The following is a 55506-nucleotide window of genomic DNA, read 5'->3' on the forward strand; positions in this document are numbered from 1 at the left end:
CTCCCAGCTCGCGCGGATCGCCTCGAACGGATTGTAGATCGCCCGATCGGCGATCGCCGGCGCGACGAGCGCGAGGCGGCCGACGAGATAGAGGCCCGGAAGGATCAGCAGGATGACGCCAATGCCGATCGCGATGCCGGTCAGAATCTGCACCGCCAGCATTGTCGGGAAAAGCATGAGGCCAAAGGTGAGCGCCTCGCCGACGCTGATCCCCGTGCGCGCCAGCCACAGCCGCAGAATCGCCGCCGTGCCGACCATCGTGCAGAGCGCGACGACGATCTGGCCGGGGATCATCTGGCGGAAGCTTTCCCGAAAAGCCGTCATCAGCTGGTCGAAATCGGCGCCCGCGGGCGGCTCGACGGGCACGGGTCCGAACCAGGCAAAAGCGAGCGCGGGCAGGAAGAAAAAGACGCCCGCGATCGCGACGATCAGCGCCGTATGCGATTTGAGCAACAGCAAGGTGTCGTCCCACGCCGCGCCCATGTCGAATTTTGTCATTGATACCCCGTGATTTTTCGATTTCCCCGTTGCGGGGAAGGTGACGATGTTCGCCGCATCTGTCCAGCCCTGTCGCACTTTGTTCCGCCGGGCCTTGCGCGGCGGGCCGCGACGCGCCAGATAGCCCGCGCCATGCCGTCGCTTTCCCAGCCCCAATGGACCGTCAGCCCCGGCCTCACCGACTATGCCGTGGCGCTCGCCGACATGGACGCGCGCGCCGCCGCGATCCATGCGGGCGAAAGCGGCGAACGCATCTGGCTGATCGAGCATCCGCCGCTTTATACTGCGGGGACGAGCGCCGATCCCGCCGAACTGCTCGATCCACGCTTTCCCGTCTATGACGCGGGACGCGGCGGACGTTACACCTATCACGGCCCCGGCCAGCGCGTCGGCTATGTCCAGCTCGACCTGACGCGCCGTGGCCGCGATGTGCGCGCTTATGTCCATGCGCTCGAAGGCTGGGTGATCGATGCGCTCGCGCTGCTCGGCGTCGCGGCGCGGCGGGCCGAAGGACGCATCGGCATCTGGACCGACGACGCACGGGGGCGCGAGGCCAAGATCGGCGCGATTGGCGTGCGCGTCAAACGCTGGGTGACGATGCACGGCTTTTCGCTGAACGTTGCGCCCGACCTGGCCCATTTCACCGGCATCGTGCCGTGCGGCATCGCCGAATATCCCGTGACCAGTCTCGCCGCGCTGGGCAAGGCGGCCGATTTTGCCGAGGTCGATGCCGCGCTGGCTGCGACGCTTCCCGCCTTTCTCGACAAGCTGCGGCCGAGCGATTAGGACCGGCGCATGACCCGCATTCTGCTTCCCTCGCTCCTTCTCCTCGGCCTTGCCGCTTGCGGCGGCAGCGACACCGGCGGCACGTCGACGACGAAGCTCGACGCGGTCGAAGTCCAGCCCGGATCGGTCAGCGATTCGATGATCATCCTCGACGATGCGGTCGGCGACGGCACCGCCGTCGACAACAGCGTCCCCGACGATGGAACGGCGAAGAAGGCCGCCGAGTCCGACGAAAGCGAGGACGAGGCCGCGCCGCCCGCCGAGGCCGACGAGAACCCCGATGCGGTCGACATGCCCGCCGCCAAAAAGGCTGTCACCCCTGACGTTCCCGCGAAAAAGGGCGAGTAGGCGCTATCGCAGCCCCAGGCTCTTGTGCGTCTGGAGCGACAGGCGCCAGCGCGGATCGGCCATCACCAGGTCGATGCACGCCTGCACATTGGCGGCCGCGTTCGGATCGTCAAGCGGTTGCACGAGCCGATGCTTGAAATCGAGGGCGGCGAGCTTCGCGACGTCGCTGCCAGGCTGCGGCCAGACGAGTTTGAGTTCGTCGCCGCTCGATTGCACCAGTTCGCTTCCCGCTTTCGGGCTGACGCAGATCCAGTCGATGCTGCGCGGAATCGGCAATGTGCCGTTGCTTTCGATCGCGATCGCAAAGCCGCGCGCATGGAGCGCGTCGATCAGCGCCTCGTCGACCTGCAACATCGGCTCGCCGCCGGTGAGCACGACATAACGGTCTTCGCGGCCCTCGCCCCAGCTTTCGGCGATGATATCGGCGAGCGCCGCCGCGCTCCTGTATTTGCCGCCCAGCGTCCCGTCGGTGCCGACGAAATCAGTGTCGCAGAAACGGCAGATGGCTTGCGCGCGATCCTGTTCGCGCCCGGTCCACAAATTGCATCCGGCAAAGCGGCAGAATACCGCGCGGCGGCCCGCCTGCGCCCCCTCCCCTTGCAGGGTCAGGAAAATCTCTTTGACCGAATAGACCATGGGTTCAGGCGTAGCACGTCGGATCGGCGAGTCCGGCGTCGGCAAAACCCTTGCGGCGCAGGCGGCAGCTGTCGCACGACCCGCAGTGCAGACCCTCGGGCGTCGGGTCGTAACAGGACCAGCTCATCGCCGCATCCATGCCGAGCCGCGCCGCTTCGGCGGCGATGTCGGCCTTGGTCATATGCTGAAGCGGGGCGTGAATCCGAAAAGATACTCCCCGATCGCCGTCGCGCGTCGCGAGCGCGGCAAGCTTCTCGAACCCCTGAATGAATGCGGGGCGGCAGTCGGGATAACCCGAATAGTCGAGCGCGTTGACCCCGATCACGATGTCAGCGGCCTGCCGCGCCTCGGCCAGCCCCAGCGTCAGCGACAGGAAAATCAGGTTGCGCGCGGGGACATAGGTTACGGGAATGTCGGTCCCGACCCCCTCCTTCGGCACATCGATGTCATCGGTCAGCGCCGACCCGCCGAACCGGCGAAGGTCGAGCGGCAGGACGATGTGCTCGGCGGCGCCGACATGATCGGCAATGCGCGCCGCCGATTCCAGCTCGACCCGGTGCCGCTGGTTATAGTCGATCGTCAGCGCGACGATCCGCGCCCCCGCCTCGCGCGCGAGGCCGGCACAGACCATCGAGTCGAGCCCGCCCGACAGGAGGACGATCGCCGATTTTCCGGACATATTCTGCATCGGCGCCAGATAGGCGCCGCCCGCGAGGCGCGCAAGGGCCGCCGCGCACCAAAGAAACGGGCCGCGAAGCGATCGCCGCACGGCCCAGGTCGGCGCAAACGCCGTTAGGGAGAAGGGCACACATCGGTATGCCGTGCGTCCCCTTTAACCCCTGATGGTTAACATCTGATTAGGGCCGATCGACATTCAGAAGTCGGCGAGTCGAAAATGGTGGTGTTCCGTGATCCGGAGCGCAGCGTGCTTCTTGCACGGGAGCAGCGGAAGCGCACAAGGCCGCCATTTGCAGACCTACAGAGCTGAATGGCGATTGGTCCCAGGTCAGCAGCCGCCGGTGCGGCGCGCCTCGATCGCCTGCGAAAAGGGCTTGCCTTCGGCAATCCCCTGCGTGTCGATCTGGACGAGCCGGTTGGTTTCGCTGCGGATCGTCGTGCGGCCGTGGCCCGCGCCGGGACAGGTATAATGAACCGTCACCGCGTCGGGCGTGTCCTCGATGACATAGCGCGAGCAGGTGCCGCGCGGATGGTAGATCTGGATCATCCGGCGCGCATCGCCGAGGCACATCGTCTGCACCACGCCGTTCGAGCCGCGCTCGCGCAGCTGCCAGCTCCCTTTTTCGAGGCGGTCGAGCATCGCCAGCGACGGCGCCTGCGCCGGAACGGCGCCCGCGCCCGCAAGACCGAGCGCCATCAACGCGATTCGTGCCAGGGGAGAGAAGATCGCCATTCGTTGGTCCATGGGCTGCGTGAGCGACGGATTGCGACCCTGCTCGATCCCAAGCTAGCAACGCGCTCGCGCCATTTCAACCGCTTGCCGCCGAAACACCCCCGTTCACCGCGCGGCGTGGCGTCGGTTATCCTCAATCGGCGCGATCGTGCCCGGCGATCTCGGCGAGCGGAATGGGAAAGAAGCGCGAACAAAAGGCGCAATCGACGACGATCTCGCCCTTGTCGTCGGCCATCTCCGCGCGCTCGGCCAGCGGGAATTGCGCCAGCACGCCCGCGAAATAATCGGTGCTGCACCGACAGCCGCGCGCCACCGCAGCGCCGGGTTCGACGCGCACCTCATCCTCGTGAAACAGCCGCCATGCCAGCGTTTCGAGCGAGGTTGCGGGATCGGTGAGTTCCTCGGCATTGAGCGTCGCGGCGATCGTCCTGGCGTGGTCCCATTCGGGATGGTCGTGCCGGACGTGCAGCCGGTCGCGCCCCACCTCGCCTTCGGGCAGATGCTGGAGCAGCAGCCCGCCCGCGACGCAGCCGGCCTCGGCATCGTGGCGCGCGGCAAGGCTGATCAGGCTGGGGATCTGTTCGGATTGCTCGAAATAATGTTCGGCGGCATCGCCAATCGACGATCCTTCGAGCGGAACGATGCCCTGATAGCGCTCGCCCGTCGCCGCCTGGTCAAAAGTGATGGCAAGGAAGCCTTCGCCGAACAGCGCGAACAGCGTGGGGTCGGACCCGATTTCGGCCAGCCGGTCGGCATCGAACTTCAGATAGCCGCGCAGCTCGCCCGCCTTGTAATCGCACACGAGCAGCTCGACGGGCCCGCCGCCGGTCTGCGCCTGCAAGGTCAGCTGGCTCCCCTCGGTCTTGAGCGTCGAGCCGAGCAGCACGGTCAGCACCAGCGCCTCGGCGAGCAGCTTTTCGGCGACCGGCGGATAGCTGTGCGCCGACATGATGGTGTTCAGCACCGGCCCCAGCCGCACGAGGCGTCCGCGCACATGACGCGCCGCGATGGTGAAGAGCAGCGGCTGGTCGAACCAGGTTTCGATCGTTTCACTCACGCTTTTCGCCTTACAGCTTTCCCAGCGCCCACAGCAGGATCGACTTTTGCGCGTGGACGCGGTTTTCGGCTTCGTCCCACACGCGCGACTGCGCGCCGTCGATCACCGCATCGACCACCTCTTCGCCCCGATGCGCGGGCAGGCAGTGGAGAAAGACCGCATCATCCTTCGCCCCCGCCATCAGCCGCTCGTCGACCTGAAAAGGGGCCATCGCCGCGACCTTGTTGTGCGCATGGTCCTGCCCCATCGAAACCCAGGTATCGGTGACGACCAGATCGGCGCCCGCGACGGCCTCGCGCGCATCGCGGACGATGTCGATGCGAACGCCCTTCGCGCGCGCCGCCTCGACGAAGCCTGCGTCGGGTTCATAGCCCTGCGGCACGCCCGCGCGCACGTTGAAGGCGAACAATCCCGCCGCCTCGATCAGCGAGGCGAGGACATTATTGCCGTCGCCGAGCCACGCAAGCTCCAGCCCCGGCAGCGCCTTGCCGCTCTCGACGATCGTCAGCAAGTCGGCGACGATCTGGCACGGGTGCGACAGATCGGTCAGGCCGTTGATGACGGGGACGCTCGCATATTCGGCCAGTTCCTCGGCCTTGGCGTGATCGTCGGTGCGGATCATGATTGCATCGGCATAGCGCGACAGCACGCGCGCCGTGTCGGCAATCGTCTCGCCGCGGCCGAGCTGCGTCGTGCCCGCGTCGAGGATCATCGGCACGCCGCCCAACTGGCGGATCGCGATGTCGAACGAGGCGCGCGTGCGCGTCGAGTTCTTCTCGAACACCATTGCCAGCACATGATCGGCCAGCGGCCTGTCGGCGTCGGGCCGCGCCTTGGGCCAGCCCGCGCGCGCCGCCTTGCGGTCGATCGCGTCGGCGATCATCGCGGCGACGGCATCGCCGCCGGCGTCGGCGAGATTCAGGAAATGCCGCATGTTACCTCCCCGTTCGCATCGAGCGAAGTCGAGATGCCGTGAGTTCGCGCGCTGCCGTTGGGTGTCTCGACTTCGGCCATTGGGCCGAAGTTCATCCTGAGCGCCTGCAAGGCAGTCGAAGGGCTCGACACGAACGGAGCAATGACAATCATGCTTCGGGCGGCGTGTAGCTCGCCGCGCCCGCCGACAGTTTCTCGACAAACTCGTCGATGTGCGACTGTTCGATGTTGAGCGGCGGCAGCACGCGCACGACATTGTCGCCCGCCGCAACGGTGAGCAGCCCGTGATTGTCGCGCAGATGCGCAACGAAAGCGCGGCTGTCCGAGCGCATCTTGACGCCGAGCATCAGCCCCATGCCGCGCACGCTTTCAAACAGCTGGTCGTGGTTCGGGATCAGCTGTTCGAGCGCGCCGCGCAGCCGCTCGCCGGTTGCCTTGACCGACTCGAGAAAGCCGTCCTCCAGAATCACGTCGAACACCGCCTGCCCCGCCGCCATCGCCAGCGGATTGCCGCCATAGGTCGATCCGTGGGTGCCGATCACCATCCCCCGCGCCGCCTTTTCGGTCGCAAGGCACGCGCCCAGCGGGAAGCCGCCGCCGATGCCCTTGGCGGTCGCCATGATGTCGGGCGCGATCCCGTACTGCTCATAGGCGTAAAGCGTGCCGGTGCGCGCGACGCCGCACTGAACTTCGTCGAAGATCAGCATCAGGTCGCGTTCGTTGCAGATGTCGCGCAGCCCCTGGAGGAAGGGTTGCGACGCCGGGCGGATACCGCCCTCGCCCTGCACCGGCTCGATCAGGAAACCCGCCGTATGGTCATCGACCAGGTCGAGCGCGGCGTTGAGGTCGTCGAACGGCGCGTAAGCGAAACCGGGCAGCAGCGGGTCGAACCCCTTGCGCAGCTTTTCCTGATTGGTCGCCGAAATCGTGCCGAGCGTGCGGCCGTGGAAGGCGTTGTTGAAGGTGATGAGATTATGCTTTTCGGCGTTGCCCGCGCTCGAATGATAAGCGCGCGCGGTCTTGATCGCGCATTCGACCGCTTCGGCGCCCGAGTTGGTGAAAAAGACGGTGTCGGCGAAGGTGTTGTCGACAAGGCGCTGGGCAAAGGCTTCGCCCTGCGGGCTGCCATAGAGGTTCGACACGTGCATCAGCGTCGCCGCCTGCTCCTGAATCGCCCTGGTCAGATGCGGATGGCCGTGGCCGAGCAGATTGACCGCGATGCCGCTCGCGAAATCCAGATAACGCTCGCCGCGCTCGCCGATCAGATAGGCGCCTTCGCCGCGCACCGGACGCACAGCGCACCGGGGATAAACGGGCATCAGCGGCGTGATCGACATGGCAGGCACCTTTCCGTCAAAAGTAAAAAGGCGACCCCGTTCGGGCCGCCCTTGGTCGGACCGCCCCTATACTGCCGGTGCCGGAGGCGCGTCAACACGGGGGGCGTTCTCGCTCCTCCCTGTCACGCAGCGATGGGGAGGTGGCAGCGCGAAGCGCTGACGGAGGGGCTTTGGCGCTACCGTCGCGGCCCCTCCACCACCGCCTGCGGCGGCGGTCCCTCTCCCCATGGCTTCGCCACAGGGAGGATTTATTGCAGCGCTTTCAAGGCTTCCATCGTCAGTGCGAGCGAATGTTTGCGCGCCGCATGGTCGTAGATCGACGACGCGATAATCACCTCATCGACGCCGGTGCGCGCGACGAAGCCCTTAAGGCCCGCCGCGATGTCGTCGACCGTCCCGATCGCCGAGCATTGCAGCACATGATCGAGGATCGCGCGTGCGTTCGGCGGCAGGCCGTCCTTGTAACCCGCAAGCGGCGGCCGCATCCGGCCGGGATTGCCGGTGCGCAGCGCGACGAAGGCCTGTTGCTGCGAACTGGCCAGCAATTCGGCCTCCTCGCGGGTATCGGCCGCGAAAGCGTTGAACGCCGCCGCGGCATAGGGCTCGGCAAGCTGCGCCGACGGCTTGAACTGGCGGCGATAAATGTCGAGCGCCTCATCGAGCGCATCGGGCGCGAAATGGCTGGCGAAGGCATAGGGCAGGCCAAGCATCGCCGCGAGCTGCGCGCCGAACGTGCTCGACCCCAATATCCACAGCGGGACATGCGTGCCCGCCCCCGGCACCGCGGTGATGCCGAGCTGTTCGTCGCCGGCCAGAAACGCCTGAAGCTCCAGCACATCCTGCGGAAACTGCCGCTCGTCGCCGGCAAGAGTGCGGCGCAGCGCGCGCGCGACGCGCTGGTCCGACCCCGGCGCGCGCCCCAGGCCCAGGTCGATGCGGCCCGGAAACAGCGCCTCGAGCGTGCCGAACTGCTCGGCGATCACCATCGGCGCATGGTTGGGCAGCATGATGCCGCCCGCGCCGATGCGAATTTTCGACGTCGCCTGCCCGATATGCGCGAGCACCACTGCGGTCGCGGCGCTCGCAATCCCCGTCATGCCGTGATGCTCGGCGACCCAATAGCGGTGATAGCCGAGCGTCTCGGCATGGCGGGCGAGCTCGGCGGCGTTGGCGAGCGACCGGGCGATCGTGCCGGTATCGGTCACAGGCACGAGGTCGAGAAAAGAGAGTTTCGGCATGAAACCGATATGCGGCTGGCAGTCTCCGCATTCAAGCCACCCCGACCCGATGGATCGTCATTGCGAGCGGAGCGAAGCAATCTCCAGCGATCGGCCCGGCGCAAGGCCGATCGCTGGAGATTGCCGCGTCGCTTCCCTCCTCGCAATGACAGTCAGGCTCGTTCGTCCTTCGGCGAGTCCATCAGCACATAGGTGGTGATCGAATGCACCTGCGGCAGCACGCCCAGCACCTCGGTATGGAAATGCTTGTAGCTTGCGAGATCCGCGGTCTCGACGCGCAGCAGATACTCGATCGTGCCCGTGACATTGTGGCATTCGCGCACTTCGGGCGCCTCGGCCATCGCCGCCTCGAAATCGGCCTGCGATTTCTTGGTGTGCGACGACAGGCCCACGGTGACATAGGCGAGGAAGGTCAGGCCGAGCTTGGCCGGGTCGATCACCGCGCGATAGCCCTTGATCACCCCGCTGCGTTCGAGTTCCTGCACCCGGCGCAGGCAGGCCGAGGGGGAAAGGCCGACACGATCGGCAAGCTCGAGGTTCGAGATTCGCCCGTTGCGCGAGAGTTCGTGCAATATCTTGCGGCCAATGGCGTCCGTTCTGGTCATGGATTGCACAATCTAACCGAATGCGCCCCATCTTTGCAATCCGTCGCTTATCGAAACCCATTATATTGCGTCCATGAACCAGACCACCCTCGCCGCACTCTCCGCCTTCGCGCTCGTTTCGTCGATCACGCCGGGGCCGAACAACATGATGCTGATGGCGTCCGGCGCCAATTTCGGGCTGCGCCGCACCGTGCCGCATGCGCTCGGCGTGGGGATTGGGTTCACGGTGATGATCGTGCTGGTCGGCGTCGGGCTGATGGGGCTGTTCGACCTGTTCCCGGTGCTGAACCTCGTGCTCAAGGTGGTGAGCGTCGCCTATCTGCTCTGGCTCGCGTGGAAGATCGCCCATGCCGCCGCCCCCGCCGCCGACGGAGGCATGCGCGGCAAACCGATGAGCTTTTTCCAGGCGGTGCTGTTCCAGTGGGTGAATCCGAAAGCCTGGTCGATGGCGCTGACCGCGATCGCACTCTACGCCCCCGACCGCAATCTGGGCGCGGTGCTGCTCGTCGCGGCGATCTTCGGGATCATCAACCTTCCCTCGACCAGCCTGTGGGCGGTGATGGGCGTGTCGCTGCGCGGCTGGTTGTCGAGCCCGGCGCGCCTCAGGGCCTTCAACTGGACGATGGCGGCGCTGCTCGTGGGGTCGCTCGCGCTGCTCATCTGATTGCAAGGTTGCTGCTTGCAACCTAAAGACGGCGCTCCCCCTTCCTGACCGGAGAAGAGAGCCATGCAAAGCCGCCGCCTTGGCAAGAGCGCCATCCATGTATCCGACATCTGCATGGGGACGATGACCTTCGGCAGTCAGACCGACGAGGCTGAAGCGCATCGCATCCTCGACCGCTGCTTCGACGAGGGAATCAATTTCTATGACACCGCCGAGGGTTATCCGGTTCCGCCCGATGTCCAATGGGTCGGCCGCACCGAGGAGATCGTCGGGCGCTGGCTGAAGACCAAGGCGCGCGACGCGATCATCCTTGCGACCAAGGTGTCGGGACCGAGCCATGTCTGGTTCAGGTCTCCGTGCCGCGGCGGGATGACCGCGCTCGACCGCAGGAACATCTTTCAGGCGATCGACGACAGCCTGACGCGGCTCCAGACCGACTATGTCGATCTCTACCAGACGCACTGGCCCGACCATGATGCGCCCTATGACGAGATGATGGACGCGCTCGACGACCTCGTCCAAATGGGCAAGGTGCGCATCCTCGGCTGCTCGAACGAGACGAGCTGGGGGCTGATGAAATCGCTCGCGGCGTCGGAGCGGCTGGGCGTCGCGCGCTACCACACGATCCAGAATAATTTCAGCCTCAACAACCGCCGCTTCGAGGATGAGCTGGCGCAGGTGTGCCGACAGGAAGGCGTCAGCCTGATCCCCTATTCGCCGCTGGCGGGCGGCGTACTGTCGGGCAAATATCAGGGCGGCGCGACCCCGGAAGGCGCGCGCTTTTCGCGCTATCTTCAGATGGAAGGGCGGCAGGCGGCGATGGGTCGCCGCTTCGTCAACGAAAAGACGCTCGCCGCGACCGAACGCTATCTGGCGATCGCGGCGGACGCCGGGCTGCATCCGGTGACGATGGCGACCGCCTGGTCGAAACAGCATGACTTTGTCGCATCGACGATCGTTGGTGTAAGCGCCTATGACCAGCTCCAGCCGATCCTCGATGCAAAGGAGCTGGTGCTGGAGGGCGACGTGATGAAGGCGCTGCACAAGGTCAGCAAGGACATCCTCTATCCGATGGGGTAAGCGCCTTGCACCGCGGCGCGGCGGCGTTATCCTGCCGCAACTGAATCCAAGGAGAAACCCCAATGGCCCCCGTCCGCCGCATCCTCTTCACCCTCGCCGCATCCGCTGCGATCATCGGCACCGCGCACGCCGCGAACCCGGTGATGTTCCGCGACGCGGGTTGCGGCTGCTGCCTCAAATGGCTGGAGCAGGTGAAGGCGTCGTTCGGGCGCAAGGTCACCGTCGTCAACTCGGCCGACATGGCGGCAGTCAAGGACAAGCAGGGCGTGCCGCAGGCGCTGCGCAGCTGCCACACCGTGCTCGTCGGCGGCTATGTGATCGAGGGGCATGTGCCTGCGAAAGACATCGCCCGCCTGCTCCGCGAAAAGCCGAAAGGCGTAAAGGGCCTCGCGGTCGGCGGAATGCCGATCGGCTCGCCCGGCATGGAGCATGGCGACCACCGCGAAGCCTATAAGGTGATGACCTTTGGCCCCGGCGGCCAGCGCGTTTACGCGAGCTATGCCGCGAGCGGCGGCGCGCACGCGCACTGACACCATTTCCCGTCATCCCGGCGAAGGCCGGGATGACGATTTTATTCGTCCTATGCCGCGTTACAAACTCGCCCCGAACAGCGCGAGCTGGCGGCTCCATGCCTTTTCGGCCGCCGCTTCGTCATAGACGCGGCCGTCGGGCGGGCACCAGCCGTGCTGCGCCGGATAGACTTCGACCTCGTGCCACTCCGATCGCGGTTCGAGCACCGATTTCAGCAGAACCTTCTCGTTCGGATTTTCCTTGTCGTCGTCCTCGGCAATCGCGAACAGATAGCCGGCCCTGGTGCCGGGGATCAGCAAGTGCGGGCTGTCGGGCTTGTCGGTGCCCACGCCGCCGCCGTGAAAGCTCGCCGCCGCGCGCACGCGGTCGGGCTTCAGCGCCGCGGTATAAATGACCATCGGGCCACCCATGCAATAACCGCTCGTCCCGATCCCCCGCGCCGTATCGACCTCCGCCTGCGCGTCGAGGAACGCAACGTGCGCCGCCGCGTCGGTTTCAACCAGGGGTCGCGTCAATTGCTTCAGATAGCCGAATAATTTTTCGCGCACCGCGGCGACGCCCCAGTGATTTTCGGCATCGACGACCGGCGCTTTCTGCCAGCGATAGAAGGGGTTGACGCACAGCACGGCATAGCCCTCGCCCGCCAGCCGCTCGGCCATCTGGCGAAAGGCGGGGCGCAGCCCGCGGATGTCGGGCCATATGATCACGCCGGGATGCTTGCCCTCGGAGGGCGCAACGAAATAGGCGTCGCAGACGCCGTCGGCGGTCGTGATCGTGACGTCGCGGCCCTTCACCGGCTTGCCCGTCATGGCGCGCGCGGGCAGCGCCGCCATCAGCGCACCCGCGCCCGCGAGCGCGGCAAAGCTGCGCCGCGCCACGGGCATTCCGGCGCGGTCGCGATCGGCTTCCATTCTTTCGGTACACATGGGGGTTCTCTCCTTGGGGGCGTTTCGGAACGTTGCAGGAAACTGCGCGGCCTCATTCGCGATTCGCTTGCTCGTCCCGCGTTCGGGATCAAGTCGGGCGCGAAGCTAGAGCAGCGCGCGTTTAATCTGAGCCATCTTGCCGTTCGTGTCGAGCGAAGTCGAGACACCCATCGACCTTGCGCTACTCCGATGGGTGTCTCGACTTCGACCAAAGGTCGAAGTTTATCCTGAGCGCCTGCAAGGCAGTCGAAGGGCTCGACACGAACGGAACTGAAGCGTTGCCGATTTAACGCACGACGCTCTAAACGAGCATCGCATTGTAGAACAGCGGTTTTTCGTGATAATGCTGAACAAAGCTGCCGGATATGAGAATAGCGTCACGGTGGGGCCGCGTCGCGCGACGATGTGGCGGGCCAGCGCGCGATGAAGTCGCGCGCCGCGTGGGGCGCGATGTGAAAGCGGCGCATGGCGATGTGCATGCGTTGCTGGACGCGGGCATGACGGAGAAGACCAAGGGCGGCGTGCTGTTTTCCCTATGACGGCGCGCATGTCGATTTCAGGCCGGGTGAGGCGGCGTAGGGGCGGTCACTCCACCGTCACCGACTTCGCCAGATTGCGCGGCTGGTCGACGTCGGTGCCCTTCGCCACTGCCACATGGTAGGCGAGCAACTGCACCGGCACCGCATAGACGAGCGGCGCGATCAGCGGGTGGACCTTGGGCATTTCGATCGTCGCCATACAGCCGTCGCCCGCCTCGGCGATGCCGTCGGCGTCGCTGATGAGCACCACCTTGCCGCCGCGCGCCATGACTTCGTGCATGTTGCTGACCGTCTTTTCAAAGAGCGGCCCGCTGGGCGCGAGGACGATCACCGGGACCGCCTCGTCGATCAGCGCGATCGGTCCGTGTTTCATTTCGCCGCTCGCATAACCTTCGGCGTGGATATAGCTGATTTCCTTGAGCTTCAGCGCGCCTTCCAGGGCGAGCGGATAATCGGGGCCGCGGCCGAGGTAGAGCACGTCGCGCGCCGGGGCGATCAGGTGCGCCATCGCGGCGATGTCGTCGTCATGCGCCAGCGCGGCGTTGAGCGCGGCCGGCGCCTCGATCAGATGCCTTACGATCTCGCGCTCTTCATCGGCGCTGAGCTTGCCCTTCCTGAGCGCAAGATGCGCCGCGAGCGCGGCGAGCACGGCGAGCTGGCAGCTGAAGGCCTTGGTCGAGGCGACGCCGATTTCGGGGCCCGCGTGCGTCGGAAGCAAGAGGTCCGCCTCGCGCGCCATGCTGCTTGTCGGCACATTGACGACGACGGCGATCGTCTGGCCGTTCGCCTTGCAATGGCGGAGCGCCGCGAGCGTGTCGGCGGTTTCGCCCGACTGCGAAATGAACAGCGCGAGCCCGCCGGGTTGCAGCACCGGGTCGCGGTAGCGGAACTCGCTCGCGACATCGATGTCGACGGGGACGCGCGCGAAGGTCTCGAACCAGTATTTCGCGACCATGCCGGCGTAGAAGCTGGTGCCGCAGGCGACGATGGTGATGCGGTCGATCGCACTCAGGTCGAAATCCATCTGCGGCAGCGCGACCGTCTGTTCGAGCGGGCGGATGTAGGAAGAGAGCGTCTGCGCCACCACCGTCGGCTGCTCGAAAATCTCCTTCTGCATGAAGTGGCGATAATTGCCCTTCTCGACCGCCGCGGCGGTGACGCCCGACGTCGTGATCTCGCGCGTCACCGGATTGTTCGCGCTGTCATAGATCTGCGCGCCATCGCGGGTGATGACGACCCAGTCGCCCTCCTCCAGATAGGCGATCTTCTGCGTCAGCGGCGCGAGCGCGAGCGCGTCGGAGCCGAGGAAAGTCTCGCCCTCGCCATAGCCGACGACGAGCGGCGAGCCGAGGCGCGCGCCGATCAGCAGATCGGGATGTTGGCGAAACGCGATGGCGAGAGCAAAGGCGCCGCGCAGCTGCGGCAGCACCGCCTGCACGGCTTCCTGCGGCGACTTGCCCGCTTCGACCTGTTCGCTGACGAGGTGGGCGACCACTTCGGTATCGGTCTCGCTCTCGAACGTGCGGCCGCGCGCCTGGAGCGCCTCGCGCAATGGCTTGAAATTCTCGATGATCCCGTTGTGGACCAGCGCGACCTCGGCGGTTGCGTGCGGGTGCGCGTTGCTGGTGGTCGGCGCGCCGTGCGTCGCCCAGCGCGTGTGGGCGATGCCGACGGTGCCGGGCGCGGGGTTGCCCGCCAGCTCCTTCACCAGATTGGCGAGCTTGCCCTCGGCGCGGCGGCGAATGAGCTGCCCGTTCTCGACCGTGCACACGCCCGCACTGTCATAGCCGCGATATTCCATACGCCTGAGGCCGTCGACGAGGCGATCCGCGACCGGGGCCGTGCCGATGATTCCGATGATTCCGCACATTTGGGTCTGGCTTTCTTTCAGATCGTGTAGGGGACGCGGATTCCCGGCATCGATGCCGGGAAATCCTTGGTATTGCGCGTCACGAGAACGCGGCCGCGAATCTGGGCGGTGGCGAGGATGATGGCGTCTGGCGCCTTCAGCCTCGATCGTTCGCGGCGAAGCGCGGCCGCGCGATGCGAAATCTCGTCATCGATTTCGTCGAGCCCGAAGCGGCCGAGAAACTGCAACGTATCGCGAACGACCGCCTCATGCCCCTTGGACAACACTTCGATCCACGCCATCCGGCTGACCCACATGCGGGCCCCGCTTTCGGCGATGCGCCGCAGCTCGCGCTGGGCGGGGCCATGATCCAGCAAGGTGTCGATCAGGATATTGGCGTCGAGGCTGTAGCCGCTCATCCGGTTTTCTTTTTGCGCTTCTTGGCGGCTTTTCTCGTCAGCGCGAGATAATGCGCGCGCTCCCGTTCATCCTCGTCGGTGAAGCATTCGGGCGATTCCGCGCGGACCTCTTCATAATCATCGTCCCACGGCCGCGTCCATTCGGCGCGCCGCTGGCGATCATATTCGCCCGGATCGATCGAAATGCCGTGCCGCGCCCAGGCACCGAATCCCGCTTCCAGCCAGTCCTTGGGCGTTTCGGCGCGATAGGCGGCGACAGCTTCGCGCAAAACCGACGCGCGCGACTTACCCTGCTCGGCGGCGAGTTCATCGAGCCATTTGATGTCATCATCGGGCAGGTCGGCAAGAATACGCGTCATTGATATACTGATATCATATCGTGATATCGTGTCAAGCACGCCCGAAATTGCGATCGACAAAGATCATCGCGAACTGCACCGGATCGGGCGCCGCGCCATTGCCCTCGGCAAAGCGCGCCTTGCCGTCGGCCCATATCTTGCGAATCTGTGCGGGCAGTTCGGGGCCGAACTTCATCTGCTGTTCGACGATCTGGTCCCAGCGTCCCTTGCGGCCGAAACTTTGTTCAAGCTGCGGCACCATCGCGCGGCAATAGGCCTCGGTCGCGTCGTCGAGGTGGCCGATCGCTTTCAGCACCCAGGCATCGACAAAGCGCAGGAACGACTTGTCGGTGTAGCGGTCGCTCATTCCTTCTTCTCCGCCGCCTTCTTCTTGCGCATCGCGTCGTGAAAGCGGTCGGCCCAGCCGGGTTTGACCAGCTGCTCGCCGCGCACGATACGCAGCTCGCCGTCGGCGACGTCGAGCGTCACCGTGCTGCCGGCCGCGACGATCGCGTCGGCGCCGATCTTGACCGGCGCGACGAGCGCGCTGTTCGATCCGATGAAGGCGCGCTCGCCGATCACCGTCTGGTGCTTGAAATAGCCGTCATAATTGCAGGTGATCGTGCCCGCGCCGATATTTGCCCCCGCGCCGACCGTGGCGTCGCCGAGATAGGTCAGGTGGTTGGCCTTGGCGCCCGCGCCGAGCACCGCTTTCTTGACCTCGACGAAATTGCCGATCTTCGCCTTTTCGCCCAGCACCGTGCCGGGGCGCAGTCGCGCGAAGGGCCCGACCTCGCAGCCCGCGCCGATGGTGGCACCCTCGATATGGCTGAAAGCACGGATGGTCGCGCCGTCGGCGACCTTGACGCCGGGGCCGAAGACGACATTGGGTTCGACGGTCACGTCGCGGCCGAGTTCGGTATCCCACGAGAACCACACGGTTTCGGGCGCGCGCAGCGATACGCCCGCGGCCATCGCCTCCTCGCGCCTGAAGGCCTGCCACTGCACCTCGGCAGCCGCGAGTTCGGCGCGGCTGTTGATGCCTTGGACTTCCATCTCGTCCGCCCGCACCGTCACGCACTGCCGCCCGTCGCCGATCGCCAGATTGACGATATCGACCAGGTAAAACTCCCCTGCGGCATTGTTGTCGGTGATCCGCGCGAGCAGCGCGAACAGATCGCGCGACCGCACCGCCATAAGGCCCGAATTGCATATCTGGCATTGGCGTTCCGTTTCGGTCGCGTCCTTATACTCGACCATCTTTGCGATTCGGTCGCCTTCCGCCTCGATCACTCGTCCATAGTGATGTGGATAGCCTGTAAAAAAGGTAAGAACGACGACAGCCGGCTCATCGTCGGCGTGCAGCCGGTCGACCATCCTGCGCATCGTCGCCGCGGGGACAAAGGGCACGTCGCCGTAAAGAATCAGCACGTCGCCGTCGAAATCCGCCAGCGCGCGCTCGGCCTGCTGCACCGCATGGCCCGTGCCGAGCTGCGGTTCCTGCACCGCAAGCTCCGCGGTGCCGCCCAGCGCGGCTTCGAGCTGGTCGGCCTTGTCGCCGACGATCACGACCTTCTTGGCCGGGCGCAGTTCGTCAACGCTCGCCATCAGGTGCAGCAGCATCGGCCGCCCGGCGATCGGGTGCAGCACCTTGTGCAGGTCGGACTTCATGCGGGTGCCCTTGCCCGCGGCAAGGACGATAGCGGCGATGGGCTTGCTCATGCGCGCTGCCATGCCAGCAAATCATTGCGGTTTCCAGCACATCGCGCCATGCGCAGCCGATGAACGGATTTCCCTTTGCGATCGTCGGCTTCGACCTCGACGGCACGCTCGTCGATACGCTCGGCGACCTTGCGGCGGCGGTCAATCATGCGCTGGCGCTGATGGACCGCGCCCCGCTTGCCGATGCGGCGGTGCGGCCGATGATCGGGCGCGGCGCCAAATATATGCTCGAACAGGGGCTGATCGCGAGCGGCGGCGCGCCCGAAGGCGCGGTCGAGCGGCTCTATCCCGAACTCCTGCGGTTCTATGACGCGCATATCGCGGTGCAGAGCCGCCCCTTCCCCGGCGCCATCGCCGCGCTCGACCGGCTCGACGCGCTCGGCGTTCGCGCTGCGGTGGTCACGAACAAGGTCGAAGGGCTCGCGCGCAAGCTGCTCGGCGAGCTGGGGCTGGCCGATCGCATGGCGACGATCATCGGCGGCGATACGCTCGGCCAAGCCAAGCCCTCCCCCGCGCCGATCCGCGCGATGATCGAGCGATGCGGCGGCGGCCGGGCGGCGTTCGTCGGCGACAGCATCCTCGATGTTCAGGCTGCGCGCGCCGCGGGCATCCCCAGCGTCGCGGTCGGCTTCGGCTTCCTCGACGGCCCGGTAACCGAACTCGGCGCCGATCATGTTATCAATCATTTCGACGAACTGGTGCCGCTGTTGGCGCGGCTGTAGCCCCCATTCGTCATCCCGGCGAAGGCCGGGATCTCGCCCGTGCGTCAGGGCGAGACGATGAGATCCCGGCCTTCGCCGGGATGACGATATAATCGGAAGGATGCGCTAACGCTTCCGCCACTTGGTCCAAAGATGCCTCGCCAGCATCATGGGCGGCATCCTGAGCCAGTGCGAGCGGATGTAGAAGGCCTGTTCGAGCAGCGGCTGCGTCACCCGCCCCCAATCGTCGCGCGCAAGCAGGCGGCGGCGATACCAGATGTCGCTGCCATCCTGCCCGTCCCAGCCCGACGGCAGCCTGCTCCCGTAAAGATCGCGCGCCAGCCGCGCCGCCCGGCGCAGCGCGGCGCGCAGCCCGTGCAGCTCCGCCCGCGCGTCGAGCTTGCCCCAGAAGCCCGCATCGGCGGCGGCGAAATCGCGCGTCAGGCAGTGGAAATCCCAAAGGTTGCGCAGCCCGCCCTGCAAATCGCCGTCGGCGAGCATATGCGCCGCGCAGTGCACCGCCATGTCGGCGGGGCACAGCACGGCATGGCCGCCATCGACAGCCACCGCATCGCTGACGAGCGCGAGCGCGTCGGGCGTGATCCGGTGCGTGCGCGGCAGGATGGTGTGATGCACGTCGATCATCCGGTCGCGGGCCTTGTGGATCATCGGCGGCAGCTCGTGCATGTGCGCGCGGTAATAATGATCGTCATAGGGGTCGGACTTCACCCACTCCCACCCCGCGTTGAGCAGCGCATTTTCGGCGCGGCGGATGTCGGGCGCGAGCACCAGTATGTCGAGGTCGCCGATCTGGCGCCCGACGCTGCACGACAGGCCGGCGGCGGCGTAAGCGGCGCCCTTCAGCAGCACGAACTCGATGCCCTCCGGGGCGAGCGCGCGGCGCGCCATCTCCGCCTCCCACAGCGCCTGCGCGGTCGCGACCTTCGCCGCGGCGCGCTGGTCGGCGAAGAGCGCGGCGACCGACGGCGGCAGGGCGGCATCCTCCAGCCGGTGCGCGAGCGTGCCCAGCATCGCCTCGGCGCGCGCGACGGTGATCACCCCGTCCCAATCGTGCGGGTCCAGCGTCGCCGCCGCGCGCCGTCCGGCGAGCAGGTCGACGAAGCTGTGCACCGCGCTCATGCGGTCGCCTCGGCCCAAAGCTGTTCGACCAACGCGATGCCGGTGGCGCTGTCGGGATAGGATATGCCGAACGTCGGCACCGCGCGCACCAGCCGCGCCAGCGCGGCAAAACCCGCCTCGCCCAGCGCGACATAGTTGGTCGATGCCTCGGTCAGCCGCACGAACGCCTCACCCTCGCCCATCGGTTCGATCGCCGCCTCGCCACCGAAGCGCGGGAAGAGAAGGAGCGCGGGGCGCGCGGGTTCGTGCATCGCGGCGATGGCGTCGGCGCGCGGGATCAGGTGGCGGATGTCACCCTTTGGCGTCCCCGTCATCAGCGGCCCCAGACGCGCCGCATCGACTTGCGCCGCGACCTCGACGATCGCCTGATTCTTCAGGCTGACCGCGCGTGGAAAGGCCAGCGCATCGCCGCCCGCGGGCTCGATCAGCGTGAACTCGTCGCCCATCAGCCGCCATGCGCCTTCACCGAGCAACGCCGCGAGCGTCGATTTGCCCGACCCCGATTCGCCCGCCATGATGAGCGCGCGCCCGTCCTTCGCGACCGCGCTCGCGTGGAGCAGCAGGTGCCGCCGCCAGCCCAGCGCGACCTGCAGGTTCATCGCCATCTCGGCGGCGAGCAGCCCCATCGACAGCGGCAGCGGCAGCGCGTCGGGAACGATGAAATCGCCGCCGATATGCACCGACGGGCGCAGCCAGCGCCGCCACGGCCGCGCCGCGAACAGTCGCACCGTCGCATCGGCGGGGCGCGCGTCATCGCGCGGATAGGCGGCGTAGAGCCGGTCGAGCGCCGCGACGGGTTCGCGCCAGTCGCTGCCGATACGGAATTGCACCGGGCCGACGGCAATGCGGCTCACATGTCTCACGCCGCCGCCACCAGTCCCATCTCGGCCAGTTCGGCGAGCCGTTCGGCGACGCGCGCACGCACGTCGCCCGCATCGCCCAGGTCGAACGCGGTTTCGAGCCGCTGGGCGAGCAGCGCGGCGTCGCACGGGCCTTCGCCCATCAACGCCAGCATTTCGGGGAGCGGCGCGACGACGAGGTGCGTCTGCATCGACCGCCGGTCGAAGATCGCGGTGAGCTCACCCAACGGCTCGATGCGCAGCGCGCCCGCCGGCGCGGCGCGATAGGCGCGGTCAGTCATAGGTTTCGGCGGCGGCGATCAGCTTGGCGAGCAGCGCCATCAGCGTCGCGCGCTCGTCGGCGCTGAGGTTCGCCTCCAGCTGCGCCTCGCTCGCAAGCGCCGCGGGCACGATCGCATCATAGAGCGAGCGCCCCGTGTCGGTGAGCGCCAGATGGTGCGAGCGCCCGTCGGCCTCGTGCGCCTGCCGCGCGATCAGCTGGCGGTCGGCCAGCCCCTTCGCGGCGCGGTTCACCGTCACCTTGTCCATCCGCGTCGCCTGCACAAGCTCGCGCTGCGTCTTGGGCGTCCCTTCGCCCAGGATCGCCATCAGCCGCCATTCGGGGATCCTGAGGCCAAAGCGATTTTCATATTCGGCCGCGATCCGGCTCGACAGCGCGTTGGAGGCGATCGACAGCCGATAGGGCAGAAAATTGTCGAGATTCAGTTTCTTCGCGGCCATGCTGTCCTGTTTCCCTCACCAACCCCGGCTTTCCGAGCCTAACCGGCCCGTTATCGGTGCGCAATCCCGGTCGGGAAGGGGTTGCGAGCGCAAAGGCAGCGAGGAGGCGTCTCGGAAAGCGCTACAATTCGTCATGCTGAACTTGTTCCAGCATCCATGGCCCCGCATCGAGCATAAGGCGGCGGTGAAGGACGGAGCAGGCCATGGGCCCTGAAACAAGTTGGCGATCATTCCCTTGGCATGGGATCTGCTTGTCATTGCGAGGACCCCGGACTTGATCCGGGGGACGAAGCAATCTCCAGCTATCGTCCGGGCGCTTCGCAAGCTGGAGATTGCTTCGCTGCGCTCGCAATGACGCCTACGACGCGAGCGAGATAAACGCCAACCAGGTTCAGCGTGACGAAAGAATGACAAATGGACGTTCCTCAGAACGCCACCCGCGTGCCGATCCACAATGTCCGCGGCGTCGCGCGCTCGACTATGCCCGACGATGAAATCGCCGCCGGGACCAGCTCGTCGAAGAGATTCTCGCCGCGCGCCTCGACGCTGATCCCGTTCGCAAAACGCCACGACAGCCCGGCGTCGAGCGTCAGCGCGTCGTCCAGCCGCAGCAGCCCCAGATCATCCTCATTCTGCGCGCCGATATAGCGCAAGGTCGCAAAGCCGCCGAGCGGACCGTCGGCATTGCTGCGCAGCGACACGCTGCCGCCATGTTTCGCAATCTGCGCGGGCCGCCGCCCGTCGAGCGCCGCCGCCGCGCCCGACGCATCGACCTCGGCGTCGGTATAGGCATATGTCGCGCGCAGCGTCAGTGGGCCGATACCCTGTTCGGCGCTTACCTCGACGCCCTTGCTGTCGATCGCATCGAGATTCTGCCGCTGGTTGAGGTTGGGCGCCAGCGTCACATTGGCGATCGCATCGGTCAGCCGGTTGGCGAACAGCGTCGCCGACAGGCTGGTTTCAGCCGACGCCCAGTCGATCCCGACCTCGCCGCCCCACAGCCGCTCGGGCCTCAGCGCCTCATTCGCCATCGTCACCTCGGCGCCGACACGGAAGGGGCGGTACAGCTCGTTGAGCGTCGGCAGGCGCCAGCCGCGATAGGCTGCGGCGCGCAGCGCGACATTCTCGCGGCTCCAGCGCACCCCCGCGCGCCCGCTGGCTTCCCAGTCCTGCCGGTCGGCAAAGCGCGCGTCGCTGATCGGCGCGCCGCCGATATTGCCCTCGCGGCGATAGCCTCCGCTGAGCCACCAGCGGTCGATGCGCCCGCTCAGCGTCCAGAGAAAGCCGTCATCGCGGCTCCCCGACGTCCATTCGGCAAAGGCGCCGACGGTGTCGCTGCTGCCGCCCGCGCTGCGGTGGCGCCGCGGCACGCCCGCGGCGAAGAAAAAATCCTCCTCGGTGCGGCCCGTGGTGCGCCGCCAGTCGGCGCCGAGCCGCAGCGGGGTCGCGCCGCCGATCGCCGGACGATATTCGACGCGTGCGCCCAGCCCGGTCGCGGGAACGCGCTGGAACAGCACGGGCGCGGCGCTGCCGCGATCCGAAGCGACGCTGGCAAAGCCCGTCTCGAAGTCGCGCAGCTGGACATAGGCGAGCGCGAGCCATTGTGCGCCGCTCGCGGGGTCGCGGACGAAGCGCAGGCTGGCGTCGACGCCATCGACTTTGCTTCGGGTGAAATCGACCCCGCGGTCGCGCCGGTCGGCAAAGCCGCGCAGGCTCGCCTCGATGCGGCTGTTGTCGCCCGCATCGAAGCGGAGGCGCAGGCCCAATCCGCCTTGCTCATAAGGTGCGGCGCGATCGGCGCTGCCGCGCTGCCCTTTGGCGACCGGAACAAAACCATCGCCGCGGCTGTAGCGGCCGTCGATCGCCACCTGTCCGCTGCCGATCGCTCCGCCCACGCTCGCCGCCGCATCCCAGCCGTCGCGGCTGCCATAGGCAAGGCTGGCTTCGGCGCCGTCGGTCATCGCCGAATGCAGCCCGATCGTTCCCGCGAGCGCGCCGGGCCCATCGGCGCCGCCGCCGCCGCCGCGCGTGACGACGATCCCGCCGAGCCGGACCGCGTCATAGGCGCTCCACGCCACCCAGCCGCCGAAGGGGTCGGCCTGCGGCACGCCATCGAGCGTCACCAGCGCGCGGCTCGACGCATTGCCGCCGAGCCCGCGCAGCGTCACCCCCTGGCTCGTCGGATGCGCGCTGCGCCCGTCGCTGCGGCGGAACTGGACGATGCCCGCCTCGTCGCGCAGGCGGTTTTCGATGCGTGTGCCCAGGCCGGGGGCGGGATCATAAAGGAGGGTAGTCGCCTGCGCTCCATCGCCCGCGGGAGGCAGGAGCGATCCGGCTCCCGCGACTACAATTTCCTGAAGCAAACGACCGACGTCAACGAACAGGTCGACGTCTTCTTCATTCTGCGCCATCGCCGCCGCCGGCAGCGCCAGCGCGGCAGTTCCCACCAAAAGCCGGATCACGCGGGTTTCACCGCATCGGGGTGCGCCTTCTGGAAGGCATCCAGTTCCATGCACGCCGCGTCGATCGCCACCAGCCGGGGATAGTCGTCAAGCGGCGTCTCGAACCGGCGCGCATTATACATCTGCGGCACCAGGCAACAGTCGGCGATGCCCGGCGCGTCGCCGCCCAGGAACTTGCCGTCGCCCGCCATTGCTTCGAGCGCGTCGAAGCCCTGCACGATCCAGTGGCGATACCAGCGATCCTTGGTCTGCTCGTTCAGCCCCAGGTCGCGCTTCAGATATTTGAGCACGCGGAGGTTGTTGAGCGGGTGAATGTCGCTCGCGATCACCTGCGCGCGCGCCAGCGCGACCGCGCGCGGCATCGGATCGTCGGGGATCAGCCGCGGCTGGGGAAAGGCGCGGTCGAGCCAGTCGATGATCGCCATGCTCTGAATGATCGGCTCGCCATCGACGACGAGCATCGGCACGAACCCCTGCGCATTTTGTTCGAGATAGGCGTCGCTGCGCTGTTCACCCGCGATCAGGCTGACCTCCACGCGCTCATAATCGAGGCCCTTGAGGTTCAGCGCGATGCGGACGCGAAAGCTGGCCGAGGAGCGGAAATAATCGTGGAGGATGAGGTTGGTCATGCGCGGACCTAAGATAAAGCGATGCCGTTTAGCAAGCGCCCGAACACCATAACATCGTCATTGCGAGGAGCGTAGCGACGAAGCAATCTCCAGCGGTCGTCCAAGTGCTCCGGTAGCTGGAGATTGCTTCGCTACGCTCGCAATGACGTTTAGGCGGGCCAGCGCGAGCCGGCTTTCCGCATCTCCGCAATCCATTGCCGCAGCAGCGCCGCGCCCTCCCGATGCACCGTCGACCGCCCGACCTCGGGCATCGCAATGCCGGGATCGGTGCTTTCGAGCCGATAGATCATGAAGCTGCTTTGCGGCGCCCCCGGCGCAATCGCGAAGTCCATCCCTCCGCTCCCCCGCCCCGCCGCCGTCGGGCGCTTGCCGATGCCATAATTCACACCCGCCGGATCGTCGGTCCAGCGCAGGAACAGCCCGCTGTTCGACGCGCTCCCCGCCGGATTGTGGCAATGCGCGCAATTGACGTCGAGATAGGCGCGGGCGCGCTCCGCAACACCGCCGCTGGTCGCATCGTCCCACACGGGCATCGTCGGTTCGAGCGCGGCGGGCTGCGCGAAATAGCGCGCACGCAGCGCTGCCGAAGCGGCGGGATCGAGCACAAGATTGCGCGCCTTGGGTCCGATCGGCACGATCTCGCCGTTCAGGCTATGGCATTCCTTGCACTGGTTGCGGTTCGGCACGGCATAGCGGATCGAATGCCGGTCGCCCGCGGCGGTGGTAAAACTCACCGGCACGCGCCGCCCGCCCAAGGCCAGCGTCGCATCCTCGCCATCGGCGTCCCAGATATAGGGCAGCGCCGCCCAGCCCGACGCACGGCGGATCAGCAGCCGCGTCTCGACCGGCCTGCCCCCGTTCCAGTCGGGCCAGCCGAAGCTCTTGACCAGCACCGTGCCGACCGGAAGGTCGATCGCGCCGTCGGCCGTGATCGTGGCCTTTTTCCCTTCCGGAATCAGCATGAACCGATGCTTGTCGGCATAATCGCTGAACAAGGGCGTGCGCAGCGTATAGGCGATGCCCGCCACGGGGCGCAGCGGATCATTGCCGCGAAACAGGCCGAAGGCGGAGAGCTTCGCGGGCATCGCGTCGCTTTCGACCAGCGCCTGATCAACGGTCGGCAGGGTCAGCGCCGTGCCGCCGCTACTGCACAGCAACGCCGCGGCGATCGCGGCAAGGGCGCGTCTCACCGAAGCTTCGCCTCCATGCTTGCGGGCAGCGTGATCCCCGGCAGCGGCGCAGGCGGCGTGCCTTTGAGGTCGGCGAGCGACGGCTTCGCCGCGCTTTGCGGCATCGCCATGTCGGGCAGGTTCAGCGACAGCACGCCGGCATCGTCGTTGACGATCGCGTCGCCCGACCCGTCCCACAGCACCGGCGGAAGCGTGCCGCCCATCGCCACCGCAATCTCCGCCCCGCCGGGAAATGCGGGGGCATAGCCCGCCTTGCCATGCTGATTGTCCCGCACGACGATCGCCCGCGGCAATGGCTGATATTTCGGATCCTTATGCTCGTAGCGATAGCCGACGATCATCACATTGGCGGTGCCGTTCCGGTCGAGGATATTGTCGAAAATCTCGACATTGCGGTTCGCCATCACCAGCACGCCGGTGCCCGTCGGCACGCTCGCGACGATATTGCCCGCGGGCGCGAAATTGGGGACGCTGTTGTCGCTGACGATATTGGAAAAGACGCGGACATTGTGCCCGCCCTGCATCGGCAGGCTGGGGAGGTCGAACACCAGGATGCCGCCCGTGTTGCGGTTCGCGATATTGTCGTGAACATCGGCGTCATAGCTGTTCTCGATCTCGATCCCCGCGACATTTTCGGTCGCGACCGATTCGCGCACGACGATATTCCTGGACTGGCCGACATAGATGCCGGCATCCGACGCGCCGCGGACATAGACGCTGTCGATGAGCACGTCGCTACTCTCGACCGGATAGATGCCGTATGCGCCGTTGGTCGCCTTTGGCCCCGCGGTCCATTCGACGCGCAGCTTGTGATAGACGATGCGGTCGGCGCCCTTCGACTTGATGCCGTCGCCTTTCGTATTGAGCACCGCGAAGTTGGTGAGCAGCACATCGTCGGCGGTGACGAGCAGCCCCTCACCCGCGCCCTGCTGCCCCGAAAAGTCGAGGATCGATCCGCCCTCGCCGGTGCCCGCGCCGCGCACGGTCACATTGGCGACGTCGAGCGACAGCCCGTCGGTCAGCTTCCACACGCCGGCGCCCAGTTCGACGACGTCGCCCGGCTCGGCGAGGATCAGCGCCTCCTGCAATTTTTCGTTCGCGTCGGTCGAATCGGCGCTGACACTGATCGTCTTGGCCGACGCGGGCATCGCCAGAGCCAGTACAGCACCAAAAGACACGACGAGATAATGGAATCGCATCAGACTCTCCCTTGTTTTTTGCCAGCATGGTGCAAGACTGGAGCAATGCCAAGCCATGTTGCTGACATGGCTGTAGCTAACCGGGGAGGTCGCATTGTTTCATCGCTACGCCTTGGCGCTCGTCGCCTTCGCCACCGTTCCATCGCTCGCCGCCGCGCCGCCCGCGCTCGCGGGCCGCTGGAAAACCGACGACGGCAAGGGCATCGTCGTGATGAGCCCATGCGGCGCCAAGATGTGCGGCCATATCGAGCGGCTGCTGATCAAACAGCCCGCGGGCGGCCAGCTCGACGAACGCAACCCCGACAAGGCCAAGCGTGGCCGCAAGGTGACGGGCCTGCGCATCTATTGGGATCTCGCGCCCGATGGCAATGTCTGGAAGGGTCAGGGCTACAGCCCCGAGGACGGGCGCTATTACAAGGCACAGCTCAGCGTCAAAGGCGACCGGATGACGATGAAAGGCTGCGTTGCGGTGTTCTGCCGCACAGTGACGTGGACGCGGGTGGGGTAAACCCTCCCCTCCCGCTCGCGGGAGGGGCAGCGAGACTTGCAAGCTTTGCTTGCTAGTCGCAGCGGGGTGGGCTCAGCGACGTGGCTGCCCACCCCCGACCCCTCCCGCAAGCGGGAGGGGAGAAAATCACCCCTCGCCCAAAATCCAATCCACTCCCGCCGCGACATGAATGCGCGTCGTGTCGTAGATCGGCAGGAGATTGGCGTCGGGATCGACCAGCATCACCAGCTCGGTACAGGCAAGCACGATCGCCTGAATATCCTGTTTGGCGATGTCGGTGATAAAGGTTTTCATCGTGCGGCGCGACGCTTCGTTGACCTTGCCGAGCATCAGCTCTTCATAGATGATCCGGTCGATCTCGTCGGCGCGGTTCGTGTCATAGGGCGCGAGCGTCAGCCCGTGGCGCACGAGCCGCTGGCGAAACCAGGGCTCAGTCATCACATTGCGCGTGCCGATCACCGCCGCCGCCTTGATCCCGTCGCCCTTCATCTTCTCGCCGGTTTCGTCGACGATATGAATGAGCGGGATAGAAATCGCCGCGGCGACATCTTCCGCTACCTTGTGCATCGAATTGGCGGCGATCATCAGCGCGGTGGCGCCCGCCGCCTCCAGCCGCTGCGCCGATGCGATCAGCACCTCTCTGGCATGGTCCCATTGCGCGTCGGTGGTGATTCGCGACAGGTCGCAATAGTTCAGGCTCTCCATCAGGATCGGCGCCGAACAGGCGGTGCCGAGGCGCTTTTGCACCCCCTTGTTGAGATGGCGGTAATAAAGCTCGGTCGACGCCCAGCTCATGCCGCCGATCAGGCCGATTTTGCGCATAACGAATCGATGCCCCTTTAATCGTCACCCCGGCGAAGGCCAGGGTCTCGTCGTTGCTATCCAACGCGAGGTCGAGATCCCGGCCTTCGCCGGGATGACGATTCGGGTCAATGGTTGTGGGGTCAATGCCCGCTTCCGCCGATCGCCTTCACGATGTCGTCGGCCATCTTCTTGGCGTCGCCGAGCAGCATCATCGTCTGGTCCATGTAGAAGACGTCGTTGTCGACGCCGGCATAGCCGACCCCGCCCATCGAGCGCTTCACGAACAGCACGGTCTTCGCCTTTTCGACGTCGAGCACGGGCATCCCGTAAATCGGCGAGCTCTTGTCGGTCTTGGCCGCCGGGTTGGTGACGTCGTTCGCGCCGATGACGAAGGCGACGTCGCACTGCGCGAACTCGCCGTTGATGTCCTCGAGCTCGAACACCTCGTCATAGGGCACGCTCGCCTCGGCGAGCAGCACGTTCATATGGCCCGGCATCCGCCCCGCAACGGGGTGGATCGCATATTTGACGTTGACGCCCTCGGCTTTCAGCAGGTCGGCCATCTCGCGCAGCGCGTGCTGCGCCTGTGCGACCGCCATGCCGTAACCGGGGACGATGATGACATTCTCCGCCTGGGTCATCAGGAAAGCCGCATCCTCGGCGCTGCCCGGCTTCCACGGCCGCTGTTCCTTCGCGCCGCCCGCGCCCGCCGCCGCATCGTCGCCGCCAAAGCCGCCCGCGATCACGCTGATGAAGCTGCGGTTCATCGCGCGGCACATGATGTACGACAGGATCGCGCCCGACGAGCCGACGAGCGCGCCGGTGATGATCATCGCGGTGTTGCCGAGCGTGAAGCCCATCGCCGCCGCGGCCCAGCCCGAATAGCTGTTGAGCATCGACACGACGACCGGCATGTCGGCGCCGCCGATCGGGATGATCAAGAGAAAACCGATGACGAAGCTGAGTGCCGTCACGGTCCAGAACACCCAGGGCGACTGGTCGAAGGTGAAATAGGCGACAAGCCCGATGATCGCGGCGAGCGTGCCGAGGTTGATGACATGCCGCGCGGGCAGCATGATCGGCGCGCCCGACATATTGCCGTTGAGCTTGAGGAAAGCGATGACCGACCCCGAAAAGGTGATCGCGCCGATCGCGATGCCCAGCCCCATTTCGATGCGGCTGACGGTATAAATCTGCCCCGCGGCATCGGCGATGCCGAACGCCTGCGGGTTTAGGTACGCTGCCGCCGCCACGGCAACGGCGGCAAGGCCGACAAGGCTGTGGAACGCCGCGACGAGCTGCGGCATCGCGGTCATCGCGATGCGCCGCGCCATGACGATGCCGATGACCGCGCCGATGCCGATGGCGACAAGGATTTCGATCAGCGCCACGCTGTCGAGCGCCCCGCCATCGAGGCGCGGAACATGTGTCAGCAGCGTCGTGACGACCGCGATCGTCATCCCGATCATGCCGAAGCGGTTGCCGCGCTGCGACGAGGCGGGCGACGACAGGCCGCGCAGCGCGAGGATGAAGAAGACGCCCGACACCAGATAGGCGATCGCCGCCCAGGGGTTCACCGCGCCGTGATCGCCGGTCGCCGCGGCAAGGATCGACTGGAAATCCATCTCAGCGCTCCTTCTTCTTGTACATCGCCAGCATCCGCGCGGTGACCGCGAAGCCGCCGAAGATATTGATGCTCGCCATCACCACCGCGGCAAGGCCCAGCCATTTCGACGTCGCCGATCCCGCCGCCGCCGCGGCGATCAGCGCGCCGACGATGATCACCGACGAAATCGCGTTGGTGACACTCATCAGCGGCGTGTGCAGCGCCGGCGTCACCGACCAGACGACGAAATAGCCGACGAAACACGCCAGCACGAATATCGAAAAAATGGCGATAAAATCCACGGCGCGCTCCCCTGCTGATTCCGCTTGGCGCACCTCTTGCCGTGACGATGCCAGCCTGTCGACTCCTAAGCTGTCAAAAATGAAGCGCCTATGTTTTGTAAAGCAAGGAATGTGGGCGCAACGGGACATAAAATTTCGTTTCCGAAGGCTTTGGCTTGGATGATCGGATGTCGGTTTTGGTGTGGTGAGCGGACATTGAGAAGTTGCGCTGGTTTCCCCTCCCGCAAGCGGGAGGGGCAGCGAGACTTACGAACTTTGTTCGTTAGTCGCAGCGGGGTGGGCCATTGCCACGCTGCTGCCCACCCCCGACCCCTCCCGCAAGCGGGAGGGGAGAGAATGTCACCTTCCGGTCGTAAACCCGCCCCGCGCCGCGCGATCTTGGGGGCGCGAGGGCAAACCACCTACATCCGCGGCAGCAACACCGCGTCGATCACATGCACAACGCCGTTCGCCTGCTCGACATCGGCCTGCGTCACGATCGCCTTGTTGCCCGACGCGCTGGTCAGCAGGATCGAATCGCCCGATTTGCGCGCCATCAGCTCCTGTCCGTCGGCGGTTTTCAGCGTGACCTGCCCGCCCGCGGCGTCGATCTGCGCGCCAAGGTCGGCGGCGGTCAGCTTGCCGGGGACGACATGATAGTTGAGCACGCCCGCAAGCACGCTTTGCTGCGCCGGGCGCATCCACCCGTCGCGCGTCACCGGCGGCACTTGCGTAAAGGCAGCGTCGGTCGGGGCGAAGAGGGTGAAGGGACCGGCGCCCGACAGGGTCTGCGCCAGACCGGCCTGCGTCAGCGCGGCGGCGAGCGACGTATGAATCGGCGACGATGCGATATTGTCGGCGATCGTCTTGTCGGCCGTCATTCCGCCCCCCGCCGCGTCCGCGCCGATTGCATCGCCCACCGTGTCCGTCTCGGTCGTCGTTTCCGGCTCGCCGCTGCATGCGGCAAGGCCGAGCGAAAGGGCGGCGGCGGTCAGGGCGAGCGAGGGAAGAGAAACAAGCTTCGCGCGCGGCATCGGGCAATCTCCGGTTGTTAAAGCAATGGGCGGGCAGACCCCTGCCCCATAGTAGCCAGGCGCCGGAGCAAGAAAAGGCCGGAATCGGCCGTTACCGCCGTTTGTTTCGGCGACCGGCGACCGCCACGATTATCCCAGCAGCCGTTCGCTGACGACCTTGCCGCCCTGCGTCAGGCGCACGGCATTGCCGATTTCCTCATCGAGCACGGGCCGGCCCGCTTCCTTGTCCCAGAAGGCCGAGAGGAAGTTGAACAGGTTGCGGCTGAACAAGGCGCTGGTGTCGGCGGGCATCAGCGCGGCGATATTCTTCGCGCCGATGACGGTGACGCCGTGGATGCGCTTCGTTTCGCCGGACACCGATCCCTCGACATTGCCGCCGCTTTCGGCCGCCATGTCGACGATCACGCTGCCCGACCGCATCGCCCTGAGCTGTGCATCCGAGATCAGTCGCGGCGCAGGGCGCCCCGGAATCAGCGCGGTGGTGATGACAATGTCCTGCCTGGCGATGTGCGACGACACGAGCTCGGCCTGCGCCGCCTTATATTCGTCAGACATTTCGGTGGCATAGCCGCCCGCGCCCTCGCCCTCGATCCCCGCGACATTTTCGACGAAGATCGGCTTCGCGCCAAGCGAGAGAATCTGCTCCTTGGTCGCCGAGCGCACGTCGGTCGCGCTGACCTGCGCGCCCAGACGCCGCGCGGTCGCGATCGCCTGAAGCCCGGCAACGCCGACGCCCATGATGAACGCCTTGGCGGCGCTCACCGTGCCGGCAGCGGTCATCATCATCGGGAACGCCCGGCCATAGGCGTTTGCCGCCATCAACACCGCCTTGTAACCGGCCAGATTGGCCTGGCTGGAAAGAATATCCATCGACTGCGCGCGCGTGATGCGCGGCATGAACTCCATCGCCAGCGCCTCGATCCCCAGCTTCGCATAGGCATCGACGCGCGCGCGTTCGCCAAAGGGATTGAGCGCGGCGGCGAGCCAGGCGCCTTCGGCGAAGCCCGACAGCGTTGCCGGATCCGGCCCCTGGATAGCCAGGATGATGTTCGCGCCCTTCAACGTCGCGGCACGGTCGCCGACGCTCGCGCCAGCCGCTGCATAGTCGGCATCGGTAATCGACGCAGCCTCCCCCGCACCCGATTCGATGGCAACTGCGGCGCCCAGTCCAATGAATTTCTTCACGGTTTCCGGGGTCGCGGCGACGCGGGTCTCGCCAGCGGCGAGCTCCTTCAGGACAGCAATGCGCATATCGGTTGCGTCACGACGCGATCAGGAGGACGACAACGAGCGTCACAATTCCGGTCAGGATCGTCCCGACCTTCAGCAGGCTGAGGAAACCCGAATAGGTTTCGTTCGCCGACTTCATTTCCTGCTGTCCCATCGTTTTTCCCCTTCACCCGTCCCGGTGACCACGCCCAGCGCGCCGCCCGGTATCGCCAGAATCGGCCGTCGCGCCGGTCTTAGCCACGCCCATGACGATGCTCAATAGCCGGTTTGGCGTGTTCGGGCTGACATGGCAAAAGGCGAACGGCCTTAATCGCCCTTTTACCCCTCGCGGATAGAAAGGGCGTTCACATCAGCAATATGATGCTCAGCGCTCCAGGGGGCAGGTTCGATACCATGGCAAGCACGCGCGACACGCGAACGGTGATGATCGTCGACAGCGAGCCTGCGCAGCAGCGCTTTCTCTCGGCGCTCGTGTCGCGTGGCGGCTGGCGCAGCGTCATCGCCGCCGACACCGACACCGCCCTCGCCAGGCTCGGCACGCAGGAGGGGATGGCGCTCGACGCCGTGCTCATCGACCAGGGCGCGCCGGGCATGGACATCGCCCAGTTCGTCATCGAACTGCGCCGCTGGCGCCCCGCGATCCCGCTCGTCGTCATCACGATGCGCAACGGCGTCGAGGTCGCGGTCGCCGCGATGCGCGCCGGGGCGAGCGATTTTGTTCAGAAGCCCATCGCCCCCGATCGGCTGCTCGAAGCGCTCGACCGCGTGATGGCCGACGGCGGCCCGCAGGGCGAACTGCGCCCGCTCACCGAAAAGCTGCGCGCGCCGCTCGCGTTCGAGGAAATCATCGGCTCGAGCCCCAATTTCCGCAGCGCGCTCGCCATCGCCGCCAAGGCCGCGCGCGCGCGCGTGCCGGTGATGATCAACGGCAAGCCCGGAACCGGCAAGGAGGTCTTTGCGCGGGCGATCCATGGCGCCAGCCCGCGCGCGCGCGGGCAGCTCGTCATGGTCGATTGTTCGGCGGTGTCGCCGGGCCTCATCGGATCAGGGCTGTTCGGCCACGAACGCGGCGCCTTTCCCGGCGCCTTCGACCGCCAGATCGGCCGACTTGTGCAGGCCGACGGCGGCAGCATCATCATCGACCATGTCGAGTGCATCCCGCTCGACACGCAGGCCAAGCTCGTCGAGTTTCTGAACACGGGCGAAGTGCAGATGATCGGCGGGTCGATCCGCCAGACCGTCGATGTGCGGATCATCGCGACCAGCGCCAGCCCGCTCGACAAGCTCATCGAGGCAGGCCATTTCCGCGAAGACCTGTTTTATGCGCTGTCGAGCGCGCAGCTCACCCTGCCCTCGCTCAGCGAACGCCGTGGCGATGTCGGCCCGCTCGCGCGCCACCTGCTCGCGCGCATTGGCGGGTTGCCGGGCATGGGGCCGATCGGCATCACCGACGATGCGCTGCGGCTGCTCGCCGCCTATGCGTGGCCGGGCAATGTCCGCCAGTTGCAGGACGTGCTGTTCCGCGCCGCGGTCGGCAGCACCACCGACGTCCTGACCGCCGCCGACTTCCGCGCGATCGAGGCGACGCTCGGCGGCGGCAGCGCCAGCGACGGCGAGGTTGCGATCAACGGCGAGGCGATCGGCGTGACGCTCTACCTGCCCGACGGCAATTTGCGCCCGCTCGAGGAAATCGAGGCCGACGTGATCCGCCTCGCCATCGGCCACTACCGCGGCCGCATGAGCGAAGTCGCGCGCCGCCTCGGCATCGGCCGCTCGACGCTCTATCGCAAATTGAGCGACCTCGGGATCGACACGGCGGCGTGACGCCGCTCGAGAAAATCTGCGCCGCGGTTGAATCCGTCCTATCTTGCAGTTCCCATATCCTATGGCACCGGATTGCAGGGTGGCCCAGCGCCTCGCGGTCGACTGCATCCGCATGCAGGATCAGGCGGACCACCGCCGCCACATGCCCCGCACGGCATCGGATCCTGGCCGCGTTCAAGGACGGACACTGCTGGCCACACCTGCGACGACGGCTCGGTTCCGGTTATTTCTCGATATAAATCCAGCGTTCTTCGATAACCTTCCGCCGAATCGGAGGGCTTCCGAACGACCTTGTTGATGCGGTCCCGCAATCGTCCTTCCTCACCGGGCACATGATGCAGGAAATAACCGAAAACAGCGTTGCAGAACTCCGCATATCGTTCCGTAAACAGAATGAACGTGTGCCAAAACTCGTCGATGTCGCCGGTGATAATCCATTCATGCTCTTTGTAACTGTGTGCCAGGCAAAGATATTTGACCGTTTCCGCAGCGACGAGATTAGCTCGTGCCCGTGTTGCGAGATTCTTGTTCATATACCGGACTTTCACGATATCGAAATCGATCTCGCTCGCTTTCTGTATCGCGCGCCGGTAGTGCTCCTTGACGCCATCATCTACCGCAACCATTCGCCATCCCCCCACAAAATGCCGAATACTCAGGTTAATGTGCGGCAATCTCGAGTCAATCGGTCTCCCGCAGGTGGCTAAACGCAGTCGACATCGCCTGCAGCGAGCAGCTCAACCGGTCAACGCCGTATCCCTAAGCCCCCGCCACACCCGCAGCGCTTGCCGGTTCTCGGCAATGTCATGCACGCGCAGCAGCTGCGCGCCCTGCGCCGCCGCCTGATAATGCAGCGCGACCGTCCCACCGAGCCGCTGATCGGCCGCCGCTTCATTGTCGAGCGCGCCGATCAATCTCTTGCGGCTCGCGCCGAACAGGATCGGGCAGCCGAGCGTGTGGAACAGCGCAAGGCCGTTCACGAGCGCCAGATTGTCGCCGACGCCCTTGCCGAACCCGATACCCGGATCGACGATGATCTTCGCCGGGTCGACCCCCGCCGCCTTGCACGCGGCAACGCGCTCGGCGAGCATGTCGTAGACGTCGAACAGGGCGTGCGCATAGGTCGCGCCCTCATGCGGATCGCTCTTCGCCGACGGAGCGTGCATCAGCACCACCGGGCAGCCCGCCTGCACCACCACCTCTATCGCGCGGTCGTCGTAGCGCAGCGCCGAAATATCGTTGACGATGCCCGCCCCCGCCGCGAGCGCGGCTTCCATAACGGCCGCCTTGCGCGTGTCGATCGACACTGCGACGCCGCCTTTGGCCAGCGCCGCAACGACGTCCTCGATCCGCTGGATCTCGTCGCCTTCCCAGATAAGCGGCGCGCCGGGCCGCGTCGATTCGCCGCCCACGTCGATGATCGCCGCGCCCGCCGCGCCCATTGCGAAGCCCGCATCGATCGCCGCCGCGGCGTCGATATGCTTGCCGCCATCGGAAAAGCTGTCGGGGGTGACGTTCAAAATACCCATCAGCTGGGGTTCGCCGAGCCGGATCGAGCGTTCGCCGAGCTGGAGATTGCCGCGCGGCCGCGCGACGCCCGCGCGCTGCGCTTCTGCCGCTTCACCCAGCCGGTCGGGCATCGCCGCGATCCAGTCGTCGAGTTCGGCCACGGGCACCACCGCCGATTTGACCGCGTCATTGTTGCGCAGGCTGACGTGCCATGCCGCGAACCAGACCATCGTGTCGGCGATGCGCAGCGCGCCCTCGTCCAGCTCGTGCGGGCGGTCGATGAAGCAGGTGGGGCGGAGGTAGACGCGCGCATCCTCCCACGTCTGGCCGAGGTCGGGCTTGGTGAGTGGCTGGAACATGCTTATCCTCTATCCGTCATTGCGAGCGAAGCGAAGCAATCTCCAGCCAAACGGACACGCGTGCCGGTGGCTGGAGATTGCTTCGTCGCTCCGCTCCTCGCAATGACGTTTGATTGTTACGCCTCGTTCGCCAGCAGCCAGTCCTGCCGCACCGCGTCGATCACGCGCAGTTCCTTGCCGGTATCGACATGCCAGAAAGTCCAGCCGTTACAGCTCGGCGCGCCCTGCACGAGCGCGCCGACCTTGTGGATCGACCCCGGCGCCTGACCTTCGCAATCGAGGCTGCCGTCGACGCGCACCTTAGCCTTCCAGCGACGTTTCACGTCGGTCAGCACGGTTCCCGGCGCGATCATCCCGCATTCGACGAGCGTGCCAAAGGCAACGCGCGTCGCGGCCCTGGGTGCCATCATCGTCTTCACCGCGCTTTCGTCGAGCGGCAGCGCCATCTCGATGCGTTCCTTCGCCGCGGCGATATAATCATCCTCGCGCTCGATGCCGATGTAGCGGCGCCCCAGCCGCTTCGCGACGGCGCCCGTCGTGCCGGTGCCGAAGAAAGGATCGAGGATCACGTCGCCGGGATTCGAGCAGGCGAGCAGGATGCGATAGAGCAGCGCCTCGGGCTTTTGCGTCGGGTGGACCTTGTGCCCGCCCTTCTTGAGCCGCTCCTGTCCGCCGCAGATCGGGATCAGCCAGTCGCTGCGCATTTGCAACTCGTCGTTCAGCGTCTTCATCGCGCGATAATTGAAGGTATAGCGCGCCTTCTCGCCCATCGACGCCCAGATCAGCGTCTCGTGCGCGTTGGTGAAGCGCGTGCCCTTGAAATTGGGCATCGGGTTCGCTTTCCGCCACACGATGTCGTTGAGAATCCAATAGCCTTGATCCTGCAACGCCGCGCCGACGCGGAAGATATTGTGATAACTGCCGATCACCCAGATGCTGCCGCCGGGTTTCAGGATGCGCTTCGCTTCCTTCAGCCACGCATGGGTGAAGCGGTCATAGGTCGCCAGGCTGTCGAACTTGTCCCAATCATCGTCGACCGCATCGACCTGGCTGCCGTCGGGGCGGAGCAGGTCGCCGCCGAGCTGGAGATTATAGGGCGGATCGGCAAAGATCATGTCGACCGACGCCGCAGGCAGGCGGCGCATCATCTCGACACAATCGCCCTGCAGGATGCTGTCGAGCGGCAGGTTCGCGGGGGCAACCCTGGGCATCCGCTGCTTCGTTGCCGACGCCTTCACCCGTTCCATCACACCCATAAGTCACCCCGCTCTTCGATCGAAAGAAGCCCCTGATGAGTCCGGCGGACTCCGCCGTCAAGCCAGGGATTCTAGGGATTCCCGGTGTCATAATGGTTAACGGGACGGGAACGAAACGAGTCCCCCACGACATATGGAGTCCGCCGCGACGCGGAGACTCAACCACTGGTGGTGTGGCGGCAAGGACTCACCGGTGAAAAAATAAAGTCCTCTCCACTGAAGGAAAGGGGATCGGGCCATCATATCCCCGGATCCACCCCGGTCAGCTCGATCGACCGTTCCCACAGTTCGCGCGCCAGCTTCGGATCGCGCGCCGCGCGGCTTGCGCGCGCCGGGCCCGACCGCCCCGTCACTTCGCCCAGTCCCTGCGGCCCCAGATAATCGCCGCCCTGCACATGCGCCCCGGTGGCCGCTTGCAAGGTCGGCCACGCCCCCTGCGCCGCGCTGTTGAAAAAGGGCGCGGCGAGCGGCGTCATGTAGCGGAGCGGCAACGGCAGATGCCGCTGCAATTCGGTGAGTGCGACGCCGGGATGGCATCCGATCGCCTGCGTCGCGCGCCCCGCGGCGCCCAGCCGTCGGTCGAGCTCGAACATATGGAGCAGATTCGCCAGCTTGCTCATCTGATAGCGCGCCCAGTTGTGATAGCTGCGCGACGCCGACAGGTCGCTGTAATCCATCGCGCCGCTCTTGTGCGCGATGCTGCCGGTGATGACGATGCGGTCGTCGACGTGGGCGTGAACCAGCCCGGTGAAGGCGAAAGGGCCAAGATGGTTGACCCCGAATTGCAGTTCGTAACCCTGCTTCGTCAGCATCCGCGGCGGGATCATCACGCCGGCATTGTTGACCAGCACGTCGATCCGTGGCCCCGCGAGCACCGCCGCGGCTGCGTCCCTCACCTGATCGAGATCGGCGAGGTCGAGCGGCTGGAACGACAGCTCGGCATTGGCCAGATCGCTGCGGATTCGTGCCATGGCAGCTTCGGCCTTTTCCGCATCGCGGCATGCGAGCACAACATGCGCACCGCGCGCTGCCAGCGTTCGCACGACCTCGAACCCGATGCCGGCATTGGCGCCGGTGACCAGAAAGCGCCGTCCGATTTGCTGCCCGACGTCGTCGGCGGAAAATCCCCTGCTCATCGCCTTCCCCTCTCAGGCTGCGGGCGGTCAGACCAGCTGCAATTGCGCGACCGGGGCAAAACTGATCCGGTGGTGCGGCGTCGGCCCATACTGGCGCAGCGCCGCAAGATGCTGCGCCGTACCATAGCCCATGTTGCTCTCCCAGCCAAAAGCCGGATAATCGCGTGCCGCCGCGACCATCAGGCGGTCGCGATGCTGCTTGGCCAGGATGCTGGCCGCCGAAATGCAGGGATGCAGTCCATCGCCGCCCACGATCGCGCGCGCCTTGTAGCGCCAGCGGGGCAGCCGGTTGCCATCGACCAGGATTTCGGCGGGATCGAACTCCAGCGCCTCGACCGCGCGGGTCATCGCGAGGAAGGTCGCCTGCAATATGTTAACGCTGTCAATTTCGGCAACGCTGGCCTCGCCGATGCCCCAGCGGCAGCGTGCCCGGATTTCGGCTTCCAACGCACTGCGGCGTTTGGCGGAGAGCTTTTTGGAATCATCAAGCCCCGCGATACCCCCCTCGCACAGCAACACCGCCGCCGCGACCACCGGCCCGGCAAGCGGCCCGCGCCCGGCTTCATCGACGCCCACGATCATATTTCCCCCTCCCGCTTGCGGGAGAGGCAGCGAGACTTGCGAGCTTGCTCGCCAGTCACAGCGGGGTGGGCCATCGGAGAGGCAGGAGCTCGCCGCGCTCGCTCGCACCCCCAACCCTTCCCGCAAGCGGGAGGGGAAATCATACCCGCCACGGCGGATACCTCCGATACTCGCCCGCCTGATACAGGCACAGCCGGTTGCCCGCCGGATCGGTCAGCCACGCCTCGCGCCAGCCCCAATCCTCGTCCTTCGGCATCTGGTCGAACCGCACCCCGCGCCGCGCCAGATAGGCGACCCACGCATCGAGCGCGCCGCTCTCCAGATACGTCGCCGCACCGCCTGACTTGGCATCGCCGACATGGACCGACAAGGTGACCCCGTTCGCTGCCTCGAACCGCGCGTAACCATTGTCGGGGCTATCGACGATCTGCGTCAGTCCGAGCTGCCTGTAGAAAGCAACCGACGCGGCATAGTCCCGCGCTGGCAGCGTGATCTGGTTGAGCGCGGGTCCGGTGAACAGCCCGTCGTTGCGCACCATCTGCTGGCCCATCGGGCCATGCCCCTGTCCCAGCCCCGGCGCATCGAGCAGCGCCAGCCGGACGAAGTCGCGCGCGCGCGCGATCGCGGGTTCGAGCGGCATTCCCTGCGCGAGACCGGTCGCGATCGCGCTCGCCAGCGTGCAGCCGGTGCCGTGGCTGTGCGGCGTGTCGATCCGTGGCGCTTCCCAGCGGGCGACCTCGCCCTCGCCCGGTTCGAGCAGTCGGTCGGTCACCGTCTCCTCCGCCCCATGGCCGCCCTTGACCAGCAACGAACAGCCATGCGCGAGCACGGCTTCTTCGCCGCCCAGCGCCTCAAGCTCGGGCAGGTTCGGCGTCGCGACCATTGCGCGCCGCAGCAGCGCATGGAAGGCGTCGATCGTTGCCGCGTCGGCCAGCACCGAGCCGCTCGTCGCGACCATAACCGGGTCGAATACCAGCGCGGCATCGGCCAGGTCGGGCCGCGCCAGCCGCTCCGCCACCGCCGCCGCGGTTTCGGCGCCACCGATCATGCCAATCTTGACAGCGTCAACACCGATGTCGGCCACGACGCTGTCGATCTGCGCCAGCACCATGTCGGTCGGCACCGGATGCACGCCCTGCACGCCCAGCGTATTTTGCGCGGTGATCGCGGTGATCGCGGTCATCGCATGACCGCCCAGCATCGTCACCGCCTTGACGTCGGCCTGGATACCCGCGCCGCCGCCGCTGTCCGATCCGGCGATGATCAGCACGCGGGGGGTCATCGAACGGCCCTAAAGCTGCCGTCACCCTGAACTTGTTTCAGGGTCCATGGCCTGGGCTCTCCATCTGCGCGGCGCCGAAGGAAGCGGCGGGCCATGGATACTGAAACAGGTTCAGCATGACGAAGAGAGAAAAGCGTCACCCCTTGAATTTCCGCTCCGTCGAGGCCGGAAACTTCGCCAGCGCCGCACCTTCGCGCAAGGGCCGGTCGAGCAGGTCGCCACCGCAATTGGGACAACGTTCATCGAGCTTGTCGGCGCAACTCGCGCAAAAGGTGCACTCGAACGAGCAGATGAAGGCGCCATGGATGTCGGCGGGCAAATCGCGTCCGCAGCGTTCGCAATCGGGTCGCATTTCAAGCATTCTCAAAACTTCCTTCAAAATCCGTTTGTGCTGAACCTGTCGAAGCACCGCATTTTCTTTCGACGCGGAAAGAAGAACGGCGCTTCGACAAGCTCAGGGCGAACGGCGGGATAAATACATCAGGCCGCCGCGGCGCGGACCGCGTCGCAGATCATGTCGACGACGCGCTCGACCTCGCCCGCATCATCGCCCTCGGCCATCACGCGGATCAGCGGCTCGGTGCCGGAAGGCCGGATGACGAGACGCCCGCGGCCGTTGAGCGCCGCTTCACCGTCGGCAATTGCGGCGATGACGCTCTTGTCGTCGAGCGGCTTGCCCCCCGCGAAGCGGACATTCTTCAAAAGCTGCGGCACGGCGTCGAACTGGTGCAGCAATTCGCTCGCCGGCCGCTGCGCCACGACGAGCTCGGCCAGCAGCTGGAGCGCCGCCAGCGTGCCGTCGCCCGTCGTCGCATGATCCGACAGTATCATATGCCCCGACTGTTCGCCGCCGACGTTGAAGCCGCCTTCCTTCATCCGTTCGAGCACATAGCGATCGCCAACCTTGGTGCGTTCCAGCCGCAGCCCCTGCCCCTCCAGAAAGCGTTCGAGCCCCAGGTTCGACATCACCGTCGCAACGACGCCGCCGCCCTTCAGCCGTCCCTGCCGCGCCCAGCTCGCCCCGATCAGCGCCATGATCTGATCGCCGTCGACGATCGCCCCCTTTTCGTCGACCACGATCAGCCGGTCGGCGTCGCCGTCCAGGGCGATGCCGATGTCGGCGCCGCTCGCGACCACCGTTTCCTGGAGCAGCGCGGGTGCGGTCGATCCGCACTTGTCGTTAATGTTAACGCCGTTCGGATTCACCCCGATCGCTACCACGTCGGCGCCCAGTTCCCAGAATACCGTCGGCGCGCTGTTATAGGCGGCGCCGTTGGCACAATCGAGCACGATGCGCAGCCCGTCGAGGCGCACCGTTTGCGGCAAGCTCTGCTTCACCGCGTGGATATAGCGTCCGCGCGCGTCGTCGATCCGCTTGGCGCGCCCGATATGCGTGGCGTCGGCGAGCCGCGGCGCTTCGTCCAGCAATCGTTCGATCGCCGCCTCGTCGGCGTCGGAGAGCTTGTATCCGTCGGGACCGAACAGCTTGATCCCGTTATCCTGATAGGGGTTGTGGCTCGCCGAGATCATCACGCCCAGGTCGGCGCGCATCGAACGCGTCAGCATCGCGATCGCCGGGGTTGGCATCGGGCCGACCTGCACCACATCCATGCCGACGCTCGTGAAGCCCGCGACGAGCGCATTTTCGAGCATATAGCCCGACAGGCGCGTATCCTTGCCGATCACGACGCGATGCTTGTGGTCACCGCGCAGGAAATGCGCGCCCGCCGCCATGCCGACGCGCATCGCGACTTCGGCGGTCATCGGGGCCTTGTTTGTCAGCCCGCGAATCCCGTCGGTTCCGAAAAATGTGCGCATGCCACCTCTGTTGCTCGATCCGCGCCCCGGCAGGGCGTCCTGCGACGCCACGGCCCCATGGGGGCAATGTCCGACCCAAAAACCGGTTCCCGTTTCGTCTGCAAGCTGCTCTAAGTCACGCTCAATTGCTTGGCAAGCTGACCACAACGAAGCGCGGGGAGAATCCGTCTTGAAATCCGCCTGGTTCATCCTTTCGGCGCTCGTCGTCGGAATGTTTCTGGGGATCGGCGTCGACATTGCCGCCCCCGGCGCCGCGACCGCGTCGCTCGCCTTTATCGAACCAGTGGGCCTTCTCTGGCTCAACGCGCTCAAGATGACGATCGTGCCACTGGTCGTCGCGCTGCTCATCACCGGCATTACCGCGACCGCCGACGCCGCGCGCGCGGGGCAGCTCGCCAGCCGCGCGGTGATGACCTTCCTCGCCGCAATCATCCTCTCGGGGCTGATGTCGCTCGCGCTGACGCCGCTGCTGCTTCGCCTGTTCCCACTGTCTCCCGCCGCGGCGGCGGCGCTGCGCGACGGGCTCGGCGGCGGTGGCGAGGCCCCGCCCTCGCCGACCTTTTCGGATTTCATCCTGGGCCTCGTGCCGACCAATCCGATTGCGGCGGCGGCCGAAACGGCGATCCTGCCGCTTATCGTCTTCACCACCGTCTTCGCCTTCGCCATCACCCGCCTCGCCCCTGTTCAGCGCGCGACGCTGTCGGGGCTGTTCAAGGCGCTTGGCGATGCGATGCTCATCGTCATCGGCTGGGTGCTCGCACTCGCGCCGCTCGGTGTTTTTGCGCTCGGATACGCGCTCGCGGTCAAGGCCGGGCTCGCGGCGTTCGGCGGGCTCATCCATTATGTGCTCATCGTCTCGGGCATCGGCGTCGCGTGCATCATCTTCGCATTGCTGCTCGCGGTGTTCGTCGTGCGCATCCCCCTTACCCGCTTCATACCCGCGATGGTCCCGACCTTTGCCGTGGCGATCAGCACGCAAAGCTCGCTCGCCAGCCTGCCCGCGATGCTCAAGGCGTCCGAAGACCTCGGCGTCGATCCGAAAAAGGCCGATGTCGTCCTGCCACTCGCGGTTGCGTTGTTCCGGTTCACCAGCACGGCCATGAACCTCGCGGTGGTCATTTATGTGGCGACGCTGTTCGGGCTCGAACTGACCCCCTGGGAAATGGCGGCCGGACTCGCGGTCGCGGTCGGCGCGGCGTTGAGCGCGGTCAGCCTGCCCGGGTCGATCAGCTTCGTCACCTCGATCGCACCCATTGCCACCGCAATGGGCGTTCCCGTCGCCCCGCTCGGCCTGCTTGTCGCGGTCGAAACTTTCCCCGATATATTCCGCACCGTCGGCAATGTCGTCGCCGATGTCGCCGCGACCCGCTTCGCCGCTGGCGAAGACGCGCACCCGCCCGCAGGAGAAACGCCATGAAATATCGCACGCTGGGCCACGGCCTCTCCGTTTCCGCCATCGGTATCGGTTGCATGCCGATGATCAAGGGCGGCAACATCCTCTATGGCGAGGCGGCCGATCTCGACGAATCGACGCGCACCATCCACCGGGCGATCGACCTCGGCGTCACCTTTTTCGATACCGCGCAAATCTATGGCCCGTTCAGCAACGAGGAACTGCTGGGACAGGCGATCAAGGGCAAGCGCGACGGCCTGGTCATTGCGACCAAGTTCGGTTTCCGTTTCGAGGGCAAGCAGATCACCGGTGTCGATGGCTCGCCCGAAAATGCGCGCCAAAGCTGCGAAGGCTCGCTTCAGCGGCTCGGCATCGACACGATCGACCTTTTCTACCAGCACCGCGTCGACCCCGATGTGCCGATCGAGGAGACCGTCGGCGGGATGATGGAGCTGGTGAAAGAGGGCAAGGTCCGTCACATCGCGCTCTCCGAAGCCGGTCCCGAAACGCTGCGCCGTGCCGCCGCGGCCGCGCCGATCACCGCGCTGCAAAGCGAGTATTCGATCTGGGAGCGCGAGGTGGAGGACGAGATTTTGTCCGTCTGCCGCGAACATGGCATCGGCTTCGTGCCCTATTCGCCGCTTGGTCGCGGCTTCCTCGCGGGCGCGGTGCGCAGCCGCGATCAGCTGCCCGACCATGACTGGCGGAGGAACGATCCGCGCTATTCGGACGAAAACCTCCCCGCCAACCTCGCGATCGTCGATGCGATCGGCGCGGTCGCCGACAAGCATGGCGCGTCAAAGGCGCAGGTCGCGCTCGCCTGGCTGCTCGCGCAGGGCGACGACATCGTCCCCATCCCCGGCACCAAGCGCCGCGCGACGATGGAGGACAGCGTCGGCGCGACCGACGTCACGCTCACCGCCGCCGACCTCGCGGCCATCGACGCCGCCGCGCCCAAGGGAGGCACGCGCGGCCCGCGCTATGGCGAACAGGGAATGCGGATGGTGCGGCTTTGACCGCTATCGACCGGTTGCGGACCTTGCTCTCCTCCCCGGAACGGGGAGGGGGACCACCGAAGGTGGTGGAGGGGCACCATCGGCCGAACGCGGCTTATGCGGGCCTGTACCCCTCCACCATGCTTCGCATGGTCCCCCTCCCCCTGCGGGGGAGGACCGGCAGCCCCCCGCCCCGAAGCGAAGCTGCATCGCCACATGTCTCGCGGGCAAACTATCCCGCCCAGCGCCAGATCCCCGCGACCATATAGCCGAGCGCCCCATGCGCCCAGGTCGCGGCGAGCCAGACGAGGATCCCGCCCAGCAGCGCGTGCGGTCGCGGCATGGCGTCGCTCCACGGCGCGGCGCCACCAAGCTGCCGCGCAAAGGGAATGAAGCTCGTCCGGGCCGCCCAGCCGCGCCAGGCGTCGCCCATCAGCCGCGCCTTCTTGACGTCCTGCCCCGCCGATCCGGCAAGTGCGAGGAAGGCGATCGTCGCCGACAAGATGATCTGCCCCGGTGTCGGCACCACCATGACATGCGCCAGCGCCCACAAGGCAAAGCCCCACATCATCGGGTGCCGCGTAATCGCGAACACCCCGCGCGGCGTCGCGGCGGCGGCCTTTTCGGCGCCCGGCGCGGCCAGCGCGGGATTGCCGACCAGCGATCCCACGAACAAGATGCTCGCGAACAGCACGATCAGCGACGCTGCGATCCACAGGCCATCGCCGACCGCCCACAGCGGCGGCTCGGGCGGCATCCCGCGCCAGGCCTGCACCATCAGGATGAAAGTCGCGATCGCAACGATCGAATAGACGATCTGGAACCCCCGCTCGCCCAGCCGGCTCGCCAGCCCCGCGCGCAGCGGATGCGACAGCAGCAGATGGGTGCCGACGAACAGGACGCAGGTGGTGATCAACAGCGACATCGGTTGCATGGCCAGCCCCTTCGGTCGTCAAAAGCCTTTCCGCACCCTCCATCCGCCCGCTCGGGCGACTCGGATTTGGTCCGGTGACGGAAGCATGTGCGACAAAGCTAACATCGTCAACATGATGTCGGATACTCCCCGCTCTACGCCCCCAGGAACGTCATCCCGGCGAAATGGATCGCATCCTAACGGTCATACGCCTTCGGCAACGCTCCCTCCTGCGGCGTCGCATAGCGGTCGCGCAGGCGGTCCTGCCGCGTGGTCAGTGACTGCGCCTTGCCGTCGATCCAGATCGCGACGGGCCGACTGCCGAGTTCGAGCGGGTCATCATCCCAGATCACGACATCGCCTGCGCGGCCGGGGCGCAGCGATCCGATGCTGCCGTCCATGCCCACCGCGCGCGCGGGCGCGCTGCTGATCGACGCAAAAGCCTGATCCCACGTCATCCCGCTTGCACCGGGAAGCCGCGTCAGGCCCACCAGATTGCCCGCATATTGCGTCGCATAACCCATCTTGTGCGCATCGTCATCGTCGAACACGCCGACCGAGACATCGACCCCCGCGGCCTTCAGCCGCCCGGCGTTCGATTGCGTCGCCGCCAGCCGCTCGAAACTGTCGGGCAGGTCGCTCAGCGGCGACACGAGCACCGGCACCTTCGCGGCGGCGATCTCGCGCGCGACGAGCCAGCCGTCGGTCACGCCGACGAGCACCAGCTTCATCGCCGGAAACTCGCCTTTCAGCTTCAGAACATTGACGATGTCGGCGGCGCGGTCGACGCGCACGAACAGCGGCGTCGTGCCGTCGATCACGCGCGCCAGCGCCTCGGCATCGGCGCGCTGGAGCATCGCGTCATTGCCCCATTCGGCGAGCGCCGCGGGATTGCGGGCATAGCTGCGCGCCGCCAGCAATTGTTCGCGGAAGAGCAGGAAGGTCGCGGCGCGGCTGCCGCCCGCCTTCGCCGACCCCGCCTCGCCGAACGCAACGAACTGCAACGCGCGCGGCTTGGTGACCATGTCCATATCGTCGGCCAGATCGACGACCGCGCCCTGCCCGGCGAACAAATTGCTGCTGCCGCCCGGCGCGACGATGGCGCGCGTCACGCCCGATGCGCGGTTGACCGCGACGGGCGATCCCATGGGGTTCAATGCAGGCGCGATGTCGAGCCCCGCCGAAAAGCGGGTACGCGGCGCCGAACGGTCGTTGGTGCCGCTGACCGCATCGACCTCGACCAGCCCGACGCGGCTGAACGCCGCGACGATGCCCGGCGTCACATAGCGCCCCTCGGCATCGACACGCTCGATGCCCGCGGGCACGGCGACCCCCGCGCCCGCGGCAACGACCTTGCCGCCGCGCACGACGACGGTGCCGCCGTCGATCGGCGCGCTGCCGTCGCCGATGACGAGCTTCGCATTGGTGATGGCGATGTCCTGGGCTGCTGCGGGAAGCGCAATCAGCGCCGCCGCCGAAAGGAGAAGCGCGCGCATCATTTCACATCTCCTTCGCCCGGCTGCCCCAGCTCGAAATCGCTCACCGGCCGCCGCTTCGGATCCATCGCGTCGAACATCAGCGCGCCATCGATCCAGACCTTCTCAGGCCGCGTATAGGCGCTGAACGGATTGCCGTTCCAGAGCACGACGTCGGCCATCTTGCCCGCTTTCAGGCTGCCCGTCTGCTCGGCGATGCCAAGCGCCTTGGCGGGATTGAGCGACAGCCAGCTCCACGCCACCGCGTCGCTGACGTCGATGCCCATGCGGCGCCCGGCTTTGAGCGCCTTCGCCGCTTCCTGGTTCAGCCGCTGGATCTGGTTCGCATCGTCCGAATGGACGATCGCGCACGCCCCGGCATTGTGGACCAGCGGGACATTCTCGTTCACGCTGTCATAGGCTTCCATCTTGAAGCCCCACCAGTCGGCCCACATCGCCGAACAAATGCCCTCTTTCGCGAGCATGTCGGCGATCTTGTAGCTTTCGACCGCGTGGTGAAAGGTCGATACCTTGTAGCCGAACTCCTTCGACATATCGATCACCAGCGCCATTTCGTCGGCGCGATAGCAGTGATTGTGGATCAGGATTTCGCCCGCCAGCACCCCCGCCAGCGTTTCCATCGCCAGGTCGCGGTCGACCGCCTTGCCGTCGTCCATCTTTTTCTTGTACGCGGCCGCCTTTGCCCAGGTCTGGCGGTTGACCGCGAAATTGCCCATGCGCGTCGAAGGCATCCGCCCCTTGCCGCCATAGACGCGCTTCGGGTTCTCACCGCACGCCATTTTCAGGCCATAGGGCGCGCCGGGGAACTTCATCCCCTGCACGGTGCGCGCGGGCACATTCTTGAGCGTGATCGAGCGCCCGCCCATCAGGTTCGCGCTGCCCGGCAGAATCTGAAGCGCGGTGACGCCGCCGTTCGCCAGCGCGCGGCTGAACCCCGGATCCTGCGGCCAGACGCTATGTTCGGACCAGACTTCGGGTGTCGTTGGCGACGTCGCCTCATTGCCGTCGTCATGCGCATCGACGCTGGGTGAAGGATAGTCGCCAAGGTGGCTGTGGATGTCGATGATGCCGGGGGTGACGAACTTGCCGCCGCCGTCGATCACATCATAACCCGCCGGGATCAAAGTGTCGGCGCCGCCCACCGCCTCGACCTTGCCGTTCGCGAACAGGATGACGCCATCGTCGATCCGCCCGCCCTCGCCGTCAAAGATCGTCACCCCGCGCACCGCCGTCGGCCGCCCCGGATAGGGCGTATAGGTCGACGGATAGGGGTTCTTGTCGAACTTCGCGGGCTTGTCGGCGCTGGCGGCGGGTTTGTCCCCCGCCGACGCGGCGCCGCCGCCCGTCGCCGCACAGCCGACAAGCGCCAGCGACACCGCAGCCAGCAGGCTGCCCTTCACACCAGTCTTCATGGATTACGCCCCCTTGGGTTCGGGATGAACGCCCGCCGCCTGCGGCTCGGCCAGTTCCTTGCTGCCCGCCAGCCCATCGGCATCGCGCAGTGTGTCGAGGTGCATCAGCTTCTTGATCAGCGGCGACACGACGATCACCAGCACGCCAAAGCCGATCGCCCACAGGCCGATCGTCTGATAGACGTCAAGCACCAGCGCCTTGCCCGCGCCTTCCCCGCTCGCCTTTTCCGAACCCGTCGCGGCGGCGATCAGCCCCGCGGCGAAATTGCCCGTTGCCGAGGCGAAGAACCAGGTCCCCATAATCAGGCTCGCCATGTGCGCGGGCGCCAGCCGATTCATTGCGCTCAGCCCCACCGGCGACAGGCACAGTTCGCCGGTCGTGTGGAGCAGATAGATGAGGAAGATGAACAGCACCGGGGTGGCGTTGCCCATGCCGACCGCTTCGGCGCCCCATTTGAGGACGAGGAAGCCAAGGCCAAGCTGGAGCATCGCGAGGCCGAACTTCGCGGGCGCCGACGGCTCCATGTTGCGGCGGCCCAACCATGTCCACAGTGCCGCGAACAGCGGCGCCAGCAGAACGATATAGCCGGCGTTGAGCGACTGGAACACCGACGCAGGCACGCCGGCACGGTCGACATAGCGATCGGTGAACAGGTTGAGCGACGACCCCGCCTGCTCGAACAACGCCCAGAACAGAATCGAACCGAGGATCAGGAACATCGCGGCAAAGATGCGGTCGCGATCTTCCGACGGCAGCTTCACCACCGCGGTGAAGATGACATAGGCGACGAGGATCGCCCCCGCAACGCCGAGCAAGGTGCCGACGACCGCCTGATTCTGCACCATCCACCAGCAGACGCCGACGGCGACCAGACCGATGATATAAAGCAGCCATTCGAGCTTGATGCCCATCACCGGTGCGGCGAGCCTGGCCGGATCGGGCGCTTCGCCGCGGCCGAGCAGCAGCGGCTTGCCCCAGATGAAGACGATCAGCCCCAGCAGCATCCCGAAGCCCGCGGCGCCGAAACCATAGGCCCAGCCATAGGTTTCACCGAGATAGCCACAAAGCAGCGAGCCGAGGAAGGCGCCCAGGTTGATGCCCATGTAGAAGATCGTATAGGCCCCATCGCGGCGCACGTCGGTGCGCGGATAGAGCTGGCCGACGATCACCGAGATATTGGCTTTGAGGAAGCCCGAGCCGACGATGATGAAGGCGAGCGCCAGCCAGAAGATGTTGAGGCTGGCGGGATCCTGCCCGCCGTCGCCCTCGAACCCCATGATAAAATGGCCGAAGGTCAGCAAGATCGCGCCATAGAGCACCGCCTTGCGCTGCCCCAGCCATTTGTCGGCCAGATAGCCGCCAAGCACCGGGGTGATATAGACGAGCGCAGTGTAAGCGCCGTAGATGACCCCTGATTCACTGTCCGAGAACAGCCAGTGCTTCGTCAGGTAGAAAATCAGCAGCGCGCGCATCCCGTAATAGGAAAAACGCTCCCACATTTCGGCGAAAAAGAGGACGAAAAGCCCCTTCGGGTGGCCGAGAAACGTCCCGGCGGCATCCCCGTGCTGGGCATAGGCTTTGGTCATGGCGACCCTTCCCTGGATATGATGTTGGCCCCGGAAACGGGGCAGATGGCGGCAACACTAGCGCGAAAATTGCGTATGGGAAGAATCTAATTGCGCACGTAACCATCGCGATCGGGCCGGATTTTGTTGCGAGCCGTTCGCAACACTTGCGCATGGCGGCGCAAAAGGCCACATGGCGGCCATGTTCAACGACAGCTCCTCGCTCCTCGCCCATCTCGCCACCCGCCGTTCGGGCAAGGCGCGCGACATGGTGGCGCCCGGCCCCGACGCCGTGCAGCTCCGCGCCATCATCGAGCTCGCGCTGCGCACCCCCGACCATGGCAAGCTCGCCCCCTGGCGCATCGTCACCGTCGCCGACGACCAGCGCGCCGCCCTCGCCGCGCTGCTCAAGCGCGCGTGGGTCAGGGAGAATCCCGGCGCTGCGGGCATGGACCTTTCCGCGCTCGACCAGTTCGCGCATCAGGCGCCGACCCTGCTCGTCCTCCTCTCCACGCCGGTCAAGGGCGCCAAGATCCCGGTGTGGGAGCAACAGATGTCGGCGGGCGCGGTCGGCATGAACCTGCTCCATGCCGCGCACGCGCACGGCTTCGTCGGCAGCTGGCTCACCGGCTGGGCGGCCTATAGCCCCGACGTCGCCGCGGCGTTCGGCGCGGGTGAGGGTGACATGATCGTCGGCTATTTCTTCCTCGGCACCGCGAGCGCCGCGCTATCCGAACGCCCGCGGCCCGAATATGACGATGTTGTTCGCCGCTGGGACATTTAATGTCGCCATCAGGCCATAAGGCGCAATAAGCGGCATTTGACTGTGCTGCTGTCTTATGGCATTAAGTCGCCATGCTCGATCAACCGAAACCCGTTTACCAGCGCCTGCGCGACGTGATCGCCAACGCGATCCTCGACGGCACCTATCGCGACGGCGACATGCTGCCATCGGTGCGCAGCCTCGCCGCCGACGAAGGCGCCAACCCGCTCACGGTCGCCAAGGCGTATCAGACCTTTCAGGACGAGGGGCTGGTCACGGTGAAACGCGGCGTCGGCATGTTCGTCGCCGACGGCGCGACCGATCGCCTGCGCGACCTGATGCGCGAAGATTTCCTGACGAATGTGTGGCCCCCGGTCGCGCAGCAGATGCGCCGCATCGGCCTTGATGCGCGGAGCTTGCTGGATTTGACCGAGGCCTGACGAGGTCTGCCGGGTGGAAGGGGATTCCTGACCATCCCTATTCGTCATCCCGGCGAAGGCCGGGATCTCACCCTCTCGGTTTACCGCACCGGCGAGATCCCGGCCTTCGCCGGGATGACGATAAGAGAGAGGCCGCTACCGGCCCTTACCCCCAACACCCCCTACCGCCCGATCTGCGCCGCCTTGTCGCGCAAGTCCGCCGCCGCCTGGCGCTTCCCCCGTCGCTCCAGCAGCGCCGCGTAAAACTCCATGATCGCCGCGTTCAGCGGCTGCAACCGATAGGCGCGGTCGACCAGCACCAGCGCGCGCGCATCGTCGCCCTTCGCCGCCCATGCGCGCGCGAGTTCGCGCAGCACCACGGCGTCGCGGTCGCCGATCCGGCGCCGTACGCGCTCGAAATGCGCGATTGCCGCGTCCCAATGACCAAGCTCCATCGCCAGATGGCCCGCGATCCGGTCGGCGGCGATGCTCGACGGCTGGCGGTCGCGCAGCGCCATGATCGCCGCGCCCGACCCCGCCGCGTCACCCGCGCGGTAGAGCGCGTTCGCGAGGCGCAAGGTCGTCCGCTCACCCGCATCCAGGTCGCGCGCGGCGCGATACGCCTCGACCGCCAGCGCATGGCGTCCGCCCGCCAGCGCCGCATCGCCGAGCAGAATATGCGCGTCGGCGACGCCCGGATTGGCGTCGCGCAGCCGGATCGCGCGTTCGATTGCACGCACCGCCTTGCCGCGCGCCATGTCCGCCGAGATCGCCGGTATCGCCTTGGCCGGATCGAGCGGAGCGGCGTCGGCGGCCATCGTCAGCAAGCCGTAATCGGCATCGACGGCAAAGGGCACCGCCTCGCCGCGCGCCAGGGTCGCGGCGCGCGCCTGATAGTCGGCCGATTCGATATCGCGCCCCTGTTCGGCCGCCGCGCGCGCCGCAAGCAGCAGCGACCAGCTGTCGGCATCGGGCCGCTCGACGAGCGGACGCAGCGCCACCAGCGCCGCCTCGGCATCGCCCCCCGCCCATTCGGCCGCTCCCAACAGGCGCGGCGCAGTGAAATTATGCGGCTGTTCGGTGAGCAGCCGCTCGGCCCAGCTCGCCGCGATCGCCTCACCGCCCAGTTCGAGTTCGATCACGGCGCTCAGCAGCATGAACCCCGGCTCGGCGTCGAGCGCGCCGCGCGTGCGTTGCAGCAGGCTGCGCGCGAGCGGATAATTCCCCGCGCGCGCCGCGAGCACCGCCTGCAGATAATATATCCGCGGCTCGCGCGGGACGAGCGGCGCCGCGCGGCGCAACGCCGTCAGCATGTCGCGATAGCGGCCAAGGTCGCCGAGCGTCGCCGCCTGGTCGATCAGCGCACTCGCATTATCGGGATCGGCGGCGAGCGCCCGGTCGTACCAGCCCAGCGCCGCGTCCAGCCCTTCGGCCCTCCGCACCAGATTGGCCTTGTATGCCAGCGCCGCGCTGTTCGCCGCGTCGAGTTCGATCGCATAGTCGACGGCGTCGCGCGCGCCGCGCATATCGGCATTGGCGTCGCGAAAGCGCGCGACATCGACCCACAGCGCGGAGCTGCGCGGCAACTCGTGCACCGCGCGGTCATAGGCGTCGCGCGCCGCCCCAAGATGGCCGTTCGCCAGGTGGACATCGCCCGCGACCCACGCGGCCTCGCCCATCATTTCGGGGGTCACCGGCCCGGCATCGAGCTCCGCGAGCGCGCGCCGCTCGTCGCCCTGCAACGCATAGGCGCGCGCGAGCAGCGGGCGCAGCGCCGCCTCATTCGCCCCCACCGCGAGCGCCCCCCTCACCGCCGCTTCGGCGCCAATGCCGTCGCCCAGCGCGATCGCGACGCGCGCGAGCGCCACCCGCTCGGCAATCGCCTGGGGATCCTCGGCGATCACCTGTTGCAAGGCAGCGCGCCGCGCCTCCAGTTCACCGCGCGGGGATTCAGCCGTGCCGCCGCACGCCGAGAGCAGCATCGCCAGCATTGCGACAAAGGCCAAACATCTCATTTATCGTCACCCTGAACTTGTTTCAGGGTCCATGGCCCGGCCTGTGCCAGAACGCAGCGCGGAACGAGAGCATCGGCCATGGATGCTGAAACAAGTTCAGCATGACGGCGGCGAAAAATGCTTCTGAGCCTCATTCAGCCGTGCATCCGATATTGCCTGAGCAGGTCGTAAAGCGTCGGGCGGCTGATCCCGAGCAGTTTCGCCGCATGCGAGATATTGCCTTCGCTCTGCGTCATCGCGCGGCGGATCGCGACGCGGTCGGCCGCCTCGCGCGCGCTGCGCAGGTTCAGCCACGCCTCATCGGCTTCCTCGGCGGCGCCGGCCATGTCGAGGTCGTCGCGCGTCACCAGCTTGCCGTCCGCCATGATGACCGCGCGCTTGATCCGGTTCTCCAGCTCGCGGACATTGCCCGGCCAGCGCCCCTCGTCGATCGCCTGCAGCGCGTCGGGCGCAAAGCCGCGCACGCCGGGGTTCATCTCGGGCGCATATTGGTGGAGAAAGTGCCGCGCGAGCAGGACAGCGTCGCCCGGCCGTTCGGCGAGCGACGGAATCCTCACCACCATCTCGGCGAGCCGGTAGTAAAGATCGTCGCGAAAGCTCTGCTGTGCGATCATCGCATCAAGATCGCGGTGCGTCGCGCAGACGATGCGGGTATCGACGGCAATCGCCTTGCGTCCGCCGATCCGCTCGATCGTCCGCTCCTGCAAAAAACGCAACAGCTTGACCTGCAAGGGCAATGGGATGTCACCGACTTCGTCGAGGAACAGCGTGCCGCCGTGCGCCAGCTCGATCTTGCCCTCCGTCGTCTTGACCGCGCCGGTGAAGGCGCCCTTTTCATGTCCGAACAGCTCGCTTTCGAGCAGATTCTCGGGGATTGCGGCGCAGTTGATCGCGACGAACGCGCCATCGCGCCGTCCGCTCGCCTCATGCAGCCCGCGCGCCAGCAATTCCTTGCCGGTCCCGCTCGCGCCGAGCAGCATCACACTGACGTCGAGGTTGGCGACGCGCTCGATCGTGCGCGCGACCTTCAGCATTTCGGGCGCTCCCGTAATCATCCCGCCGAGAACGCGATTATCGCTGGCGCCCTGCTCCGCCAGCCGCGCATTCTCCACCTCCAGATCGCGGACATGAAAGGCGCGCGCGACAATCAGCCCCAATGCGTCGATGTCGATCGGCTTTTGATAAAAATCCCAGGCCCCGCTGGCGATCGCGGTCAGCGCGCTCGCGCGCTCGCCATGTCCGGACACAACGATCACCTTGGTGTCGGGCTTCGCTTCCACGATGGTTTGCAGCGTGCGGAACCCCTCGCGCGTGCCGTCGGGGTCGGGCGGCAAGCCCAGATCGAGCGTGACGACATCGGGTTCCTCGGCGCGAAGCAGTTCGATCGCCGCGTCATGATCGCCCGCGACGAACACCTCATAATCGTCATAGGCCCATTTGAGCTGCGCCTGCAGCCCCGGATCGTCCTCGACAACCAGCAATTTGCGCTTGTCCGCCACCGCTTCGTTCATGTGCGTCCCGCTTTCATCATCCGCGCATCTATCGCCGCGCCGTCGTGGGCGTCGGCAAGCGGCATCCACAGCGTAAAACTGCTGCCCCTGCCGGGTTCGCTCACCACCTCGATGGCGCCGTTCATCGCCTCGGCCAACTGCAACGCCTCGAACGCCCCCAGCCCGAATCCATTGTCCTTCGTCGAAACAAAGGGCTTGAACAGTTCGTCGCGAATGAACTCGCGCGTCATGCCGCACCCCTGGTCGATCACGTCGATCCGCACGCGCTGCTGTTCGGCCACGGCGATGAGCTGGACCGGCGATTCGGGCGCCGAGGCGTCGATCGCATTGGCGACCAGATGCGCGACGACCTGCCGGATCGACCCGGCATCGGCCCACGCCGCCAGTCCCGCCTGACAGCCGACGAACAGTTCGCGGCGCGGCCGCGCTTCGGCGGCGACGTCCTTCAATATCGGCTCGATCAGCACGCGCCCCGGCTCGGCCGCGGATCCGCGTTCGCGCGGCGCGAGGCGGACGAGCAGGTCGGACAATCGCCCCGCCGAAATCTTCAGCGTCTGCGTCATGTCGGCGCGGAAGGCCGGATTGTCGGCGTGCCGCTCGGCATTGCGCGCGAGCAGCCCGATCTGGCTCGCCAGATTCTTGATGTCGTGCATGATGAAGGCAAAGCGGCGGTTGAACTCGTCGAAGCGCCGCGCTTCCGACAGCGCCTGCTGGCTCTGCGATTCGGCGATATAGCTTGCCGCCTGCTGCCCCGCGATGCGCAGCACGTCTAGGTCTTCCCAGTCGAGCGCGCGCGAAACCGTGGGGCGATGGAGCACGGCGATCGCGATCATCCGCTGGAAATGCAGCACGGGCACGACCACCCAGGCGCGGTTGTCGGCGAGCAGCCAGTCGGGGATCGCCAGATCCTGCCCCTCCTGTCCGCGCCGTTCGGCGTCGAGTTCGACGATATGCCCCGTTTCCTGAAGCATGAAGGACGAGCGCAGCGACAGCGTCGCATCCTCGGCCACGCTCCCCGGCCACTGCCACTGCTCGGCGATGCGAAAGCCGCCCCCGGCGCCGGGCATCATCAGCAGCGCGCCCGGGCTGCCCGTCAGTTCGGCCAGCGCCTTGGCGACGCGGCGATACAGGTTGCGGCCAGCCTCGCCATCCCCCTGCCCCAAGGTCGCGGTGAAGCGCATCCATTCGGCCCGATAATCATAGCGATGCTCGAAAAAATGCTTCGAGATCATCACCGACAGCCACGCACGCGACCGCGCCGAAGCGAGCATCAGCCCCGCCGCGCCAAGCAGTGCGACCAGCGAAATCGCCTGCGCCAGTTCGGCATAATCGCCCCCGGCCGCGCGCGCGATCGCGACCGTCAGCGCGATCAGGACCAGATAGGCGGCGGCGCCGAGCAGAACCAGCGTGCGCGTCGCCGCGGGCCGCGACAAGCGCATTCGCTCGCGCCCCACGTCCATCGCCGCGACGACATAGGTTGGAAGCGTCAGCAGCGCGACCGCCGGAAGCAGCGCGATCAGCGTCGACGCCTTTTTTCCCGTCAGCGCACCGATCAGCTGGACATTGAGCTGATAGGCCCAGAGCATCGCAAAGCCACCTGCCACGGCCATCACCGGCATCCTCAGCCCCGCTCCGTGACGTGCTCCGGCATCGACGATGACCAACCCGCCGGTCGCCACGACCATCGCCGCGAAGGTCAGCGTCGGCTCCATCCAGGGTTCGGCCGCTGCGCCGCCGCGCCAAAAGGCGGCCGCCCCCAGCAGCAGGGTCAGCACACAGATGGTCCAAAGCATCTTCTGGATCAGTCGCAGCGGTCGCGACATCGGTGCGTTCGGCGGCCAGAAGGTCGCGCCGAGCCAGGCGAGCATCCCAAGATCGCGCAGCATCTGCACCAGCAACGCCTGCGGCGCGCCGGGCGTAAAAGCCATCATTGCCGCCGCCCAGAGCGCGCCCGATCCGGCGGCCAGCGCGAGCAG

The 55506-nt window shown here is 66.4% G+C and carries 57 protein-coding genes (2 of these 57 cut by a window edge); 13 read left to right on the top strand and 44 right to left on the bottom strand.

Annotated elements, in window-relative coordinates:
• Positions 1-498, bottom strand: partial view of a glycerophosphoryl diester phosphodiesterase membrane domain-containing protein gene (locus SPYCA_RS06380; protein ID WP_120219438.1) — the 5' portion only. The gene continues 249 nt to the left of window position 1, outside the view; the window shows 498 of its 747 coding nt (coding positions 1-498); the start codon lies at positions 496-498; its stop codon lies off the left edge, out of view.
• A gap of 132 nt (positions 499-630) precedes the next feature.
• On the opposite strand from SPYCA_RS06380, the gene lipB reads away from it, so the two are divergent.
• Together lipB and SPYCA_RS06390 are read left to right on the top strand one after the other, a co-directional pair.
• Positions 631-1284, top strand: coding sequence for a lipoyl(octanoyl) transferase LipB (gene lipB / locus SPYCA_RS06385; protein WP_120219440.1), 654 nt, complete (start codon positions 631-633; stop codon positions 1282-1284).
• 9 nt (positions 1285-1293) lie between these two features.
• A complete protein-coding gene (locus SPYCA_RS06390; protein WP_120219442.1) occupies positions 1294-1632 on the top strand; it encodes a hypothetical protein in 339 nt (112 codons plus the stop codon).
• A gap of 3 nt (positions 1633-1635) precedes the next feature.
• Here SPYCA_RS06390 and queE read toward each other — a convergent pair whose 3' ends face one another.
• From queE to SPYCA_RS06430, 8 genes are all read right to left on the bottom strand, one after another.
• On the bottom strand, positions 1636-2268 hold the full coding sequence (queE, locus tag SPYCA_RS06395) for a 7-carboxy-7-deazaguanine synthase (RefSeq protein ID WP_120219444.1): 633 nt from the start codon (positions 2266-2268) through the stop codon (positions 1636-1638).
• Between the two features lie 4 nt (positions 2269-2272).
• Positions 2273-2956 (bottom strand): 7-cyano-7-deazaguanine synthase QueC, encoded by a 684-nt coding sequence (gene queC, locus SPYCA_RS06400; RefSeq protein WP_120222184.1) that lies wholly within the window; start codon positions 2954-2956, stop codon positions 2273-2275.
• Positions 2957-3274: 318 nt separating this feature from the next.
• Complete coding sequence (locus SPYCA_RS06405) at positions 3275-3679, bottom strand: hypothetical protein (RefSeq protein WP_232003555.1); 405 nt, start codon at positions 3677-3679, stop codon at positions 3275-3277.
• A 133-nt stretch (positions 3680-3812) separates the two neighbouring features.
• The gene (gene hslO, locus SPYCA_RS06410) at positions 3813-4736 is read right to left on the bottom strand and encodes an Hsp33 family molecular chaperone HslO (protein ID WP_172594988.1); all 924 of its coding nucleotides are present in this window, start codon (positions 4734-4736) and stop codon (positions 3813-3815) included.
• Between the two features lie 10 nt (positions 4737-4746).
• The gene (gene argF, locus SPYCA_RS06415; protein ID WP_120219446.1) at positions 4747-5670 is read right to left on the bottom strand and encodes an ornithine carbamoyltransferase; all 924 of its coding nucleotides are present in this window, start codon (positions 5668-5670) and stop codon (positions 4747-4749) included.
• 148 nt (positions 5671-5818) lie between these two features.
• Complete coding sequence (locus tag SPYCA_RS06420) at positions 5819-7006, bottom strand: aspartate aminotransferase family protein (RefSeq protein ID WP_120219447.1); 1188 nt, start codon at positions 7004-7006, stop codon at positions 5819-5821.
• Positions 7007-7254: 248 nt separating this feature from the next.
• A complete protein-coding gene (locus tag SPYCA_RS06425; RefSeq protein WP_120219448.1) occupies positions 7255-8244 on the bottom strand; it encodes an LLM class flavin-dependent oxidoreductase in 990 nt (329 codons plus the stop codon).
• Positions 8245-8396: 152 nt separating this feature from the next.
• Positions 8397-8849, bottom strand: a complete 453-nt coding sequence (locus SPYCA_RS06430; RefSeq protein WP_120219449.1) for an Lrp/AsnC family transcriptional regulator — start codon at positions 8847-8849, stop codon at positions 8397-8399.
• Positions 8850-8922: 73 nt separating this feature from the next.
• On the opposite strand from SPYCA_RS06430, the gene SPYCA_RS06435 reads away from it, so the two are divergent.
• From SPYCA_RS06435 to SPYCA_RS06445, 3 genes are all read left to right on the top strand, one after another.
• Positions 8923-9513, top strand: a complete 591-nt coding sequence (locus SPYCA_RS06435) for a LysE family translocator (protein WP_120219450.1) — start codon at positions 8923-8925, stop codon at positions 9511-9513.
• Positions 9514-9576: 63 nt separating this feature from the next.
• A complete protein-coding gene (locus tag SPYCA_RS06440; protein WP_120219451.1) occupies positions 9577-10593 on the top strand; it encodes an aldo/keto reductase in 1017 nt (338 codons plus the stop codon).
• Positions 10594-10655: 62 nt separating this feature from the next.
• Positions 10656-11123 (top strand): DUF411 domain-containing protein, encoded by a 468-nt coding sequence (locus SPYCA_RS06445; RefSeq protein ID WP_120219452.1) that lies wholly within the window; start codon positions 10656-10658, stop codon positions 11121-11123.
• 60 nt (positions 11124-11183) lie between these two features.
• Here SPYCA_RS06445 and SPYCA_RS06450 read toward each other — a convergent pair whose 3' ends face one another.
• Entirely contained in the window at positions 11184-12050 is an 867-nt protein-coding gene (locus SPYCA_RS06450) for a dienelactone hydrolase family protein (protein WP_120219453.1), read from the bottom strand.
• A gap of 365 nt (positions 12051-12415) precedes the next feature.
• Between SPYCA_RS06450 and SPYCA_RS19795 the strand changes: the two genes are divergently transcribed.
• Entirely contained in the window at positions 12416-12589 is a 174-nt protein-coding gene (locus SPYCA_RS19795) for an HVO_A0114 family putative DNA-binding protein (protein ID WP_443029499.1), read from the top strand.
• A 46-nt stretch (positions 12590-12635) separates the two neighbouring features.
• Here SPYCA_RS19795 and glmS read toward each other — a convergent pair whose 3' ends face one another.
• From glmS to glmU, 5 genes are read right to left on the bottom strand one after another with little or no spacing between them, the layout of a single operon-like run.
• Positions 12636-14459, bottom strand: coding sequence for a glutamine--fructose-6-phosphate transaminase (isomerizing) (gene glmS / locus SPYCA_RS06455; protein ID WP_120219454.1), 1824 nt, complete (start codon positions 14457-14459; stop codon positions 12636-12638).
• Between the two features lie 17 nt (positions 14460-14476).
• Complete coding sequence (locus SPYCA_RS06460; RefSeq protein ID WP_120219455.1) at positions 14477-14857, bottom strand: PIN domain-containing protein; 381 nt, start codon at positions 14855-14857, stop codon at positions 14477-14479.
• Positions 14854-15216 (bottom strand): ribbon-helix-helix domain-containing protein, encoded by a 363-nt coding sequence (locus SPYCA_RS06465; protein ID WP_120219456.1) that lies wholly within the window; start codon positions 15214-15216, stop codon positions 14854-14856. The genes SPYCA_RS06460 and SPYCA_RS06465 overlap by 4 nt, the downstream gene beginning before the upstream one ends.
• A 31-nt stretch (positions 15217-15247) precedes the next feature.
• The gene (locus SPYCA_RS06470; protein WP_120219457.1) at positions 15248-15562 is read right to left on the bottom strand and encodes a hypothetical protein; all 315 of its coding nucleotides are present in this window, start codon (positions 15560-15562) and stop codon (positions 15248-15250) included.
• On the bottom strand, positions 15559-16917 hold the full coding sequence (gene glmU, locus SPYCA_RS06475) for a bifunctional UDP-N-acetylglucosamine diphosphorylase/glucosamine-1-phosphate N-acetyltransferase GlmU (protein WP_232003557.1): 1359 nt from the start codon (positions 16915-16917) through the stop codon (positions 15559-15561). The genes SPYCA_RS06470 and glmU overlap by 4 nt, the downstream gene beginning before the upstream one ends.
• A 59-nt stretch (positions 16918-16976) precedes the next feature.
• Here glmU and gph point away from each other — a divergent pair, with 59 nt between their 5' ends.
• A complete protein-coding gene (gph, locus tag SPYCA_RS06480; protein ID WP_120219459.1) occupies positions 16977-17639 on the top strand; it encodes a phosphoglycolate phosphatase in 663 nt (220 codons plus the stop codon).
• A gap of 105 nt (positions 17640-17744) precedes the next feature.
• Here gph and SPYCA_RS06485 read toward each other — a convergent pair whose 3' ends face one another.
• From SPYCA_RS06485 to SPYCA_RS06520, 8 genes are all read right to left on the bottom strand, one after another.
• On the bottom strand, positions 17745-18758 hold the full coding sequence (locus SPYCA_RS06485) for a nucleotidyltransferase domain-containing protein (protein WP_120219460.1): 1014 nt from the start codon (positions 18756-18758) through the stop codon (positions 17745-17747).
• Positions 18755-19621 (bottom strand): HprK-related kinase A, encoded by an 867-nt coding sequence (locus tag SPYCA_RS06490; RefSeq protein ID WP_120219461.1) that lies wholly within the window; start codon positions 19619-19621, stop codon positions 18755-18757. The genes SPYCA_RS06485 and SPYCA_RS06490 overlap by 4 nt, the downstream gene beginning before the upstream one ends.
• Positions 19618-19899 (bottom strand): HPr-rel-A system PqqD family peptide chaperone, encoded by a 282-nt coding sequence (locus tag SPYCA_RS06495; RefSeq protein WP_120219462.1) that lies wholly within the window; start codon positions 19897-19899, stop codon positions 19618-19620. The genes SPYCA_RS06490 and SPYCA_RS06495 overlap by 4 nt, the downstream gene beginning before the upstream one ends.
• Positions 19892-20338 carry a MarR family winged helix-turn-helix transcriptional regulator gene (locus SPYCA_RS06500; protein WP_120219463.1) on the bottom strand — a complete coding sequence of 149 codons (447 nt, stop codon included), beginning with the start codon at positions 20336-20338 and terminating at the stop codon, positions 19892-19894. Before SPYCA_RS06500 ends, SPYCA_RS06495 begins: the two co-directional genes overlap by 8 nt.
• Before the next feature lie 425 nt (positions 20339-20763).
• On the bottom strand, positions 20764-22785 hold the full coding sequence (locus SPYCA_RS06505; RefSeq protein ID WP_331852518.1) for a TonB-dependent receptor: 2022 nt from the start codon (positions 22783-22785) through the stop codon (positions 20764-20766).
• Positions 22786-22796: 11 nt separating this feature from the next.
• Positions 22797-23429, bottom strand: coding sequence for a maleylacetoacetate isomerase (maiA, locus tag SPYCA_RS06510; protein WP_120219465.1), 633 nt, complete (start codon positions 23427-23429; stop codon positions 22797-22799).
• Between the two features lie 149 nt (positions 23430-23578).
• Positions 23579-24619, bottom strand: coding sequence for an SO2930 family diheme c-type cytochrome (locus tag SPYCA_RS06515; RefSeq protein ID WP_120219466.1), 1041 nt, complete (start codon positions 24617-24619; stop codon positions 23579-23581).
• Complete coding sequence (locus SPYCA_RS06520) at positions 24616-25818, bottom strand: parallel beta-helix domain-containing protein (protein ID WP_120219467.1); 1203 nt, start codon at positions 25816-25818, stop codon at positions 24616-24618. The genes SPYCA_RS06515 and SPYCA_RS06520 overlap by 4 nt, the downstream gene beginning before the upstream one ends.
• 94 nt (positions 25819-25912) lie before the next feature.
• Between SPYCA_RS06520 and SPYCA_RS06525 the strand changes: the two genes are divergently transcribed.
• Positions 25913-26326: a DUF2147 domain-containing protein gene (locus tag SPYCA_RS06525; RefSeq protein ID WP_120219468.1), complete on the top strand. Its 414-nt coding sequence runs from the start codon at positions 25913-25915 to the stop codon at positions 26324-26326.
• 126 nt (positions 26327-26452) lie between these two features.
• On the opposite strand, the gene SPYCA_RS06530 is transcribed toward SPYCA_RS06525, so the two are convergent.
• The 6 genes from SPYCA_RS06530 to SPYCA_RS19685 form a co-directional block, all read right to left on the bottom strand.
• Positions 26453-27148: an aspartate/glutamate racemase family protein gene (locus SPYCA_RS06530; protein ID WP_120219469.1), complete on the bottom strand. Its 696-nt coding sequence runs from the start codon at positions 27146-27148 to the stop codon at positions 26453-26455.
• Between the two features lie 122 nt (positions 27149-27270).
• Positions 27271-28755, bottom strand: a complete 1485-nt coding sequence (locus SPYCA_RS06535) for an NAD(P)(+) transhydrogenase (Re/Si-specific) subunit beta (RefSeq protein ID WP_120219470.1) — start codon at positions 28753-28755, stop codon at positions 27271-27273.
• A 1-nt stretch (position 28756) separates the two neighbouring features.
• Positions 28757-29038, bottom strand: coding sequence for a proton-translocating transhydrogenase family protein (locus tag SPYCA_RS06540; RefSeq protein ID WP_120219471.1), 282 nt, complete (start codon positions 29036-29038; stop codon positions 28757-28759).
• A 401-nt stretch (positions 29039-29439) separates the two neighbouring features.
• On the bottom strand, positions 29440-30051 hold the full coding sequence (locus SPYCA_RS06545; protein WP_120219472.1) for a fasciclin domain-containing protein: 612 nt from the start codon (positions 30049-30051) through the stop codon (positions 29440-29442).
• A gap of 129 nt (positions 30052-30180) precedes the next feature.
• Positions 30181-31302 carry an NAD(P) transhydrogenase subunit alpha gene (locus tag SPYCA_RS06550; RefSeq protein WP_120219473.1) on the bottom strand — a complete coding sequence of 374 codons (1122 nt, stop codon included), beginning with the start codon at positions 31300-31302 and terminating at the stop codon, positions 30181-30183.
• 10 nt (positions 31303-31312) lie between these two features.
• Complete coding sequence (locus SPYCA_RS19685) at positions 31313-31435, bottom strand: hypothetical protein (protein WP_262926794.1); 123 nt, start codon at positions 31433-31435, stop codon at positions 31313-31315.
• 239 nt (positions 31436-31674) lie between these two features.
• Between SPYCA_RS19685 and SPYCA_RS06555 the strand changes: the two genes are divergently transcribed.
• Positions 31675-33105, top strand: a complete 1431-nt coding sequence (locus tag SPYCA_RS06555) for a sigma-54-dependent transcriptional regulator (protein WP_120222186.1) — start codon at positions 31675-31677, stop codon at positions 33103-33105.
• Between the two features lie 59 nt (positions 33106-33164).
• On the opposite strand, the gene SPYCA_RS18990 is transcribed toward SPYCA_RS06555, so the two are convergent.
• From SPYCA_RS18990 to glmM, 8 genes are all read right to left on the bottom strand, one after another.
• Positions 33165-33731, bottom strand: coding sequence for a glycine-rich domain-containing protein (locus SPYCA_RS18990; protein WP_146625093.1), 567 nt, complete (start codon positions 33729-33731; stop codon positions 33165-33167).
• A 111-nt stretch (positions 33732-33842) separates the two neighbouring features.
• Positions 33843-34973, bottom strand: coding sequence for a dihydropteroate synthase (gene folP, locus SPYCA_RS06560; protein ID WP_120219474.1), 1131 nt, complete (start codon positions 34971-34973; stop codon positions 33843-33845).
• Positions 34974-35089: 116 nt separating this feature from the next.
• Complete coding sequence (locus tag SPYCA_RS06565; RefSeq protein ID WP_120219475.1) at positions 35090-36229, bottom strand: site-specific DNA-methyltransferase; 1140 nt, start codon at positions 36227-36229, stop codon at positions 35090-35092.
• A gap of 239 nt (positions 36230-36468) precedes the next feature.
• A complete protein-coding gene (locus SPYCA_RS06570; RefSeq protein ID WP_120219476.1) occupies positions 36469-37365 on the bottom strand; it encodes an oxidoreductase in 897 nt (298 codons plus the stop codon).
• Between the two features lie 27 nt (positions 37366-37392).
• Complete coding sequence (locus tag SPYCA_RS06575; RefSeq protein ID WP_120219477.1) at positions 37393-37947, bottom strand: ribonuclease HII; 555 nt, start codon at positions 37945-37947, stop codon at positions 37393-37395.
• Between the two features lie 139 nt (positions 37948-38086).
• Positions 38087-39229, bottom strand: coding sequence for a bifunctional hydroxymethylpyrimidine kinase/phosphomethylpyrimidine kinase (gene thiD, locus SPYCA_RS06580; protein WP_120219478.1), 1143 nt, complete (start codon positions 39227-39229; stop codon positions 38087-38089).
• A gap of 136 nt (positions 39230-39365) precedes the next feature.
• On the bottom strand, positions 39366-39590 hold the full coding sequence (locus SPYCA_RS06585; protein ID WP_120219479.1) for a DUF1272 domain-containing protein: 225 nt from the start codon (positions 39588-39590) through the stop codon (positions 39366-39368).
• A gap of 119 nt (positions 39591-39709) precedes the next feature.
• Positions 39710-41047, bottom strand: a complete 1338-nt coding sequence (glmM, locus tag SPYCA_RS06590; protein ID WP_120219480.1) for a phosphoglucosamine mutase — start codon at positions 41045-41047, stop codon at positions 39710-39712.
• A 169-nt stretch (positions 41048-41216) separates the two neighbouring features.
• Between glmM and SPYCA_RS06595 the strand changes: the two genes are divergently transcribed.
• Both SPYCA_RS06595 and SPYCA_RS06600 read left to right on the top strand, forming a co-directional pair.
• A complete protein-coding gene (locus tag SPYCA_RS06595) occupies positions 41217-42464 on the top strand; it encodes a dicarboxylate/amino acid:cation symporter (protein WP_120219481.1) in 1248 nt (415 codons plus the stop codon).
• Positions 42461-43456, top strand: a complete 996-nt coding sequence (locus SPYCA_RS06600) for an aldo/keto reductase (RefSeq protein ID WP_120219482.1) — start codon at positions 42461-42463, stop codon at positions 43454-43456. Before SPYCA_RS06595 ends, SPYCA_RS06600 begins: the two co-directional genes overlap by 4 nt.
• 211 nt (positions 43457-43667) lie before the next feature.
• On the opposite strand, the gene SPYCA_RS06605 is transcribed toward SPYCA_RS06600, so the two are convergent.
• The 4 genes from SPYCA_RS06605 to SPYCA_RS06620 all read right to left on the bottom strand — a co-directional run bounded on the left by SPYCA_RS06605 (position 43668) and on the right by SPYCA_RS06620 (position 48843).
• Complete coding sequence (locus tag SPYCA_RS06605; protein WP_120219483.1) at positions 43668-44369, bottom strand: NnrU family protein; 702 nt, start codon at positions 44367-44369, stop codon at positions 43668-43670.
• Between the two features lie 176 nt (positions 44370-44545).
• Positions 44546-45847 carry an amidohydrolase family protein gene (locus SPYCA_RS06610; protein WP_172594989.1) on the bottom strand — a complete coding sequence of 434 codons (1302 nt, stop codon included), beginning with the start codon at positions 45845-45847 and terminating at the stop codon, positions 44546-44548.
• Positions 45844-47256 carry an amidohydrolase gene (locus SPYCA_RS06615; RefSeq protein ID WP_120219484.1) on the bottom strand — a complete coding sequence of 471 codons (1413 nt, stop codon included), beginning with the start codon at positions 47254-47256 and terminating at the stop codon, positions 45844-45846. Before SPYCA_RS06615 ends, SPYCA_RS06610 begins: the two co-directional genes overlap by 4 nt.
• Before the next feature lie 3 nt (positions 47257-47259).
• Positions 47260-48843: a peptide MFS transporter gene (locus tag SPYCA_RS06620; protein WP_120219485.1), complete on the bottom strand. Its 1584-nt coding sequence runs from the start codon at positions 48841-48843 to the stop codon at positions 47260-47262.
• 181 nt (positions 48844-49024) lie between these two features.
• Here SPYCA_RS06620 and SPYCA_RS06625 point away from each other — a divergent pair, with 181 nt between their 5' ends.
• Both SPYCA_RS06625 and SPYCA_RS06630 read left to right on the top strand, forming a co-directional pair.
• A complete protein-coding gene (locus tag SPYCA_RS06625) occupies positions 49025-49606 on the top strand; it encodes a nitroreductase family protein (RefSeq protein ID WP_120222188.1) in 582 nt (193 codons plus the stop codon).
• 71 nt (positions 49607-49677) lie between these two features.
• Entirely contained in the window at positions 49678-50025 is a 348-nt protein-coding gene (locus SPYCA_RS06630; protein ID WP_120219486.1) for a GntR family transcriptional regulator, read from the top strand.
• Positions 50026-50186: 161 nt separating this feature from the next.
• Here the strand turns inward: SPYCA_RS06630 and SPYCA_RS06635 are convergent, their stop codons facing one another.
• From SPYCA_RS06635 to prsK, 3 genes are all read right to left on the bottom strand, one after another.
• A complete protein-coding gene (locus SPYCA_RS06635) occupies positions 50187-52010 on the bottom strand; it encodes a tetratricopeptide repeat protein (protein ID WP_232003560.1) in 1824 nt (607 codons plus the stop codon).
• A 143-nt stretch (positions 52011-52153) separates the two neighbouring features.
• The gene (prsR, locus tag SPYCA_RS06640) at positions 52154-53530 is read right to left on the bottom strand and encodes a PEP-CTERM-box response regulator transcription factor (protein WP_172594990.1); all 1377 of its coding nucleotides are present in this window, start codon (positions 53528-53530) and stop codon (positions 52154-52156) included.
• Positions 53527-55506, bottom strand: the 3' portion of a protein-coding gene (gene prsK, locus SPYCA_RS06645) for an XrtA/PEP-CTERM system histidine kinase PrsK (RefSeq protein WP_120219488.1). 126 nt of this gene lie beyond the right edge of the window; 1980 of the gene's 2106 nt are visible here — the last part of the coding sequence; its start codon lies off the right edge, out of view; its stop codon occupies positions 53527-53529. Before prsK ends, prsR begins: the two co-directional genes overlap by 4 nt.

Origin of the sequence: Sphingopyxis sp. FD7 (genome assembly GCF_003609835.1) — a bacterium.
Taxonomy (GTDB): Bacteria; Pseudomonadota; Alphaproteobacteria; order Sphingomonadales; family Sphingomonadaceae; genus Sphingopyxis.

What these genes read in the sequence shown, in the direction of transcription:
- lipB (WP_120219440.1), top strand. Translation starts at nt 631, where the DNA reads ATGCCGTCGCTTTCCCAGCCCCAATGGACCGTCAGCCCCGGCCTCACC.
- SPYCA_RS06390 (WP_120219442.1), top strand. Translation starts at nt 1,294, where the DNA reads ATGACCCGCATTCTGCTTCCCTCGCTCCTTCTCCTCGGCCTTGCCGCT.
- queE (WP_120219444.1), bottom strand. Translation starts at nt 2,268, where the DNA reads ATGGTCTATTCGGTCAAAGAGATTTTCCTGACCCTGCAAGGGGAGGGG.
- queC (WP_120222184.1), bottom strand. Translation starts at nt 2,956, where the DNA reads ATGCAGAATATGTCCGGAAAATCGGCGATCGTCCTCCTGTCGGGCGGG.
- SPYCA_RS06405 (WP_232003555.1), bottom strand. Translation starts at nt 3,679, where the DNA reads ATGGCGATCTTCTCTCCCCTGGCACGAATCGCGTTGATGGCGCTCGGT.
- argF (WP_120219446.1), bottom strand. Translation starts at nt 5,670, where the DNA reads ATGCGGCATTTCCTGAATCTCGCCGACGCCGGCGGCGATGCCGTCGCC.
- SPYCA_RS06420 (WP_120219447.1), bottom strand. Translation starts at nt 7,006, where the DNA reads ATGTCGATCACGCCGCTGATGCCCGTTTATCCCCGGTGCGCTGTGCGT.
- SPYCA_RS06425 (WP_120219448.1), bottom strand. Translation starts at nt 8,244, where the DNA reads ATGCCGAAACTCTCTTTTCTCGACCTCGTGCCTGTGACCGATACCGGC.
- SPYCA_RS06430 (WP_120219449.1), bottom strand. Translation starts at nt 8,849, where the DNA reads ATGACCAGAACGGACGCCATTGGCCGCAAGATATTGCACGAACTCTCG.
- SPYCA_RS06435 (WP_120219450.1), top strand. Translation starts at nt 8,923, where the DNA reads ATGAACCAGACCACCCTCGCCGCACTCTCCGCCTTCGCGCTCGTTTCG.
- SPYCA_RS06440 (WP_120219451.1), top strand. Translation starts at nt 9,577, where the DNA reads ATGCAAAGCCGCCGCCTTGGCAAGAGCGCCATCCATGTATCCGACATC.
- SPYCA_RS06445 (WP_120219452.1), top strand. Translation starts at nt 10,656, where the DNA reads ATGGCCCCCGTCCGCCGCATCCTCTTCACCCTCGCCGCATCCGCTGCG.
- SPYCA_RS06450 (WP_120219453.1), bottom strand. Translation starts at nt 12,050, where the DNA reads ATGTGTACCGAAAGAATGGAAGCCGATCGCGACCGCGCCGGAATGCCC.
- SPYCA_RS19795 (WP_443029499.1), top strand. Translation starts at nt 12,416, where the DNA reads ATGAGAATAGCGTCACGGTGGGGCCGCGTCGCGCGACGATGTGGCGGG.
- glmS (WP_120219454.1), bottom strand. Translation starts at nt 14,459, where the DNA reads ATGTGCGGAATCATCGGAATCATCGGCACGGCCCCGGTCGCGGATCGC.
- SPYCA_RS06460 (WP_120219455.1), bottom strand. Translation starts at nt 14,857, where the DNA reads ATGAGCGGCTACAGCCTCGACGCCAATATCCTGATCGACACCTTGCTG.
- SPYCA_RS06465 (WP_120219456.1), bottom strand. Translation starts at nt 15,216, where the DNA reads ATGACGCGTATTCTTGCCGACCTGCCCGATGATGACATCAAATGGCTC.
- SPYCA_RS06470 (WP_120219457.1), bottom strand. Translation starts at nt 15,562, where the DNA reads ATGAGCGACCGCTACACCGACAAGTCGTTCCTGCGCTTTGTCGATGCC.
- glmU (WP_232003557.1), bottom strand. Translation starts at nt 16,917, where the DNA reads ATGAGCAAGCCCATCGCCGCTATCGTCCTTGCCGCGGGCAAGGGCACC.
- gph (WP_120219459.1), top strand. Translation starts at nt 16,977, where the DNA reads ATGAACGGATTTCCCTTTGCGATCGTCGGCTTCGACCTCGACGGCACG.
- SPYCA_RS06485 (WP_120219460.1), bottom strand. Translation starts at nt 18,758, where the DNA reads ATGAGCGCGGTGCACAGCTTCGTCGACCTGCTCGCCGGACGGCGCGCG.
- SPYCA_RS06495 (WP_120219462.1), bottom strand. Translation starts at nt 19,899, where the DNA reads ATGACTGACCGCGCCTATCGCGCCGCGCCGGCGGGCGCGCTGCGCATC.
- SPYCA_RS06500 (WP_120219463.1), bottom strand. Translation starts at nt 20,338, where the DNA reads ATGGCCGCGAAGAAACTGAATCTCGACAATTTTCTGCCCTATCGGCTG.
- maiA (WP_120219465.1), bottom strand. Translation starts at nt 23,429, where the DNA reads ATGACCAACCTCATCCTCCACGATTATTTCCGCTCCTCGGCCAGCTTT.
- SPYCA_RS06520 (WP_120219467.1), bottom strand. Translation starts at nt 25,818, where the DNA reads ATGCGATTCCATTATCTCGTCGTGTCTTTTGGTGCTGTACTGGCTCTG.
- SPYCA_RS06530 (WP_120219469.1), bottom strand. Translation starts at nt 27,148, where the DNA reads ATGCGCAAAATCGGCCTGATCGGCGGCATGAGCTGGGCGTCGACCGAG.
- SPYCA_RS06535 (WP_120219470.1), bottom strand. Translation starts at nt 28,755, where the DNA reads ATGGATTTCCAGTCGATCCTTGCCGCGGCGACCGGCGATCACGGCGCG.
- SPYCA_RS06545 (WP_120219472.1), bottom strand. Translation starts at nt 30,051, where the DNA reads ATGCCGCGCGCGAAGCTTGTTTCTCTTCCCTCGCTCGCCCTGACCGCC.
- SPYCA_RS06550 (WP_120219473.1), bottom strand. Translation starts at nt 31,302, where the DNA reads ATGCGCATTGCTGTCCTGAAGGAGCTCGCCGCTGGCGAGACCCGCGTC.
- SPYCA_RS19685 (WP_262926794.1), bottom strand. Translation starts at nt 31,435, where the DNA reads ATGGGACAGCAGGAAATGAAGTCGGCGAACGAAACCTATTCGGGTTTC.
- SPYCA_RS06555 (WP_120222186.1), top strand. Translation starts at nt 31,675, where the DNA reads ATGGCAAGCACGCGCGACACGCGAACGGTGATGATCGTCGACAGCGAG.
- SPYCA_RS18990 (WP_146625093.1), bottom strand. Translation starts at nt 33,731, where the DNA reads ATGGTTGCGGTAGATGATGGCGTCAAGGAGCACTACCGGCGCGCGATA.
- folP (WP_120219474.1), bottom strand. Translation starts at nt 34,973, where the DNA reads ATGTTCCAGCCACTCACCAAGCCCGACCTCGGCCAGACGTGGGAGGAT.
- SPYCA_RS06565 (WP_120219475.1), bottom strand. Translation starts at nt 36,229, where the DNA reads ATGGGTGTGATGGAACGGGTGAAGGCGTCGGCAACGAAGCAGCGGATG.
- SPYCA_RS06570 (WP_120219476.1), bottom strand. Translation starts at nt 37,365, where the DNA reads ATGAGCAGGGGATTTTCCGCCGACGACGTCGGGCAGCAAATCGGACGG.
- SPYCA_RS06575 (WP_120219477.1), bottom strand. Translation starts at nt 37,947, where the DNA reads ATGATCGTGGGCGTCGATGAAGCCGGGCGCGGGCCGCTTGCCGGGCCG.
- thiD (WP_120219478.1), bottom strand. Translation starts at nt 39,229, where the DNA reads ATGACCCCCCGCGTGCTGATCATCGCCGGATCGGACAGCGGCGGCGGC.
- SPYCA_RS06585 (WP_120219479.1), bottom strand. Translation starts at nt 39,590, where the DNA reads ATGCTTGAAATGCGACCCGATTGCGAACGCTGCGGACGCGATTTGCCC.
- glmM (WP_120219480.1), bottom strand. Translation starts at nt 41,047, where the DNA reads ATGCGCACATTTTTCGGAACCGACGGGATTCGCGGGCTGACAAACAAG.
- SPYCA_RS06600 (WP_120219482.1), top strand. Translation starts at nt 42,461, where the DNA reads ATGAAATATCGCACGCTGGGCCACGGCCTCTCCGTTTCCGCCATCGGT.
- SPYCA_RS06605 (WP_120219483.1), bottom strand. Translation starts at nt 44,369, where the DNA reads ATGCAACCGATGTCGCTGTTGATCACCACCTGCGTCCTGTTCGTCGGC.
- SPYCA_RS06610 (WP_172594989.1), bottom strand. Translation starts at nt 45,847, where the DNA reads ATGATGCGCGCGCTTCTCCTTTCGGCGGCGGCGCTGATTGCGCTTCCC.
- SPYCA_RS06615 (WP_120219484.1), bottom strand. Translation starts at nt 47,256, where the DNA reads ATGAAGACTGGTGTGAAGGGCAGCCTGCTGGCTGCGGTGTCGCTGGCG.
- SPYCA_RS06620 (WP_120219485.1), bottom strand. Translation starts at nt 48,843, where the DNA reads ATGACCAAAGCCTATGCCCAGCACGGGGATGCCGCCGGGACGTTTCTC.
- SPYCA_RS06625 (WP_120222188.1), top strand. Translation starts at nt 49,025, where the DNA reads ATGTTCAACGACAGCTCCTCGCTCCTCGCCCATCTCGCCACCCGCCGT.
- SPYCA_RS06630 (WP_120219486.1), top strand. Translation starts at nt 49,678, where the DNA reads ATGCTCGATCAACCGAAACCCGTTTACCAGCGCCTGCGCGACGTGATC.
- prsR (WP_172594990.1), bottom strand. Translation starts at nt 53,530, where the DNA reads ATGAACGAAGCGGTGGCGGACAAGCGCAAATTGCTGGTTGTCGAGGAC.